The following is a 57,671-nucleotide window of genomic DNA, read 5'->3' on the forward strand; positions in this document are numbered from 1 at the left end:
AACAAGACGAAGACGTTCTTGATACATGGTTCTCATCTGCGCTTTGGACATTCTCAACCTTAGGTTGGACTGGCGATGCGAAGCAAGATGAAGTAAATGATTTCCTTAAAACCTTCCACCCAACAGATGTGTTGGTCACTGGTTTTGACATCATTTTCTTCTGGGTTGCCCGTATGATCATGATGACCCTGCACTTCATGAAAAATGAAGATGGTTCATCTCAAGTACCATTCAAGACTGTTTACGTTCACGGCTTGGTACGTGATGGTGAAGGTCAAAAAATGTCGAAGTCTAAAGGTAACGTTCTTGACCCATTAGACTTGATTGACGGTATTGATTTAGAAAGCTTAGTTGCTAAACGTACGACTGGCTTAATGAACCCGAAAGATGCTGCGAAGATTGAAAAATCAACGCGCAAAGAGTTCCCAGAAGGCATTAATGCTTATGGTACTGACGCAGTTCGTTTCACGTTCTGCGCACTTGCAAATACTGGTCGTGACATTAAGTTCGACTTAAAACGTGTTGAAGGCTACCGTAACTTCTGTAACAAAATCTGGAACGCGACTCGTTTCGTTCTGATGAATGTTGAAGGTCAAACTGTTGGTACTGACGCTCGCCCTGATCTATGGGAACTTCCAGAACAGTGGATTATGAGCCGTCTGCAAAAAGCTGAAGCTGCTGTACACCAAGCATTTGCAACGTATCGTTTAGACCTTGCTGCACAAGCGATTTATGACTTTATCTGGAATGAATACTGTGACTGGTACGTTGAGTTAACTAAACCAGTTCTTAACGATGCAGACGTTGCAGAAGAGCGTAAAGCTGAAGTACGCCGTGTATTGCTTGCAGTGATGGAAGCTTCATTACGTTTGGCTCATCCGTTAATGCCGTATTTGACAGAAGAAATCTGGCAGACTCTTGCACCGATGCTTGGTCAAGGTGGTCCAACGATTATGACTGCTCAATACCCTATTCCTGAGCAAGCGAAAATCAATGAACAAGCTGAAGCAGATATGCAATGGCTTCAAGGTTTAATTGGTGCAGTACGTAACATTCGTGGTGAGTTAGGCTTAGGTAATGCACGCTTGTTGCCAGTATTACTTCAAAATACGTCTGACGCTGAGCGTGAACAAATCATTCGTATTGAAGCTTTGTTCAAAGCATTAGCTAAAGTTGAAAGCATTGAATTCTTGAATAAAGACCAAGAACCACCTTTGTCTTGCTCTAGCGTTGTTAGCCATGCATCGGTATTTGTACCAATGAAAGGCTTAATTGACCCTAAAGCTGAGCTTGCTCGTTTGCAAAAAGACTTGGATAAAATCCAAAAGCAACACGACCAAATTGCGGGCAAACTTGCAAATGAAGGCTTTGTATCTAAAGCACCAGCAGCAGTTGTTGAGGGTGAAAAAGCGAAGCTTGCTGAGTTTGCTGCTCAGTTAGAGAAAGTTAAAGCAAATATGGAGCAGATTGCTGCGCTTTAATGCTGTGATTTGATTCAAAAAATCCCCTCAAATGAGGGGATTTTTATTGTGATTAATAAATATTAAAATGACTGCAATAAAAGCTATCACTCTTTGAATAGAGATTTCTAGAGCTTACCAATTTATAACTAGATTAAAATTTCCTTTATAAAATCAATTAATTGATTGTTTAAATTCTTTATCTGATCAAATGTCACTTCTAGGTTTTTTCGATGGTCATAAACCCAATGATTAAAAGCATCAGAGTAATCATAAAATTCAGGATGGTTCTTTTCATATTTAAAATTAAGAGGCAAAACTAAATACTCACTTTGATAAGCATCATGTCGGTATATATCTACCCAGTCAAAACTCTTATTAATAGTTAATTTCCTATATTCAATCCAAGCAGGAAAAACTTTTCTACATCCAATAGAACTTAAACTACTTCCATTTTTATTTTGGATTATTCTTTTAAATTCTTCTCTTGAAACTGGTTGAATATCATCTTTAGTAAATTGAATTGTATTATAAAACATATCAAGACTCACATCCGAATAATAAAATTTCTCCTTGGTTAAAATATATTTTATTAAATAAAGTATTTGATCAGATGCTAAATTAGTAATACAATTTTCCACTTTTTTCAATTTACCACTAGGAATGTTAGAATCTGATTTTACTGATATTTTAGTAATTTCACCCGACCTTATTTTATTTAAAAGAGCTTCTAAAAAAATATTTTCATCATTTATATTAATAGGAAGTAGAAGTACATTTTCTTTAAATTTAATTGGTATTTCCTCATATTTTTGCTCTCGGAAATTCACTATATAACTAAAAGCTGCATAAGGTTTTTCAGATTCGCTTAACTTATCAAAATTATTTTCAATAAATTTTTTCATAGCACGAATAACTTTTTTATTTGTTTCATTCTTTATTTCAGGCTTAATTTTTTCTCTATTATAATTTAAGAATTTATCTGAAGTTGTATGATAAAAATCTATATTAAAACTAACATAAGTATAAATTAAATTTAGATCACCAAATTTCTGACCTCTGAAGAAAAAATTATCATTAAAGTAGTGGCTTGTAAATTCCCCAAATTTTACATCTTTAATAATTAACATTTCTTCTATGTCATATTCACCATTTTGAATGACTCTATCGTTTACTGTCAGATTTGATTTTATTAATGAATTTTCAAAAAAATCATGTATATTCTGTTGAATATTAAAAATCTCTACACGTGACAAATCAGGATTGGTAATATCAAAGCTAGAATAAATTTTACTTAATTCATTATTTTTTTCAAAAATATGTGACAATCTTTTAGGTATTCCATCTACTTTTATTTCAATAATAAATTCCGTACCATATTTCATATTTTTAGATGATTGCTTTTCCAACAGAATATTATTTTTTTCTTTGTTAAATATTATTTTTAATTTTTGTTGATCAAGCATAGAGTATGTAATTAACGTAAATTGATCAGCTAATAAAAATGCACTTTGTAGGCCGATACCAAAAGCACCCGAAGGTCTAAACCACATGGGCATACTTTCTGCTCTTTTTGCTTTTTCTTTATTTTTAGAAGAGCTACCAACTTCCAATATATATTTTAGATCATTAAAACTAATACCAATACCTTTATCTTTTATTTTTAAAACCCAAATCTCTTTTTTATCTTTATGTGGTTCAAAACTTATATCAATATAGTATTTATCAGAAATTTCTAAAAGTTTAGAGCTAGTCGGATTTTCAATTTTATATTCTTCCTTAAACTCGTCTTTATCATCATCTTTATGTTCAATCCAAATACGATGTAAAGTTGAATCAACTGCATTTTGTAAAATTTCACGAATGGCATCAAATTTAGAACTATATAAACCCGTACCACGCACCAAGTTTAAGAATGAATCTTTATTAACTTTTAAAGTAGGCTTTTTACCTTCATCAAGAATAATATAGGGTTCATCCATCTCAACAACTGGTGTCATCAAAGTAGGTAAACGTCCTAACTCGGAAGAAGGTACAATTTTATGCCAATGTTGTGTTTGCTTATAATATTCCTGCTGAAGCCAATCAAACCAACCATAAGTTTCTTCATATGAATCTAGAGTAGGACAAATACATTTAATTTCAATTCTTTCAGCATCCATACGCAAGTGTTGAATCGCTTGATGCTTGTCATAATGTGTTTTACTTAGTTTAGGCATATTATGCCCGCACATTGCCATCATAACAGGGCAAAAGCGATTATCATCTACATCTAATAAATCACCCATGCGGAGTAAACATGCAACATAACGAGGATGACAATCTTCTGATGCCATACCGGCTTCAGCTTGTGGAAGTTGATCCATTAATTCTTTAAAACTATGACCATGTGCTTCACAAATATCAGCAAGAATACTAAATAGACGCTTGGGTAAAAGTTCATTGCGTGGAGAATTTAAACCGATCTCCTCTACGGGACTACGAACAATACGAGCTGAGTTTTTAGGATGTTTTTGTCTATACCATTCAGCTAACAGTTGTAAATAGTTTTGAAAAAAATCATGTGCGTGTGCTTGCTGGGGGAGAATAGCTTTATCTGCTAACCAGTTTTCAGCAAATTGATGAAGGTAATGATTTTTATCTTTGCTTAAATCTGTAACAAACTCCTGAAAATCAGGTGTATTCATATCTTCAATTTGTTTTTGTGTAATGACCATACCAATATCATGGCTATACGCAGCTTCCAAAATAAGCCATGTATCCGTTGCTGTTAAATAGCGAATCTTATCACCAAGAATACGTTCGATATTAACAATGATTTGACGTGAATGAGATGCATCATGTCGACTATAATGTGGAAATATTGAACCAATATTTTGTAATGCTTTACTAATCAGTTCTTGATCGAAACGCCACTGAGACTCTAATAACTTCAGATGAGGATGGCGATTACAAGCTATTTCAAAGTGTTTTTCTAAACTATAAAATTGATCATTTTCAATTGTTATATTTGAATATGTCCCCATTTTTTCCTCTAAAATATAATTAGCATTTATTTATAAAAACAATAATAGTTATCTTTATAACTTTTTAAAACTCTATTTAAGTCTAATTAGAGGTATTAGAATCAATATTAGAAATTTATAATCCCCCATGCCCCAACAACATCTCTATCCCACTCACTTTTTTCATATGCTTCAAACGCTCCTTTTCCCACTTCACCTGCTGCTTCAACTCAGCACAATCAGCATCTACAGCTTTATAAACATCACTGATGTGCACATGCTCTGCTTTCACATTCTTGGCTAACTGAAAAGAATCCAAAATCTCAGCAATTTGGCTCTCAAGCTGCTGGCTTTGTGCATCTAAAGCCAGTTTATAAAACCGCAATTGTTCGGCAGATAATTCTTTAGCGCCTAGACCTTTATTCTGTTCAAGCTGTAACTGGAGTTTGAGTAAATAGAACAAGTCCTGCTTTTCATAGGCCTGACTTGCCTGTTGGAACAACTCAGTTTTTTCTTCTTTTTTGGTTTCATCTTGCTCACGGTCTGGGTGAATCATCGCAGCAATTTTTAAATAGACTGTTTTGAGTGACTGCGCTGCCATTTGCTCAGCTTGTTCACGTTTCTGTTGCTGTCTTTGCTGTTTGGCTTGTTCACGCGCTTGTTGCTGCTCAGCAGCATACTGTTCAAAGTCTTCTTCAAGTTCTGCACTTTGATCAGCACTTACTTCATATTCAAATTTTATTGACTGAGCTTTTTTATTCTTTTTTGCCGATTCCGCCGCATGTTGCTGATAAAAGGTATCAATCTGTTTCACTAACTCCAACTGTTCCTCAGATAGCTGTTTTGAGCGCTTCAACATTTGAGCAAGCTGAGCATTTTTTTCATCAAGTTGTTGCATATCCGCTTTGGAAAACTCGTGGCTATGCAATATATTCCAAAGTTGCTCTAACTGCTGAAATTGTACTTCATGCAAATCGCTATACACAGGCATCAATTTTTGCCGTATGTGCTGTTGAATCTCAGCTTGCGCATTTTGCCATGTGCTAAGGCTAACTTTTTGCTGCTCTATTTTATCAATCAGGCGATTAAGTTTTTTCTGCTGTGCAGACGGTTCAGACCTTTGCTGTAAGCTCACTTTAAGATCAAAGGACATACTCATCCACCTGAAAAAGAAAAAAGTGTAGCAACAATCAGATGAGGAAGGTAGCAAAGCATTCTTTAAATAAGAACCAGCCTATTAATTTTTAGAGAATAGAATGTGACTTACCTAAATGTTTATATCTTAAGAGATCCACCAAATCACTACTGGTAAAGTCACGGCAGCACATAAAGTCTGAAAGCTAATCACGGCTGCCATCAACTGGCTATCCCCACCCAAAACTTTGGTTAAAATGTATGATGCGGAAGCAGTCGGTAGCGCAAAGAAAATAACTAAAATTTGTGTTTGCAAGCTTGGTAAGCCAAACCACGTACAGACCACATAGGCTAAAGCAGGCACTGCCAAAAGTCGTGCAAAAGTGTCTGCCGCCAACACGACAATGTCTTTTTTAATTTGCATGAATTGTAAAGCTGCACCAACACATAACAGACCCAGTGGCAAGCTCGATGCTGAAAAAAGCTTAATAAAGCTAGAAAAGCCTTCCCAAATCGGGATGTGAAGTGCATTGACTGCCGCTCCCACCACACACGATGCAATTAAAGGGTTTTTAAGGAGTGCAATCAAAACAGGTTTAATTGCCATGTGTTCTTTAGAGGTTAGAGCAAGCACCGAAATAACGTTCACAAGTGGAATGCAAAGTGCTAATAAAATTGCCAGTATTGCCATTCCTTCACTTTTAAAAAGCGAAGTCACTAAAGCCAAACCAATATAAGTATTAAAGCGAACCATACTTTGTACGTGCACACCAAAACGTGCAGGTGGTATGTGCCAAAACACGCGAAGTAGGTACAAGAAAATGGTGACTGCCAAAACCACAATCAACATGGCAATAATGGCTGTACTCAAACTTTGTAAGTCAATTTTCGCGGTCGACAACGTACTAAAAAGCAAAGCGGGAAATAAAATATAGTAATTGAACTTCTCTGCCCCAGCCCAAAACTCATCGCTAAAAAAACGATATTTTTTAAACAGGTATCCCGAAGCAATTAATGCAACTAAGGGAAAAAGAGATAAAACAATGCTATTCATTTCTTTACTCGAGTTTGGTTGAAGGGCTTGCTTTTTTTTGGCAATTCCTTTGGCTTACTCATATATTAAAGATAATGAAAACTCATGATAAAATGAGTTTTTACTCATAATAAGTACAACATGACATTTACCCAGCTTGAAATTTTCGCACTCATTGCTGAACTAAAAAGCTTTACTGCTACAGCAGAAAAGCTGGGAATTTCACAGTCGGCAGTTTCTCATGCCCTTAAATCATTAGAACAACAATGGGGGATTAACCTGATTTCAAGATCCCAAAGTGATATTGAGCTCACCACGACAGGTCAGCAGTTATTGACCCATGTAAAAGAGCTATTGAGTATTTCCAACACATTAGAAAAAGAAGTGGCTGCGATCCATGGATTAAATGAAGGCACATTACATATCGGATCTTTTGGGGCATCATCATCCATTTATCTATTGCCTGAAATTTTAGAAAGCTTTCGGCAGCGCTACCCTAAAATCGAAATTTATATTGATGAAGGGGAGGATAAAGAAGTGGCTCAATGGTTATTGGAACGGCGTATAGAAGTCGGTTTTTTGATTATGCCAGATGAGCGTTTCGATACTTTCCCTTTAATCGAAGATCGTTTTGTTGCCCTAATTCCAAATGGTTCCCCGCTCGCGCAACAACTCTATATTGATCCAGCACAGCTAGAAAACTGCCCTTTTATTATGACAATGGCAGGTAGTAGACATCAGGTCGAATTAATTTTAAAAAACTTTAATGTGAAACCAGACATCAAATTTTATGTTTCACAAATTTTGAGTATTGTTAGCATGGTTCACAACCAGTTAGGTGTTTCCATTGTATCCGATATGGTAATTACCAAAGAATTGCTCTCACTCTATCCAAATGTAGTCAAACGCCCTTTTAAACCGAACCTTAAACGTTCTATTGGACTCGCAGTGAAAAATAAAAAGCATATGAGTCCAGCTGTGAAAGCATTTATTGAAGTTGCTCAGGAAGTTTGGTCGGATCATTAGTTCAAATACAAATAACTCTTTTAAATTTTAATAACGAACTTTTTTAGGTCAATTTATAAGCGTATTTGATGATTTTTAACATAAAAGCATGAGGATCGCCCTTATCTCGAGCAATTCAACGCACCATTTGTCGTCAAAACCCTATTACCCAAGCTAAATTGGTGCGCTTATTGCATATTCACTTTTATGCAATTAAGTTTGTTTCGACAAACTTAGGTTTTTAGATTCCTTAAATCTATTTTGGTGCAATTTACAGACCCAGATTTGTTCCAAAATGGAATTTAGCACTTTTTTCGAGCATGCTATGCAAAATGTAGATCTATTTTTCTTATTACTTGGTGCTGTTTTGGTTCTTGCCATGCACGCAGGTTTTGCATTCTTGGAACTTGGTACGGTTCGCCATAAAAATCAGGTGAACGCACTGAGTAAAATTCTGACTGACTTTGCCCTCTCCGCAATCGCATATTTCTTTGTTGGCTACTATATTTCTTATGGCCAACATTTCTTCCATGATGGTACTGTTTTATCAAGTGATCATGGCTACAACCTTATGCGTTGTTTCTTTTTACTCACTTTTGCTGCTGCAATTCCTGCCATTATTTCGGGTGGTATTGCTGAACGTGCAAAAATGCGTTCTCAAGCCATTGCAACACTCGCTTTAGTTGCGCTGGTTTATCCATTTTTCGAAGGCATGGTCTGGAACGGTAACTATGGTCTGCAAAAGTGGTTAGAAACTACCTTTGGTGCAGCTTTCCATGACTTTGCTGGTTCAGTTGTAGTACATGCTATGGGTGGTTGGATTGCGCTTGCTGCGGTCATTTTATTGGGGGCACGTTCTGGTCGTTATAAGAAAGATGGTCGCGTAAGTGCTCACCCTCCGTCTTCTATTCCATTTTTGGCACTGGGTTCATGGATTTTAATTGTAGGCTGGTTTGGCTTTAACGTGATGAGTGCTCAGCGTGTTGATGCTATTTCTGGTCTAGTTGCCATTAACTCACTCATGGCAATGGTTGGGGGAACGATTACAGCAAATGCGATTGGTAAAAATGACCCAGGTTTCTTACATAACGGTCCACTTGCAGGCCTAGTCGCAATCTGTGCAGGGTCTGACATTGTTCATCCAATCAGCGCACTTGTTATTGGTGGTGCAGCTGGTGCGATGTTTGTGTACCTATTTACCTACACACAAAACAAACTCAAAGTTGATGATGTGTTAGGTGTATGGCCGTTACACGGCGTGTGTGGTGCATTTGGTGGTATTGCAGTGGGTCTATTTGGTCAAAAGTGGCTTGGTGGTTTAGGCGGTGTTTCATTCATCTCGCAACTCATTGGTACAACACTTGCGATTGCCATTGCGCTCGCCGGCGGCTTTATTGTCTACGGCTTACTTAAAGCAACCATTGGTATTCGTTTATCGCAAGAAGATGAGTTCCGTGGTGCAGATTTATCTATTCATAAGATCTCAGCAAACTCTGAAGAAGGTATGTTTTAATTCTTTCTAAAGTGCTCAAAGCGACGATACTTCTCGTCGCTTTTTTTTATTTTTAAGGGAAATTGGTCCCCTTTCTTCTGTAGGGTTTAAGAGCAATTTAAGCTTAATTTTATGTAATTAGTCGCATCCATTGTCGATTGATATTTCATCAGAATGACTAAGCAAAACCGTTTTTTCCAAATTAACCTTATCTTGCTTTTTTTAAGTTTTTTTCTGCTTTTAATCGTTTTTCCAGTCGGCGGAAAAATTGATATGTACCTTATCCAGCATTGGATGGATTCAACAGGTCATTTTTTCAATCGGGACAATTGGTATCTTGTACGGCTTAACCATGAAATCGTAAAACAAATCATCACCACTGTTTATGTCATCTTTTTAGGTCTTTGGATTGCGTCATTCAAAGTAGAAAAATTGAAGCTTTATCGCTGGCAATATGGCTATATGTTTTTTGTGAGCATGATTAGTAGCGGTATAATTGGCTTATTAAAATCACAATCGGCTCATGCCTGCCCTTGGAATATGGTTCATCCTACCACGTTAGGATATGTATGGGATTTTACCGCCAAACACGGACACTGTTTTCCGGGCGGCCATGCAAGTGCTGGTTTCATCTTAATGACAGGTTATTTTGTTTATCGTCTTGAGCGGCCTAAGCGTGCCTATTTTTACTTAGCGGCGGGTCTTATCTTAGGCTTTATGATGGGTTGGGGGCAAATGATGCGTGGTGCGCATTTCCTGAGCCACAATTTATGGACAGGTTGGGTAGTTTGGGCAGTAAATATCTTATTTTATGCAGTTTGTATTCACCGCTTCGAATTTGAAAAACGAATCAAACAAGAACTTGTATAAATCAAGTTCTTGTTTCATGAATATGTAAAACTTTAGGCAGTTTAACCAGAACAGAAAGGCCACCAAGCTCTAAGCTTTTATCAAGTGTTAAAGTTCCACCTAAACGTTGAGTTGCACGGTCAACAATCGATAGACCTAAGCCACTGCCCACTTCAAGGTGGTGGTGTACCCGATAAAAACGTTTTAAAACTTTATCATAATGTTCAGGTTCAATCCCCGCACCACTATCTTCAATTTGAATACACGCGTAGCCATCTGTATCTGTAAAAACTGAAATATTAATCACACCTTGGTGGGGCGTATATTTGATTGCATTATCAATTAAATTAAAAATAATAGAATGTACTGTCGGCTCAACACTATGCATTTCAATAGGTTCATTACGAACCAGCCCTAAATCAATCTCTTTTTGCATGGCTAAATTAACAAGCTGCTCAACACAATTTAAAGCGACATCATTAAGCTGAAAATATTTGGTGGGTTCAATCACGCTCAAAGACACATCCTGCTTTGCCAAAGCTAAAAGCTGGGTGACCAGATGCTGAATACGCGCCAATCCTTTACTCAAGTTTTGCAATGACTCATGCTCAGGCAGTTGACTGATTAAAATTTTAGTTTGTAGATTCAAAGCTGTGACAGGAGTTCGAAGTTCATGTGCAGCATCGGCAATAAACTGTTTTTGTTCCATTTGAGCCTTAGATATACGTTCAAACAGACGGTTCATTTCATCAATAGTGGGCAATAATTCTTGAGGATAGTCTAAAGCTTCAATTGGCGTTAATTCTTCCGAATCACGATGAGTCAGTTCATTTTTAAAATCATCTATCGGCTTTAAACCTCGACGAATAATCGCGGCTAAAGCAAAAATCGCAAATGGCAAAATAATTAGATACGGAATGAACATACTTCCTGCGAGTTCCCAAGCAAAAGCCTCACGGACCTTTTCTTGTTGGCTAATCTGGATCTGATAATCTTTTAAAGGCAGAACATAGGTACGGATTAAACCTTGGCTGGTTTTATGCGAATAAAAGCCAGCTTGTGCAACAGGTGGAACCAACAGGTGTAAATGATGAGATAAATGGGCCTGATCTTTATAGGCCCAAATGTCTACGAATAGATCTTCTTCATGATAAGTTTTGTGAAAATCGAACTCACTACTTACTGTTTTCAATGGATATTCAGCTGTTCGTTCTGCTAAATAACGCATTTGAGTATCTAAAATTTCGTCAACTTCTTGAAGCGCAACCTTATAGGCACTAAAAATTAATATACAACCTAAAATGACACTGAAAATTGAGGTGCCCCAAATCAGTCGTTTTTTTAATGAATAATGCACTATTATGAAGTTCCAAAATTTAAGTTACGATTGCCCTAAACGGTAACCCAACCCTCGAATAGTTCGAATAAAGTCTTTCCCGAGTTTAGCCCTCAAGTGATGCACATATACTTCTATTGTATTACTGGTCACATCACTATCGAAATCATATAACTTATCTTCAAGATTTGCTTTAGAAAAGATTTTATTTGGATGGCTCATCAAAGGAATAAGAATCGCCCATTCACGATTCGACAAATCAATCCGTTGACCTTTAAAGGTTGCGATATGTTGTTCAACATTTAAAACCAGATCGCCACTTTGTAATAGTTGCTCATGGTTCGCAAGCTGAGCTTCCACCCCACTACGACGCAATAGCGCATGTATCCGAGCAAGTAACTCATCAAATTCATATGGTTTGATTAAGTAATCATCTGCACCGTGGTTTAATCCATCCACGCGGTTTTGTAACTGATCTCGTGCCGAAATGATTAATACAGGAGTTGCTGCCCTTTGGCGAATTTGCTTTAAGACCTGCATGCCATCCATCATAGGCAACCCTAAGTCCAAAAGAATTAAATCGAATTTATTTTTAGCCAACTGAGCCAGACCATCTAAGCCATTATTGACCCACTCCACCTCAAATTGATGATATTGCAGCAACGTTATTGTTGACTCTGCAATCATAAAATCATCTTCAATCATCAAGATTTTTGTCATGTTATAGGCTCGCTTTAATTCACATGGGCACAAGAGTGCAGCATATCCAGTTGAGGGTTGATGACCTGAGTTTTTACATCTAACAAACTTAATAAACTTGGGAATAAATTATCCTGACTTAACTTTTCTTTAGTTTGTTGGCCTAAACAACTCACTTGTGCAAGGTTGTGTTGTTTCCAGCTATCGGAAAACCACATAATCATTGGTACATGTGTTTGTTGACTCGGTGCGATTGCATACGGTGAACCATGTAAATATAAACCATGTTCACCAGTTGATTCACCATGATCAGATAAATACCATAAACCTGTTTGATATTTCGATAATTCTTTTAGTTTATTAATCATCTGACTTAACACATGATCTGTATACACAATCGTGTCATCATAACTATTTAATAACTCTGTTCGAGAGCAGCCCTGTATCGCATTAGTATCACAAGTCGGTTTAAACGGTTGATATTCAGCAGGCGCACGCTTGTAATAAGCTGGACCATGACTTCCGACTTGATGTAAAACAATTAAACGTGGACGCGTGTCTTCTTTAGGAATAGTGGCTAAATACTCATTTAAGCTATCAATTAAAATATCATCATAGCATTCACCATCTTTACACCATTTTTGCTTTAACTTTTCGGGTATTTGGTACTGCTCAACACGATCACAAGCCCCTTTACAACCAGAATTATTATCAATCCAAGTCACTTGGTAACCCGCACGCTTTGCAATGTCTAATAAACCTTCACGATGACTTGCTAATTGCTCATCATAGTCAACACGTGGCATACCCGAGAACATGCATGGAACTGAAACAGCGGTTGCTGTACCACATGAGTTGACTTGAGAAAAATTTAAAACATCTTGCTTAGAAAGCTCTGGGTTTGTATTTTTGGCATAACCATTGAGTGAAAAACTTTCCGCACGAGCTGTCTCACCAACGACTAGTACCATCAATTTAGGCAAGTTCTTTTGTACTGCCTGAACTTGATGAGCATCTTCACCGTAATGTATTAATGGTAAGTTCTTCTTAGGTGCCATCTTGTGATAGTAAGACATTAAAGATGAAATACTATTTTGAGGAGAAATCATGCCTTTTAAATCACGATGCTCACGAAAGATAGATGCAAAATCAACATAGTATGTAAACAACAAAGTCCCTACAATTACAAAAGAGACGACAATTGAACTGACTTTTTTCAACAATAAATGAGATGTTTTTTCTTTTTTAAGCTTTATTTGAAAAATCAAAATGATAGGTAAAACTACTAAAAAAACTGTCCAAAGTCCAAAACGCAATGAGATTAAATCAGAAATCTCTGCTGCATCGGTCTGTACCATATTTTGAATTTGATCTGGTGAAATTACTATTCCGAGTGTATTTACAAAATATGCGCTAAATCCCCCAATAATCACCAGAATAATGGCAAGAACTTTAGCAGTCCATTTCCAATTTAAAATCTGTAAAATTGCATAATAAGCAGCAACAACAATAACCACTGTAGCAGCCAAGAACAAAATAGCTTTTACTCCAAAATATGGAGTTAAAAGATTAATGCTATGGAAGAAACCAATATTGAGAATGGCTCCTAACCAAATAGCTAAAATTAAATTAAACATAAACAGTGAAACCTGTTTATTCCTTAATTTAGAAAAAAAATTAAGCATCTCGGACAACTACAATCTTTTTATGATGCTTCACTGTAGAAATTAAAACTTAAAAATCACTTAAATAAAAAAGCAGCCCTAAATGGCTACTTTTAGAAATACTCATTGTTAAATTCTATATAAAAAGAAAAAAGTCGAGATTCACATGAACCTCGACTCTTCAAAACATAATGTTTTTGCTAGGTTTAGAAGCTATATTTAGCCATTAAACCAACACGGTTATCTTTGTAAGACTTACCGTCAAAAGTATCACGCTTACCGTTAACGTACTCAACACCTAAATCAATTGGTTTAACTGGCGTATAAATCACGTTAAGCCATGCTTGTTGAACTTTTTCATTCCCTGCTGCATATGCTTTTGCATAATCAGTACCGTCATCAGAGAACTGAGCACCATACGCTAGAGTAGAACGCAAGTTAGGTAAAATCTTATAAGTTCCACCCACTTGTACTGCTACAAATTCATTTTGCTCAATATCGCCATCTACTATTGTATAGGCTTTATTACTACCATATAGATAGTTACTATTACCTACTACATACGACACATCAGCAAAGAGTTTTAAAGGATCAGATACTTTAAAGTCGGTACCAACAGCAACACCCCAACCTGTTTGGTTGTCACTACCAGCTTTTGATTTATAGTTTTCAACTAATGCACGAGCTGAAGCAGAACCCTTACCATCTGCATAACCTTGAGTAATTTTAGCAGTTAATACTGGTAAGCTATATTTAATACTGTCATTTATCCAAGCACCATCTGCATCTTTTTTACCAGTAAGACCAGAACTATCACCTCTTTCTGCCGATACAAACAATTGTGTAGCTGGTCCTAACTTGTAGTTATAACGCACTTGCGGAACACGTGTTGTACCACCACCAATGTTGGTCGAGAAATCGATCATTTCTGGTGCATGGCTCGCCAAGAAGTTAGATGTTGTTTGACCAAACAACCAGTTGTTATATGTTACATACGCATGACGAACGCGTAATGAGCCATTTGAATCTGTTGTTGAACCAGCAAAGTCGACTTCGAGTTTACCACCAACTTTGGCATCATTTACTGGAGCGGTAAAGTCTAAACCAAGGCGTGTAGTTTTAGCAGTCGCACGTAATTTATCATGTGTTTTGCCGTCTGACTTACTAACATCACCAAAGTCGTTATCCGCACCTTCAAGAATATAGTTAGCATCACCACGAACAAAACCATATAGGTTCACATCAGCGCCAGCTTTAGATTTAAATCCTGCTAACGGCGAAACTGGTGCAGCAACTGGTTGTGCCTTAACTTCAGCTAACTGTACTTGCTGTTGTTGCTGTACTTGCTGCTGTTGTTGCTGCACTTGGCTTTGTTGTTGAATTAAAGCTTTTAAAGCTTCAACTTCTTTACGAAGCTGTTGAATTTCCGCTTTGTCGGAAGTCGCAGCATGTGCCCCACTCATCATTAAAGCTGTAACTGTAAGAGCTAAACTTTTAACAACGAAAGATTTACGATTAAGGAATAGATCCATCAAAAACTCCAAAAATATATTTTATGTTGCCTATCCATGCCAAGTTGATTTACGCCATTAAATTAGGGGCTAAAAAATCAACTCTCCTCCACTTTGGTTACATTAATTTTATTACCGCAACCAAAACCAATTTCAACGTTATGCAAGACCAAAACCAATAACCAAAGACATAAAAAACATACTTTGACTTACAGATTTTTACCTTAACTTCATGTTGTAACGAATCCTACACAACTCTCTTATCTTATAGAATGATTAAATCGTTATTTCATTATTCTTTTTTAGACTTTAGGCTAATATCCAATCTACTTGAACATTTTTCTACCCATTTTGATTGATTCACATGATTTTTCTTGTTAACGAAATCCATTTTTACTCCTTTTAGCTTCCATTTGCTACCCAAACAAGATGGCATAATTAATAGAGCATTTAAATAGCTAAAAACATACATTTTTAAAAACATAGACAAAGGTATTAGATAAAGCTTAGATCACCGCTTAAGCAATATTAAATTTCTTTATTTCATTTAGTTAACATTATTTTTCTTGTAGTTTTGCATGTTTCCACAGGTAAATAGGGAGCAAAGTAACAATGCCAATAATGACAATAGCTATCAAATAATGGAAATAACCAAGTGCATCGCCAAGCACACCACTGAAACTATAAAGAAGACCACTTACAGTCGCCATGACCGAAACCTGAAAGGTAAAATCTGTACCCGCATATTCCTTTCGACTGTAATGCATGACTAAGGTCAACATAACCACCAACAACATTGCAGAGAATGCATCCTCTAAAGCATTTACGGCATAAACTCCCCAAACATTGAGTTGAATTTTCTGCTCGTAGGTATAAGCTAAATAGGTATAAGCAGCTAAACTCATGATTTTAAATACTGAAAACACAATTAAGGCCGTAGGTCTAGAAAAGTATTTAAGCAGCCAACCTGCAATTGCGGCCCCTGCCAGTGCTGCTACTGCACCGAGCATCGTTATATAAACGCCAATCTGAGTAAAACTTAGACCCATGTCTACCATTAAAGGTTTAAGTAATGGTCCAGCTAAGCCATCTGCTACTTTAAAAGTAATGAGTACAACCAACCAAGAACGGAGCTCTTTATTTTGAGAGAAATAACTCAAGTAGGCCTTAATCTTTATGGCTAAGTTTTGTTGGTTAAGTTGAGGTTCATTATTTGAATGAGAATTGTGTTGAGGTTCTTTAAATAATAAAACGGGTAAAGTATTTAAAAACACCAAAGCCGCTAATAGCAAAAAAGTGGGTTGCCACGTCAACCAGTCTAAGCACCAGAGTACGGCGCCTCCCCCGACAATAAAACCTAGTCGGGAACCAATCACCTGAAATGTATTTCCCCAATGTTGCTGCTCATGTTTCAACAAATTGACAGCCAAAGCATCGGTAGCAATATCTTGTGTTGCTCCTGTTAAGTTCATTAAAAGAAGCGAAATAAAAAAGGCAAATAAATAAAGAGACTGATCTAAAGCCTGAATGGGGAAAAAAGACAAAATGCACAGCACACCCACCGTCAAAAACTGGGTAGGTAGAATCCAGCTGCGGTAGTGCCCTAAACGTGAAAGCGCATGTCGATCAACCCACGGCGCCCAAAATATCTTGATTGACCAAGGCAACATGAGTAAGCCAAAGCCACCAATATGGGCGAGTGACACACCTTGCGCTCTTAAAATAACGGGTAAGGCATGGGTCATAAACCCGACAGGCAACCCTTGTGCCCAATATAAGGAAAATAGCAGAAGATACAGATTTTGCTGCCGAAACATAGATACCTACTTTTTATTTCTTTAATGAGGAATAACATCAAATGTCATGTTGTTCTTACATTTTGCCAATGAAGCATATATTTCAAAAGATTAAGATTAAACAAGGACAAGTTAAAATTTAAAAAATATGGATCAACATTTCCCTAATTTACCTCATTTGGTACCTCAACGCGGCACTGCATTAAGCCGTGCACTATTTAAAAAACTTTTTTTAGCGCAAGGTTGGACAATTGAAGGCGAAATTCCTAATTATCCAAAAGCAGTTGCGATTATTTCACCTCATACGTCTAACATTGATGGGTGGTATGGTTTTCTTGCTATTTTCGGATTAGGTATCCAGATTACGGTTTTAGGTAAAGATGCTCTTTTTAAACCACCTTTTAAACGGGCGTTAGATTGGGCTGGTGTTATTCCAGTTAAACGTGACACAGCCAATGGACTTACTGAACAAGTCGTCGCCACGATTCAAAAATATGACAAGATCTGGATTGGGATGGCACCTGAAGGCACACGTAAAAAAGCAAAAAAAATGAAAAGTGGTTTTTACCATATTGCCGCAAAAGCCAATATTCCCATTGTGATGTTTTCTTTTGATTATGACCATAAAACGATTCACTGCTTAGGTCACTTAGACCCAAGTGGAAACTATGATGAAGATCTACAAAAGATTTTTGACCGCTATGAAGGAAAAATTTCACCCAAAAATCGTAATTGGCTTGCCGAACCTTTACAAAATCTAGTGAAAAAAACCTAGCAAAAATTGAGCGAATCTGGTCTTATGGCCCTTCTTAATTTATCTCGACATAGATTATTTTTAAAGATGAAAATTGCTCAATTTGCCAGTATTGGATTTATCTCTCTAGCACTCTTTGGCTGTGATAAATTTAGCAAAACACCAACGCCGACTACTTCAATTAAAGCCCGTGAACCTGTCATCGCACTTGCTTTAGGTGGCGGTGGAGCAAAAGGATTTTCACATATTGGTGTGATCAAGGTTTTAGAGTCTCATGGAATTAAGCCTAAAATTGTAACGGGTACCAGCGCTGGTAGCTTTGTTGGAAGTATCTACGCGAGTGGACAAACACCTTATCAATTGCAAAGTCTGGCTCTGAAATTACAAGAGTCTGATATCCGTGATTTAACACTTAACCGTCAAGGCATTATTCTCGGGCAAAAGTTACAAGACTACGTGAACCGTAATGTTGGCAACAAACCGATTGAGAAGTTCCCAATCCGTTTTGCGGCTGTGGCAACTCGTCTTGATAATGGTCAAAAGGCAGACTTTATTAAAGGTAATGCAGGCCAAGCAGTACGCGCCTCTTGCAGTATTCCAAATGTGTTCGTGCCAGCCACAATCGGCAATCAAAAATACGTAGATGGTGGCCTAGTCAGCCCAATTCCTGTAAAAACAGCTCGTGATATGGGTGCAGATATTGTGATTGCGGTTGATATTTCCGCGCGTCCGGCAGGTAACCGTCCAGCCAATATGTGGGGATTACTTGATCAGACGATTAATATCATGGGCCAACAAAGTATTAATGAAGAACTCAAGCAAGCAAATGTGGTAATTAAACCTAAAGTTGGTCATTTAGGTACACTAGACTTGAAATCCAGTAATGAAGCAATTTTGGAAGGTGAAAAAGCTGCTCAAGCTCAAATGCGTCAAATTGAAGGTGCAATTGCAACCTTCAAAAAATCTCCAGCAGCATTTAAGCCAGCGCCACGCTCTAAATTCTAATTGAAGTGGTTTTTTTCTATCCACATTTCCTATCATCTGCTACAGTGGTAAAAGTGATATTAGTCACTTTTACCCATCATAAAGATATATAAAAGAGCAGATTTATGGAATTTGTTGTACAACCTTGGCACTGGTTTGTATTGGGTATCTTACTTATTCTTTCTGAACTGATTCTACCTGCCTTTGCCGCACTCTGGTTTGGTATTGCCGCCATTATGGTGTGCATTCTCTATTGGTTATTTCCAGATATTAGCCTCACAACGCAAATTGTATTGTGGATAATATTATCAGTGCTATGCACCATTCTTTGGTTCAAGTTTATTAAACCCTTATCAATTGATAAAACGAAAGCGGGCCTCCCCCGTGAAGCAACAATTGGTCAAATTGGAATGGTTATTCAAACTGGTCTAGACCATGATCAAATTATTGTTCGCTTTCCAATGCCTATTTTAGGGGCCGATGAGTGGAATTGTCGGAGCACCACTCCTGTTAAAGTGGGCGATCGTGTCAGAGTTATTGACATTTCGGGTAACGACTTAATTGTTCAAACCCATGGTACTTCATAAACATTAAAGATAAAGAGAGGGTATTTTCATGCCAGTCGGTACTATTATTGTTTTAGCCTTTTTGGCTTTTGTAGGTGTTACCATTTTTAAAGGGGTTCGTATTGTTCCTCAGGGCTACAAATGGATTGTCCAACGTTTAGGTAAATATCACACGACCCTTAATCCGGGACTTAATTTTGTGATTCCCTATATCGATGAAGTGGCTTATAAAATTACCACGAAAGATATTGTGCTAGATATCCCGTCGCAAGAAGTGATTACACGTGACAATGCCGTATTGCTCATGAATGCTGTTGCCTATATTAATTTAACCACACCAGAAAAAGCAGTTTACGGTATTGAAAACTATACATGGGCGATTCAGAACCTTGTACAAACATCATTACGTTCTATTGTCGGTGAAATGGATCTAGATGATGCTTTGTCTTCACGAGATCACATTAAGGCTAAGTTAAAAGCTGCTATTTCTGACGATATTTCAGATTGGGGCATTACCTTAAAAACAGTCGAAATTCAGGACATTCAACCGTCTCATACCATGCAAGCTGCCATGGAAGAGCAAGCTGCCGCAGAACGTCAACGTCGTGCTGCTGTTACCAAAGCCGATGGTGAAAAACAGGCTGCTATTTTAAGTGCAGAAGGTCGTTTAGAAGCTTCTCGCCGTGATGCTGAAGCTCAAGTTGTTTTAGCTGAAGCCTCTCAACGTGCAATTGAAATGGTGACCAGTGCAGTTGGCGATAAAGAGATTCCGGTTGCTTACCTTTTGGGTGAACAATATGTAAAAGCAATGCAGGATATGGCGAAATCAAATAATGCTAAAACTGTGGTTTTACCTGCCGATGTTTTAAATACAATTCGCGGTATTATGGGAAAGCATAATTAATTCAATTACTTCAAATAAGTAATTAAAATCAAAACGGTGACTATCATGTCGCCGTTTTTTTATATTATTGGTTTTTTAATCTTTTCTGATCTTTCAAAGGTAATTTCTTTACGACTAAATCATAAGAATCATGAATTAAATCTTGCAGTAAATCGCTTGTTAAGTTCTTATGCGGTGTAATCGAAATCCAATGTTTTTTATTCATGTGATAACCCGGAATAATAAATGAATAAAGCTCCTGATATTCCTGACTCTTATACGGATCACACTTCACATTAATCATTTTGACGCCTGCGACTTCCGCCGTCAGCATGAACATTTTCTCTAAAATTTTAAAAACTTCATAGTCTGGACCAAAAGGATGAGTCTGTTGACTAAAGGGAAGATTACGCGCAATTTCAATTGCTTTTTGATGGAGTTGTTCACCATTCATTTTTTTCTCCTTTATTCATTTCGCATGAATAGAAGTTATGAATATTGATTTAATATTATTAGTTCGTACGCGCTAAAAGAAATTGTGAGATATCAACTAATTCTTTTGCATTATCACCAAAATGAGCTAAGGCCTCAAAAGCTTGATCGTGCAATTCTTTGGCATAAATCTGTGCTTGTTCGAGACCCATTAAGGCTGGGTATGTCGATTTTTGCACTTGCTCATCCTTACCAGCAGTTTTACCCAAAGCTTCGGTACTCGACGTAATATCGAGAATATCGTCTAACACTTGAAAAGCCAGTCCAATGGTCTGCCCATATTGGCGCAATTTTGGAATTGCTTGATCCGTTCCAGAAAAGATGGTGACTGCACCCATCATAATTGCGGCCTGAATGAGCGCACCAGTTTTATTACGATGGATATTTTCTAGTTCGTCTTGAGCAATTTGCTTGCCTTCAGCTTGTAAGTCTAACACCTGTCCAGAGACCATTTTAGAGCTGGCAGTTGCTAAAATCTGCATTTGTTTTAATACAATCGCAGCATCAGTACCCTGCCCTTGTTCATCAAACAAACGACTACCTAAAACCTCAAAAGCCATCGATTGTAAAATATCGCCTGCAAGCAAAGCAGTATCTTCACCAAACGCAACATGACAAGTCGGCTGACCACGACGCAGCAAATCATTGTCCATACAAGGCAAGTCATCGTGCGCTAGTGAGTAACAATGAATGAGTTCGACCGCAACCGCAGCACGACGAGCGGCCGCAAAATTTGGATTTGGCTGTAAAGAAGCAGTGGCATAACATAAAGCCGGACGCACACGTTTTCCACCGAGCATAACTGCATGGTGTACTGCACTTTTTAAAGGCTCTGGAATTGAGAACGCAGCCAATGTCGTCAATAAATCTTGTTGAATACGTTGTTGAGCTTGTTTTAAAACATCCGCATTAACTTGAGAGAGTGATGACACAGTCGCCTCGATAAAATCAGTAGAGAAATTTTATTGAATGTAATGAAGCATTCATGCGCTACATCATACACGATTCACTGTGAAAAGTGGGTGCTGAGTTTTTAAAGGCAGGCGTAAAAAAGCCTCTACATATTGAGAGGCTTTTTATTTAGAGGAAGTTTAGAAACTGTCACCCGGAACACGCACCCAACCTTCCATTAACACACGTGCACTACGACTCATAATGGCTTTTTTAACCGCCCATTGGTCATTAACAAGTTCAGCTTGAGCGCCAACACGTAATGTTCCAGATGGATGCCCAAAACGTACCGCTTCACGTTCGCCACCACCAGCCGCTAAATTCACCAATGTACCCGGAATGGCAGCAGCAGTGCCAATCGCAACTGCTGCTGTTCCCATCATGGCATGGTGCAATTTACCCATCGACAAAGCACGGACCAGTAAATCAACATCACTCTCTGAAACAGACTTACCACTTGAAGCGGTATAGTTTTTTGGTTTAGAAACAAAAGCAATTTTTGGTGTGTGCTGACGCGCAGCAGCTTCTGAAATATCTTTAATTAAACCCATCTGTACCGCACCATACGCACGAATTTTTTCAAAACGTGCCAGTGCTGCCGCATCGCTATTAATATGATCTTGTAATTCAGTGCCTTGGTAACCCAAATCTTCTGCATTTAAGAAAATGGTTGGAATTCCGGCATTAATAAATGTTGCTTGAAAACGACCAATATCAGGAACATCTAATTGATCAACGACATTTCCTGTCGGGAACATATCGCCGCCTTCTTCGCCATCATCGGCTGGATCTAAAAACTCAATTTGAACTTCAGCAGCAGGAAACGTCACTCCATCCAGCTCGAAATCACCAGTTTCTTGAACTTGACCATTGGTGATAGGCACATGGGCAATAATGGTTTTTTGAATATTTTTTTGCCAGATTCTAACAGTACACAAGCCATTTTCAGGAATACGTTCTGCATCAACCAAGCCATTTGAAATAGCAAAAGAGCCAACCGCAGCAGTTAAGTTTCCGCAGTTACCACTCCAATCTACAAAAGCCTGATCTATTGAAACCTGACCAAATAAATAATCTACATCATGCTCTGGCTGAGTACTTTTCGCGAGAATAACAGTTTTGCTGGTACTAGAAGTGGCTCCCCCCATCCCATCAATTTGTTTTCCATAAGGGTCTGGACTACCAATCACACGGAGTAAGAGTTGATCTCGTGCTTGTCCTGCAACTTGGGCTTTTTCCGGCAAATCATCAAGCTTAAAAAATACACCTTTACTGGTTCCACCACGCATATAAGTTGCTGGAATTTTAATTTGCGGTACTGAGCTCATATCAACTGTTATCCTTACTATTATGTTCTTCTATATCAAAACAAGCATTCTTGTTTACCCTTCTCTTCATCTTAAATTGTTTTAAGGTCAAGAGATAGCACTCTGCTTTTATACATCAATCGTATTGACGCGAGCATATTTTGGGAATTTAGCAATATGCTTGCAATGACTTAATCTAAGCAAAATCTAGGAAAAAAAGTCTATATGAAATTATATTTTTTAGAACACTTTTCACCCGATATCATAATATTAAATACAAATGATTGATTTTAAATATTTTTTAAGAGTACTTTTCAGTCACTCGTTATTAATTTGTAGGCTAGGCTAAAATAACTCCATCTATTAGAATAATTTACTTATTCATTGTGAGTGAAGACCTTTGACCAACGAATCTTCTACACTGCAACGAGGACTAAAAAATCGACACATCCAATTAATTGCTATGGGTGGAGCAATTGGTACCGGATTATTTTTAGGCTCGGCGCAAGTGATTCAATCTGCGGGACCATCCATTATTTTAGGATATGCCATTGGCGGCTTAATCGCGTTTTTGATTATGCGCCACTTGGGAGAAATGATTGTTGAAGAACCTGTTGCAGGATCGTTCAGCCATTTTGCTTATAAATATTGGGGGAAATTTCCTGGATTTTTAGCTGGATGGAATTATTGGATACTCTATGTTCTGGTTGCGATGAGTGAACTCACCGCGGTAGCCAAATATATTAATTATTGGTGGCCCCACATACCAGCATGGACTTCTGTCTTATTTTTCTTTGTCGTAATCACGGCAGTTAACTTAACCAACGTTAAATTTTATGGTGAATCTGAATTCTGGCTCGCCATTATTAAAGTAACTGCGGTCATCTCTATGATTGTTTTTGGCCTTTATTTGTTGTTTACAGCAGATGCTGGCTCAAGCATTTCATTTAGCAACCTTTGGACACATGGTGGCTTTTTTCCAAATGGCTTTAGCGGCCTGTTCTATATGTTAGCTTTCTTAATGTTCGCCTTTGGCGGTATTGAGCTAATTGGTATGGCAGCGGCTGAAGCAAAAGATCCGAAAAAAACCATTCCAAAAGCAATTAACCAAGTCGTTTTCCGTATCTTAATTTTCTATATCGGTTCATTGACAATTTTGCTTTCATTAGTGCCATGGAACCAATTAGATCTTGGTGGCCTCGACAAAAGCCCATTCGTCATGATTTTTAGCCAAATGGGAATTGGTTGGGCTGCGCATCTTCTTAACTTTATTATTTTAACTGCTGCTTTATCTGTTTATAACAGTGGTATGTTCGCAAACAGCCGTATGTTATACGGTCTAGCTCAACAAGGTAACGCTCCAAAAGTTTTCAAAAAAGTAAACAAACAAGGCGTACCTGTTCCAGCGGTATTACTTTCTGCATTGTTAATTTTTGGTTGTGTACTGTTGAACTACTTTGTACCCGAAAATGCATTAAGCCACTTAATGTATATCGTCGTTGGTGCATTAGTATTGAACTGGGCAATGATTAGTTTGACTCACCTCAAATTTAGATCAGCAATGAAAGCAAAAGGTGAAAAAACTCACTTCCCTGCACTTTGGGCACCATTTAGTAACTATTTGGTTTTAGGCTTTATTGCAGTTGTTCTCTACATTATGTGGAGCCAAGGTTTCAAAGAGTCAGTGATGATGATTCCAATCTGGATCGTTCTCATGTTTGTACTATTTAAATTATTGAATTCTAAAAAACAATAATTCTATATTTCATACTTAAATACAAAAAAGCCTCTGTTTCGACAGGGGCTTTTTTATTCATAATCAGAAAATTATGCGCTGTAAAAATTAAAATTTCATCGATAATAAAATTAGAAGTTATGCATATTTATACTGACGCGAACAGTAAGCTCGTTCAATTTCTGGTGAACGTAATTGCTGATGTTTAGTTTTACGCCCTGCCATACGTTTGCGCCAGAGTTTAAAACTATTGGTTTTCAGGTTATATCTCATTAAACGAATAACTTCACTTTCACTTAAACCATACTCTCGCTCAATTGCTTCAAATGGAGTCCGATCTTCCCATGCCATTTCAATAATTCTAGATAAGTCCTGTTCAGCAATTTTTTTCATGTTATGCCCTTTTGAATTATACGGTAGCCAAATCTGATTTTTAACAAACAACTCTCTGGTAATAACTTCACCTACCCGATTGCTTGCCTTAAACCTTTTTCGTGTTTTGCTTCAGATCATAGAAAGAGCAACATGAATTTTTTGTGATTTTTTAGCGTTATAAACTGTTTTTTCTACAAGGCATAAGTGGTTATGAAACCATGGAGTGGTTCAACTTTATCTTTATTACCCTCTATGGCTAAAGTTTTAATACTTAAAACATGAAAAAGCCATTGCCTTAGCAATAGCTTTTTTGTTTATAATCATAAAATTATGCGCCCTTAGCTTAACTGGATAGAGCAGTTGCCTCCTAAGCGACCGACGTGGGTTCGAGTCCCACAGGGCGCACATATAATCTACCAAATAAATATGCTAGTAATGATTATAGAAAAGGATCAATTAAAGTATATACATAGAACAAAGAGCTAAAAAGAATTACACAACATCTTCTATAAACCTCGCCTGTACTACTATTACCATCTATAGCAAATACGAAGGTAAAAGTTCCATTAAACCAAGCATATAAGCAAAAAAATGTCGATGTTAATACAACCAAAATGGAAGTTATAGATAAAACTTCCTTGGTATATTGCATAAATAATCCAAGATTAGAAATTAATATATATATCAAAAATATTAGAAATTTATATCTTGTATATATTAGAAGATAAGTTTCTTTCACTTCCTACCTCTTGTTCTTTTATTAGATTATTTTTGTAGAAAAAGATAATAAATAAGATGTACTAATTATATTTTCTATAAATTTTTCAATATTCCTTAAATTTACTTTTGGCAATATAACCAGATTTTCACAGAAAAAATATTGATTTGAGTTTGAATAATTTTCTATATTTTCAAAAAACACCCAACACAATCAACAATAAAAACCATTTAAAATACAGTTAATCATTATAAAAAAACCAACTAATCATTAATGATTAGTTGGTCAAGAAGATTATTCATCAAAAAATCAGAGTAATTCCCCAATCATTAAAACAAATAAAGATAAAAGAAAAACCACTAGTAATATACATCTTGCATATACCAGATGATCATCACTATCTTCTTTAACTTCTGGAATAAGTGGAAATCTATAATTTTTTAATACAAAAAAAATAACAAAGTAACCTGCAATAGTCGCAAGTACAAAATCAATTTTAAGTCCTCCCTTATAAAAGATAGCAATTAATAATGCCATCATCAATATTCCTAATATTAATAAAATATAATTCTTAACAGAAGAGTTATATATAAAAAATGATTTCATCATTGTAAATCTACTCCTAATTAAATCATTTAATTTTATTTACATCCTTTTTGCTTCCAGTCTGAATTAACACATTCATATGTTGCATCAATTGTTTTTCCCGTAACTTTATCAACATATAGACCATAAGCATCTATTACAAAACCCTTAACTTCTGGAATAGTAGTCATAAACTTTACTGCTCCTAATGATACTAGTGGAGGTACAGCTATACTGATAGCTTTTTGTGGGCCCGAAGCATTTTGATCTAGGAGAGTGCCATATGCACCAACCGCCCCCCCAATCGCGCCGATTTCGCCTGCTACAGGGAGACATATCACTGTAGATGCACATCCCAATGCGAATATATCTATAGCCGTACCAGCAGCCTGTAAATTTTCCGCTCTTTGTTGTATTTGAGCAGTATTTGGGTAAAAAGTACTATGATAATATTTTGATAATTGAGTTGTATCTTTAACACTTAAACTTTTCAGATAATTATCATTACTAACTTGATTAATAAGATTCGAAGCCATTCTTTCAAATGATAATTGCGCTCTATTCAGATCTATATTGTTTAAATTATTAACAATTGAATTTCCCATCATAAAGTCATCCATTCGCGTCAATGATAACCCACTCGGATCAATATTCATCACTGGGTTACTACCTGCATATGCATATGGATTTAAGCCACCTTCTAACCCAATCGGGTCCGGTTCCATATAACGACCCAGCTCTGGGTTATAGAAACGGTTGTGGTTATAGAACTGATTAGTGCCCACATCATAATATTGACCTGGGAAACGTAAGTTAAACGTGATTGATCCAGTCGGGTTACCTACACCAAATGCTGTCGAATCCCAACTCCATACTACCGCATGAGTTACGCCATCAACTAAACGTCTTGGAGTGTTTTGAGCATCTGTAACGATGTAATAGATCTTGGTTGTCGCACCAGTGCCATAAATCGCTGCTACTGGCTTGTCGCCCATCCACACATATTCTACAAGCGCTCCAGTTTTGTCATATTCTCCAATTAAATGACTTTGTTCATCGTAGATGTATTGAGTCATTGTAGCCACAGCACCATTAACTACTTTATCCCTAAAACTACGTTCATTTTTATGGTTGTAGTTCATGTAATAGTAATCTGTGCTTGAACGGTCTACTTTACGACGACCTGCATAATCGTAAGTCGGTAAATAAGTACCATAACTTAGCTCACTGTTAGCAGTATGACTGAAAGTCTGTGCAACGCCTCCTTTTGTAAAACTCGCTAACTTATTTGTGTTAGCTGTATAGGTATAGGCAGCACTTGCAGCAGGCTGCATGTGTTGTCCCGTAGCATTTAAAGTTAAACGATTGCCATTTTTGTCATAGGTATAGCTAATACTATAAGTCGCTGCTGTACCTGTTGTACGGGTTTCACTAAGTAAACGGTCTACAGCATCATAGGTATAAGCATCTTTAGTTCCATTATTACGAGTAACGAGAGTAATACGCCCATCTTTATCATAAGCATAAGTTAATGAATAATTAACTGCTGATGCATTATCCTTATTCGTTAAAGCCGCTATAGAACCATCATTATTATAACTTTGAGTGTAACCCGCGTTACCTGATGCTCCCCATTGCCAGCCTGTAACTCGGTTAGCTCCGTCATAGCTAATACTACGAACAAGCGCACTACCGTTTAAGTTAATACCCGTCAGCATTCCCGTTGTGCTATAGCTATAGGTAACACTACGACCAGATGGTAAGGTCATTGAAGTGAGTTTACCGCCCGTGCTATAGCCATAATTGAGATTGAAGGTATTACCAGGGGTGTTCGCATAACGGTTAAACAACTGGTTAGTGGTACCTTTTTGGGTAACTCGGTCATATGCATCGTATGTATATAAAGTATCTACATCATAGCCCGTCACACCAGTTGTAACTTTATCAAGACGACCATAACGGCTTTGGTCGTAGGTGTAATTATTATTCACTTGGTATTCGCTTGCTGTAGTTCCACTATTTGCAGCACATACAAATGCCTTATAACGGCCTAATTCATCTAGAGTGTTATAGTTACACTTACGTGGACCATGTAAACGCTGAATTAATTGATCTGCTTCGTTATAAGTGTAAGCTTTGGTTCCATAATCACTATTAACTTCTTGAGTTAATACATTACCGTTACGATAACTAAACGGGTTACTTCCTGCATTTAAAGCATCTTTTGAAAGCACGATATTATCGTTAACATCATAACCTTTTGTATCGATGTTACCTGTGCCATCCGTATGACTAATTACACGGTTAAGTACATCATAGCTCCATTTTTCAATCAGGCCTGCTGCAGTCGTAGTTTGAATAACATTACCATTATTATCATAAATAAAAGTAGTGTATTGACGTGTAGAGTCACTGCCTTGTTGAGTTTTACTAATTCGCCCTTTGGTATCTAAATATTGATAACTTTCTGTAGCGACTAAGCCCGCACTGGTAACGCTCTTTTCACTCGCCACCGCTCCAATTGAATGGTAAGTTTTTTGAATACGGTTACCATTTGGTAATGTAATTTGAATTAATTGACCAGCTAGATCATATGCAAATTGTGTTACCTCAGCATCTGGAGTAGTTTCACTGATTTTTTGCTTAAGAGTATTATAAGTATAAGAGGTTGTTTGACCTGTAATAGTACCTGTCGCTCCACCAACACCAGTAGTTTGGCTTTTTAATGTTCCATCAGTATTATAAATAAATTGATTTACAAGGCCATTTGGATTTACGTTTCGTTCAGGCTCACCAAATGTATTGTATCCCAAGTACTGAGTTACACGTGCAATACCATTAACTGTTTGAGATTGGCTCGCTAGGTTGCCGTAAACATCATAACTATAAGTGATTTTATCTGCTGTACCAGAGCGTGGTCCATCAACACTTAATAGACGCCCAAAATGTTTACTTGTTGTCGTTTCATCATAACCATACGTAGTTACTTTACTTGTACTTCCAGTCTGACTTGAAGCCTGAGTTTGGGTAACAATCTGACCTCTTGGGTTAACTACATTAGTAATAGTAAGATTAGGTGTAACAACGCTCGTTGGAGTCAAAAATAAATTAACACCATTATTATTTAATAGACCATAAGTGTATGTCGTTTTACGGCTTAACGTGGTGCCATCAGCATCAGTTATCCCCGTAATACGCGCTTGCGTATCATATTCATAACTCGTAGCGACATTGTTGGCATTGGTAACTTTCACCAATCGACTACGATCTGTTTTAAACTCAGCGCTACTTACAGGTGTACCATTAGATGTTAAACATGGATAACCTGATGCTGTAATAGTCAAACTATTATCTGCATTTACTGTACTTTGAATAGAACTAGTTGCTGTACTATTAGCAAGCTGCAACGTTAAATTAATTGTTTTAGCGTTATCATCATATACCGTAGTAAAGTCTTGAGCTGTTCCAGACGAAAGTGGTGTGTATGACCGTAGTGTAGTTTGTGCAGTTGAATAGCTTGTTCCATTCAACACATAATTTTGAGTTACATCCCATTGTCGCACTATTTGACCAGAAGTATTTTTTACCTGCCTTAATACTGGATAATAATAGCTTGAATCCGCTGTTCTACCTTTAAAAGCAACATAGGCTTTAACTGCACCTATTTCAGTCATCTCATTCACATAACTGAAATTTCCTGCAACAGTTGAGCTTGAACTAATTAAAGCAAATACGGTGGTATCAGCTCCTGTACTTGGAACCTTATTTGCATAAGCTTTGTAATTAAAAGTCGCAACTTGCGTGCCCCCTTGAGCAGCAGTATAAGTCACCTTAGTTATTAAACGAGATTCATCAATAGTTTGTGTAGTGCCTAACGCCGTATCATGAAAAGTATGCTCAAATACTAACTTATTATTATATTGATCATTGACTTGAGTCAGGTTCATTTTACTATCATACTGTAAATTTAGAACACGACCTTGATCTTCAATTTTTGCTACTCGATACAAATCCACTGAAACCGTTGCTGTAGTTTGTATGTAAGGTGCGGTATTAGAAATAGCTATTGGATATAATCCATTACTACTCCATTCACCAGTAGTGGTTCTCAAATATCCATAAGGATCAACATAAAGATTTATTGTACTTGTATTACTCTGCTGTGGAGACATCGTATAAGAAGTATCAGTTATAGTATATTTTACTCCATTTTTTATAATAATAAGATTATTACCGGAGCGACTCAGTTGATATTCGCCTAAATCCGAATTCCAGGGTAACTGATCCATTCCATAGTTATTTAAATCCCTAAAACCATCTGCTGAATATAAGCGTGTAAAACTACCATCTTGCTCTTTAAAAATAGTGTCAACACTTTCTCCAGGCAACCTAACGATAATTTCTTTAGCAGAGACAGTTGTGGTTACAGGAGTATTTGTTTGAAGATAATAGCTTACAGGATTAGATGTAATTTGGGTTGCTGAGAAATTTTGATATTCTTTAGTAGTAAAACTCAAATTTTGTATAAGAACGTGAGCTTGATAATTATCAGTCCACCCCAGAGAACTTTCTTCAGGTTGAGCGAATACTTGTGCTGAGGAAAGATTTTGACGTAAAGGTGCTTTATAATTAAGACTAAAAGGTAAAGCTCCTGTAATTAAATTTTGTCCATAACTTATATCACCCGCCATTAAATCATAACCTACAGTACATGATTGAATTCCAGGCGAACGCGAAGCAGAATAGTTTTGTGCAACAATATCTGGTGCTGCGTAGGTCAGTTGGCTTAACAAGCTCAACATTCCCCCTATACATAGCCATAGACTATGTATAAATATACTGGCTATTTTTTTCATACTTTAAAATTCCATTATTTTTTTATACAGTTTTTATTCTCTAGCAAAAGAAACTATTTTCTTTTTAGAGGGCTTACATTGATTATTTCTATTACTGAAAAAGCTTACTTTTGTGTATTGATTGATTGAACCGACCCATCGGCTATCACTTTAACTTCAGGTAAAGATGATTTTTCTAACTGTTGTTGATTTGCAAATTCAGCTTGTGCCTTTGCTTGTTCCTGTGCATATCCCACCATTGAATTGTTTTGAGAAGTTTGCTCAGTTTCACAACCTGATATCATTAATCCTCCGGCTACAACAAATACTGGAAATAATAGTTTCAATACACTGTTTTTCATAAACATTTTATAAAATCCTCATTTAATTTCTTTTTAAAAAGATGTTCCTACATAGAAAGAACGATCTTTCTACAAAAGATAACACTATTGCCTAATAAATCAACATTTATAAATATAGGCTATTTTTAAATACATAAATTAATTACATTTTTTAAATTCTCTATCACTGTCATAGATTTTATTTATTATTAATAAATCTTAATTAAATTATAAAAGAGCTGTTTTTTAAAATTTTTTATAAAAAAATAGGACTTAATAAAAGCCCTATTTCGATAAAACAATATACTTAATCCTTCACTTCAGCCAACAATGTTTCAGCTGCAAGTTTTCCTAAATTATTAGAAGCAAGTGGGCTATCGCCTGTTAACAATCTACGGTCTCTATGACATTGTCCTGTAATGCCACTATTCAAAATCTCTACGCCTAATTTTTCAAGGTTTTCACCAACTAACCAAGGTAACGCGCCCGGCATATAGCCAATATCGATATTCGCCCCTGCATCTAAAGCATCAGGGAATACACAAATTTGATAACCTTTGAAAATATAGTTTTCAGGCGCTTCGTCTACAGCCGCAGCCAATAACGCAGCAGGCCCATGACATAAGGTAATAATAAATTTATCTTGTTCAACTGCCCATTTAAGGACTTTTTTTACTTCAAGGCTATGTGGAATCTTAGCTAATGCACCATGCCCACCTGGAATAAAGACAGCCGCATAAGGTGAATTTTCCCCTACTACATTTTCTAAAATATCTGAGAGTTTCAGAGGATTTTTTAACTTGTCTGCATATTTTTGAAAAGTGTCTAATACAACCTGTTCTTGCTTTGGCATCGCCCACATTTCAAGCTTAGCTGGATTACCTGAAAGTGTCGCAACATCAATTTCAAAGCCAGCATTATCTAAATGAAACATCGGTAAAAGCATTTCAACAGGATGATTCCCAGTAGAAAAAAACTTGCCGTTTTGCATTTGAATATAACGTTCATCGGTTGCAATCACTAAGATTTTTTTACTGCCCGTATACGGCGTTGAGTATGTAGTTCCATCGTAATCTGTTTTTGGAGCAGTATATTGACTCAGTGAATAAGGTGATGGGAAAAAGGCATTATCTTCAGCCAAATCTGGAGTAGGATTTTTATCATCAATATTTGCGGTATTCATTGTTACTATCCTTTTTCATCAGTATGGAAAGAAATAATAAATTAAGAGCCAATTCTTATTTCTTACTCAATTTATAGGTGAAGTCATAGAACTGGTGCAATCTGCCAATAGAATTTGGCAATTTTTATAGAGAAATAGGCAGAGTTTAAAATTATAAAATTCAGTTTAGGCAAACCTATCATTCACCTAAACTTTAGTGATTACAGCTTTACGCATTCATTTCTAAAACGATCTTTCCGATGTGATCACCCTGCTCCATACATTCATGAGCACTTTGTACATCTGAAAAAGCATACGTTTTATAGATTTGCGGTAAACACTTACCTTGTGCCAGTAATGGCCACACATGCTCATGCAAAGATTGGGCAATTTGTGCTTTTTCTTCGCTAGTACGCGCTCGCATCGTTGAACCCGTAATTGTGGCACGTTTTAAAATCAGTTTTTGTAAATCAAATTCTTTTGCGATTCGCCCCCCCATAAAACCAATAATGACAAGTCGACCATCACGTTTTAATAGATTTAAATTTTTCTGGAAATAAGAGCCACCCACAATATCCAAAATAACATCAACACCTTGGTCTTGGGTGTGTTTCAAAATTTCTTGCTCAAAATCTTGGGTTTTATAGTTAATTGCAGTGGTCAAATCAGAGAGTGCCTCAACTTTATCTTCGCTTCCAACCGTAGCAAAAGTTTTAATCCCTAAAGCATGACAGATGGCTAAAGCAGTGGTGCCAATGCCACTCGCCCCTCCGTGAATCAATGCTGTTTCATTTGCCTTTAAACGACCAATATCAAACAGATTGGCCCAAACTGTGAAGAACGTTTCTGGAATAGCAGCGGCTTGAGTAAACGATAAATTTTCAGGTATTGGTAATACTTGTGTCGCAGCAACTGCACAGTACTGTGCATAACCACCACCGTTTGTTAAAGCACAAACTTTATCTCCGACTTTGAACTGTTGCACTTGGTCACCTACCGCAACCACCACGCCAGCAACTTCTAGTCCCGGTATTTGAGTAACACCTTTAGGCATCGGATATAGCCCCATACGCTGTAACACGTCAGGGCGGTTAATTCCCGCAGCCTTTACCTCAATTAAGACTTCATCTGCTTGAGGTACCGGAATATTAGCCTCTTGAACTTTTAGAACCTCAGGTCCACCTGGAGCGGTAATTTCAATAATTTTCATAGTGGTTGGAAGGGTCATTTATATGCTCCATGTTTGATTTATATTTTAAAAACACTGATCTAAGTTAAATAATCGAAGACTTAGGTGGAATTCCAAACAGTCGTTTAAATTCTCGACTAAATTGTGAGGCACTGACATAACCGACTTCATAGGCTGCTTCTGATACGCCCATTTTGTTGTTCATGATCAACTCACGTGCTTTATGCAGTCGAGTAATTTTGATGTACTGTAAAGGAGAATAATTTGTCACTTTTTTAAAAGTTTGGTGAAAAAGCGATATGCTCATTCCCGCTTGTTTCGCCAGCTCTTGAACCGTTAAATTACGATAATAATCACGCTGAATAATTTCACAGATTGTATAAATCACACCGTTTCGACTTGCCATGGCAGATAAATTTTTTATGAACTCTCCTCCAGAAGCCTGCAATACACGATAAACCAATTCTCTTTTTACTTGTTCACCCAAGATAAAAGTATCTTGTTTAGAGCGAAGTAAATTAAGCAATCGTAGAGCAACTTCCGAAATAGTCGCGTTCATATCAATCACTCTAAGCCCGCAGCTCAATTTTAAATCGCCTGACTGAGAGTCTTCGGTAACCAGTTGTTGTTCTTTATCCAGTTTAGTTACTAAATCAACCATCATTTGCGATTCAAATTTTATTGCAATAGCCAACATTGGTTCATTATTTTCAACTACTGTATCGCAATCAAAGGGAATGGCAATTGAAATGAATAAACACTGCCCCTGACGAAATTGAAAAATATCTTTGCCAATATACCCTCGCTTTACTCCCTGTATGACTAAAACAATTGAAGGTTCTTGCAACACTGCAACAGGTGATGTGGAGTGATCAACACGCATCAAGGTGATGTTGGAGATAAAAGTAGGATAAAGACCTTCTGCTGGAGCCAAATGTAAAAATGCGTCGACCAAATTTTCCGTGAGATGATTTTGCGGCATAGTTTTATTGCGAGAGGTAATCTAATAATCAATATAACAATGAAGCTAAAATGAAAACATGTGTCTTACGTTTACTTTGTATAAATAGGCAATTCAAATCAATTTTTAGGCATAAAAAAGCCTAGAATATTCTAGGCTTTTCACTTCATCAGATTTTAAGCCGATAAATTAAAGAACATTGCTGCGATCAGAATAATTACACCCAATACAATTCGATACCATGCAAATACACGTAACGTATGGCGCTCTACAAATAGCACTAATGCTTTTACAACAAATAAAGCGGCAATAAAGGCTGCAACGAAGCCCACTCCAATATTAATCATATTATCAGCGGTAAGTACGTCTGCATTTTTGATCAAGTCAAAAGTTGCTGCACCCAACATAGTTGGCATTGCAAGGAAGAAAGAGAATTCTGTAGCAGCCTTACGTGATAAGCCCGCAAACATTCCTCCTACAATCGTTGCACCTGAACGTGAAGTCCCCGGAATCATGGCAACACATTGAGCAAGCCCGACTAAAAGTGCTTGTTTAAAAGTAATTTTGGTCGCATCGTCTGTCTTATGTTCAAACTGCTTAGATTCAACCCAGAAAATAATGAGAGCACCAACAATCAATGCAATAGCAACCACAATTGGGCTGAACAAAACACTTTTAATAAAGTCGACGGCCAAAACACCAATAATGACTGCAGGGAAAAATGCAATAAGTACACTGATGGCGAAATGACGAGACTCGACATCTCCACTAAAAAAACCTTTAATCAAATTAATAATTTTTTGTCGGTATAACCAGCACACTGCCAAAATAGCACCTAACTGGATTACGACCTCAAATACACGTCCACCGTCTGAATGGAAATCAATAATATGACCAAATAAAATCAGATGGCCTGTACTCGAGATGGGTAAAAACTCAGTTAAGCCTTCAACAAAGCCTAGAAACAGTGCTTTTATAACTTCAAAATTTTCCATAACTTGCTCAAAGAAAGTTAATCACTAGAACGATCTAAAATTTGTTTTATCGCAATTGGTAAGCCTCAAATTTGACTTAACACATGTTCAATATCAGATCATTTCTAACGTTTGTGGTTATTGCCCCTAGTTAAAGGCAGTTTATTTAAAGTGCGATAATGTATCACATCATGATGACAAACTTGGGTTAACTATCGTAAAAAGATAAAACTTGGTAAAGAACTGCCAAAATTTCTCTTGTTATAGATAAAACTTTTTTGCCGCCTCTTACTCTACAAAATCATCTTAAAAAGCTCTTAAAAAAACATGATATTATTGTGATTAAATGCAGCTCATATCAAAAATTCTATCTGAATGAAAAATATCAAAATTAATGCACGCCATCTTATTATCGATTTATTTCTTTCCTCAGCATATCCTCAGCTCACCATTAAACAAATATTGATTGCCGCTAAACTTTTTAATATGAGTGACAACGGTATTCGAGTTGCGACGACTCGGCTATTAAATGAAGGCATGATAGAAAGTGTCGAGCGCGGTATTTATCAACTTTCGCCATCAACCAAAGAATGGGCAAAAATCATTTTGAACCGCAAAAATGGCATTAAACAAACCAAAGAATGGCAACAGCATTATCTTGCAGTATTTACAGGTACGTTAGGTCGCATAGATCGCACCGCTTTAAAAAAGAGAGAACGAGCATTACGTCAATTTGGCTTTAAAGAACTCGAAACCGGTATTTATATTCGACCTGACAATTTGGCCTATAGTTTCGAAAAAACATGTGAAGAACTTGTTTTAGCAGGCCTTGAAATTGAAGCCAAAATTTCTATTATTCAAAAATTTGACTCAAAAAGCCTTCAGTTGATTGCTTCTTTATGGGATACCAAACAACTCGAATTAAACTACAAAAACTATAGCCAAGATATTCAGCAGTGGCTTTTAAAATATGAAAAATTACCGCTCAATGACGCTGCTGCTCAAGCATTGTTACTAGGACGAGAAACCATTACTTTATTAATGAATGATCCTTTGCTGCCCTCTCCTTTTGTTAATGAACATGCCCGCAATCAATTTGCTCAAAATGTACAACAGCTAGACTCGATTGGACAAAAGCTGTGGCAAAAACTTTATGAAAATGAATTAACACATTAAAGAGCGATTTATTTTTTTACAAACAAATATTACAACTTTTAAAATTTTATGATTATATTGGTAATATAAAATATGGATACCAAAATCTGATTTGGGAGAATAAAAATGAATACACAGGTGAGTGTTACCGATCTATTTAGCAGAGAAGAAATACAAGAACTCACGGAGCCTTCAGATGCTTACGGCGCTTGGGCTGTTGCAAGTACATGGGCGGTTATTGGGGGAACATTTGCGAGCTTAATCATGATGTGGGATTACTTACCTAGCTGGGGCAAATTACTTGCTTGTATGCTTGCCTTGGCAATATTGGCTGGTCGCCAATTATGTCTAGCTATTTTGATGCATGATGCATCACATAAAAGCTTATTTAAAAATAAAAAAATAAATGACTTTGTAGGCGAATGGCTATGCGGCCGCCCAATCTGGAATGATCTACAAAAATATCGCGTACATCACGTTCGCCATCATGCAAAAACCTCTACTCCAGATGATCCCGATCTTTCGTTAGTGTCGGTTTTTCCCGTAAGCAAAAAATCTATTACCCGTAAATTCTTACGCGACTTAACAGGTATGACGGGATTAAAGTTTAGCTTTGGTCGAGTGTTAATGGATCTCGATTTAATGAAATGGACTGTTGCAAATGATCAAGTCTGGTTAGACCGCAGCAATAAACATCTTGTTGATTATGCAAAAAATCTTGTAAAAAACAGTAGTGGAGCCATTGCAACCAACGCAGCTCTTTATGGTGTTTTAAAGGCATTTGGTCAGCAACGTTTTTATTGGTTATGGCCTTTAGCTTATTTGACCCCATTTCCATTATTTTTAAGAATTCGCTCAATGGCCGAACATGCAGGAATGCAAACGAGCAATACGGCTTTAACCAATACCCGTACAACACGTGCAGGTTGGATTGCTAGAAGCTTTGTGGCCCCTATTCATGTCAATTACCACATGGAACACCATTTAATGGCTTCGGTGCCCTACTTCAAACTACCACGTATGCATCGTTTATTGAGAGATCGTGGCCATGTTCCAGCACCACCTAGCTATTTTGAAGTAATTGAATCACTCTCATCTAAGCCAGAACAAACAACTTAAAGCTCTCGAATCAGAGAGGCCATGCAATTAAATCAGTGGCCTCTCTAACCCAAATGTGAACTCAATTCATCCATTTTGCTGTGGGTCTTAAAATACTTGGGTGTGACTCCCATCCAACGCTTAAACGCACGGGTAAAATGAGAAGTCTCGGCATAACCTAAAGTTAAAGCTACTTTTTCAATCGACATGTTATTTTGAGCTAAAAGTTTCTGGGCATGTTGCTTTTTAAGTGAGTCAACTAAGATAGTAAAACTTGTATTTTCAATGGCTAAATATCGTTGCAAAGTTCGCTCTGAAATATTCATGACTTGAGCCACTTGCCCTACCTTTAATGTCTCAATCTCACCATTTACAAGTAATTTTTCAGCAACTTGTTTGACTTGCCATTTCCAGCCACTGCGTAACTTTAATTTTTCTATATCTCGCTTGCATTGTGCATTTACTAAAGGCGCCAACATTGGGTCTGCCGTTAATACAGGCTGTGCTAAATAGTCTTTTGAAAATATCCAGCTGTTGCGTTTTTGATTAAATAAACAAGTGACTGCCAATTGACTACTTATTTGAGCAAAACCTATCGGTTCCGGCATTTGTAATTCAACTTTCCCTAAATTGGATAAGCCTGTTAAATTTTTTGCAATTTGAACAAAGCCTACCAATAAAAAAATGTTGGCATTTGGACTCAACTGAAATTCCTTTACAGGCTGATGAATGAACCAATATGCATAATTATTTTTTTGTTTTAATTCTGGTTTAAAAACCTCACAACGTGACCCAATGAACTGTTCAAGAATTTTCAAGGCTTCCCCTAAATTTGGAGAAACTATGGCAGCCATTCCGACTGAACCATAACATGAAGCAGTCATTTCTAAAGCCAAATACCCCGCTAATGCAGGCTCTTTGCACAACTCGATGGCCCGCTCAATGAGCTGATTTAAGGTATTAAACTCAACATACCAATATGGTTTTTTTAATTGATCTACTGTTATGCCGCTTCCATCTAAAAGCTGCTCACAAGAGACCCCCCACCGCTTAACAGTCTCGACGATTAAGTTAATATAAGTTCCGGGTAATTCTGGATTCATGAGTAACCCATTGAGCAAAATAAATGGCGCGAAATGGTAAAAACTGTCAGTTCATGAACTATGCCATCCTTTTAAATTGATGCATAGTCATTCAAAGCAAAATCCGCTTAATTGCACTAAACAGTACAATTTCTGAAAAACACAGGTGCCCCTATGAATATCCTGATTGTCCATGCCCACCCAGAACCACAATCTTTTACCACTGCTCTAAAAAGTACAGCAAAGCAAACTCTAGAAAAATTGGGACATCGCGTAGAGGTTTCAGATTTATATGCCATGCAATTTAACCCTATTGCATCCAAAGAGGATTTTTTAGAGCTCAATCAGCCTGACTATTTTAACTATGCTCTAGAACAAAGAAATGCCAGTAAAAATCAACTTCTAGCTCCTGATATTCAGGCAGAAATTGAAAAGGTAAAAAAAGCTGATTTAGTCATTTTAAATTTCCCACTTTACTGGACCTCTGTACCAGCAATTTTAAAAGGCTGGATTGATCGTGTATTTGTTTCAGGGCTCTTTTACGGTGGTAAACGCTTTTATAACCACGGTGGAATGGCTGGTAAAAAAGCGATGTTGTGTTTAACACTCGGTGGTAGAACACACATGTTTGGGGAAAACGCTATTCACGGTCCAATCGAACATTATCTATCCCCAATCCAACGCGGTACTTTGGCATATGCTGGTTTTGAAGTTCTACCACCATTCACTGCCTACCACGTCCCCTACATTAGCCAAGAGGCCAGAGAAACCCACCTCGAAGACTACGTGACTTATCTCACTCACCTGGACCAACTAGAACCATTAAAGTTTCCAAAACTTGAAGAGTTTGATGAAAAGTTATACCCACTCTAACGCTGTGTTTTAGCTCTAAAAAATGAATAATCGAATCTAGCTTATTATTTTCGGTTATTCTCTTGCTGAACCTCTCAAATAGAAAGTCTAAATTTGCTCAAAAAATAGATCAAATGGTAAAAAAATAGAGGTAAACTTTTTTATAAAATTAAGAATATAAAACTGAATCAATAATATACAGATGTAGAGAAACTAGACTTATCAAGTAAAAATGACAACTAATACTCATTTCATAATCAATTAATTCATATTTTTACAAAAAAATCTTTGACCATTTTTCTTGGATTTGTGACAAAAATGTCACTAGAACAAACTACTTTATTAATAGATTAAAAATATAAATATCAATTAATTAAAATAATTTACCAATGAAAATATTCCTTCATATTTCATCCATTATTGACCTTATTTGTATAAAAAATGAGTGCTGCTCAGTTCATATAACAGATTTACTCTTATTGTAATTATGCTATTTTTGTTACATGGAGTTATCAAAGCTTTTATAAGTTGTAATTAAAGGCTTTGAAGGCAACACAGTTTAAACGGTTTAACTCTGTTACTTTTAAAAAAATGTCTTGAAGTTCAAGGAAAGATTAAAATGAAATTAAAACATCTGAGCACTGCAATGATTTTAGCAACGCTGCCTGCAACTGGGGTTTTTGCAGCAGCATTGGATCGCTCTGGACAATCAATGTCTGCATTTTTGCAGCCTGGTAACTACTTTGAAGCTGGTATTTCGGTTTTAGACCCAGATGTAGCGGGTAAAGAAGCAGGATCAAGCGCAACTCGCCGTGATATTAGTGACATGGGTAATGATTATTATTTCCCAAGTGCGGCATTAAAATTACAACTCAATGATAAATTCTCTTTCGGTCTACTCTATGATCAACCATTTGGAGCAGATGCAGAATATTCAGGTAATAATGTATTCGTTTCGAATCCAGGCACTGATACTATTTTAAGTCAAAAGGCATTAGGTGAGTTAGCAACCAGCTCAATTAAAAAATTAGTTCAAGCATCTGGATCAGCATTTACACCAGCTCTTATAGATGTGACGAATACTACTGGCGGTGATCCTACAAAACCAACTCAAACTGAGATCTTAGGCGCATTACAAAAAGTTGCTGCAGGTGGAAATACAACTGTAGGTGCAGGACTAACAGCACTACAAAACACCCAAGCGGCTATTAATGCAGCAAATAATTATTTAGGTAGGGGCGGAACTAAAGTTAAAGTTGATACACAAAACTTATCTTTTGTTTTTGGTTTCCAACCGACTCAAAACTTCAATTTCTACGCTGGTCCTGTATTACAAACAATTAAAGGTAATGTAAGTTTACGAGGTCAAGCTTATAGTCTTTATAATGGTTATGATGCAAATATTAAAGAAACAACAGGCGCGGGTTGGTTAGCAGGCGCAGCTTATCAAATTCCTGAAATTGCACTTAAAGCATCTGTAACTTACCGTTCTGAAATTGATCATAAAGTGGATATTAATGAAAATTTATCTATATTAAATTTCCCTGGTCTTACTTCAGTACTTGCTGGTTTAGATGTTCCTGCTTCTAAACTTCAAGCAATTAACTCATCTGGTAAAACTACAATTACAACACCACAGTCTGTTAACCTTGATTTCCAAACAGGTGTCATGGCTGATACAGTTGCGTTTGCCAATGTACGTTGGGTGAACTGGAAAGATTTCTCAATTCAACCATATAAATTTGGCAAAGTCTCAGAAGCTGTAGGTGGTCTTGTTGGACGTCCAAATGGCTTCAACCTAGTTGAATATGCTGATGACCAATGGTCTGTGAACGCGGGTGTAGGCCGTAAACTTACCGACAAGTGGGCTGGTAATGTGTCTGTAGGTTGGGACTCTGGTGCAGGTAATCCTATAACAACATTAGGACCAACAGAAGGTTACTGGAACGTAGGTTTAGGTGTTCAATATAGCCCTACTCCACAAACATTTATTGCCGGTGGTGTAAAATACTTCTGGTTGGGTGATGCCAAAGCTCAAACAGGTGCGCAAGCAGGTAGTGATGAATATGTTGCAGAGTTCTCTGACAACAATGCAATCGCTTACGGTTTAAAACTTGGTTATAAATTCTAAGTTTCAAAACTATTCATATAAAAAAGGCGCTTAAAGCGCCTTTTTTATTATTTATTTCTTAAGCTGGAATGCTACGCTTTGAAACTGAACGGATTGCTTCTTTTAAGGCATCATATCCGTGAATTGCAGGGAATTGCGGGAACTCAGCAATTACGTTTGCAGGTGCATCAAACAAGAAACCATGGTCAGCTTCACCCAGCATGGTTGTATCGTTATACGAATCACCAGCAGCAATAACACGGAAATTTAAGCCATGTAGTGCCTTAACCGACTCACGTTTTTGATCAGGTTGACGTAGCTTATAAGCCGTAATCATTCCTTTTTCATCTGTCTCTAGCTTATGACAGAAAATTGTTGGCCAACCCAATTGCTTCATTAAAGGATGCGCAAACTCATAGAAGGTATCTGACAAGATCACGAGTTGGAAATGAGTACTCACCCACTCAACAAATTCTTTTGCACCAGGTAAAGGCCCCATCTCAGCAATGACTTCTTGAATGTCATTTAGGCCTAGACCGTGTTGTTTTAAAATATTAAGACGCTGAGTCATTAAAACATCATAATCCGGAATATCACGAGTTGTAGCCTCGAGTTCTTTAATCCCTGTTTTTTTAGCGAAATTGATCCAGATTTCAGGAACTAAAACCCCTTCAAGATCTAGGCATACGATTTCCATGAATGCTTCCAACGTTGGTTAAAAATTGCTGTATCATACCATTAAGATTTTCAGTTTTGCGTTGTTATTGATCAAATCAATTTTATTCATAAGGATTGAAATTAAAGTGCTAAGCAGTTTATCAACTATCCTTTAGAATATTTTTCATAACTCAATGCGCCCAAGCCTTTTGCCAGGAACACACATGACCGTTATTCCGACTATTGATATCGTAGATGCTCTTGCTGCTGAGTATGCAACCAAAAGCCCTCGGGAAATTTTAGAACTTGCCTTAAGCCAACAAGGTGAAATTGCAATTTCTTTTTCGGGAGCAGAAGATGTTGTCTTAATTGATATTGCTTCACGTTTGGGTAAGCCTTTCCGTGTCTTTAGTCTCGACACGGGCCGACTCCATGCTGAAACGTATCAATTTATTGAAACTGTCCGTAAACACTACAATATTAATATCGAAATCTGCTTTCCTGAATCTGAAGCTGTTCAAAACATGGTAAACGAAAAAGGTTTATTCAGCTTTTTTACAGATGGGCATCAGGAATGTTGTGGTATTCGAAAAGTTCAGCCTTTGCGTAAAAAACTTGCAACTTTAGATGGCTGGATTACTGGTCAACGTAAAGACCAAAGTCCTGGTACACGTACAGAAATTCCAGTGGTACAAGCTGATGCTGGCTTCTCTGGTCCAGATAAACAACTTATTAAATATAATCCTCTAGCGAATTGGACAAGTGCCGAAGTATGGAGTTACATCCGTATGATGGAAATTCCATATAACCCTCTACACGAACGTGGTTTTGTTTCTATTGGTTGTGAACCATGTACACGAGCTGTATTACCGAACCAACATGAACGTGAAGGACGCTGGTGGTGGGAAGAAGCGACTCAAAAAGAGTGCGGATTACATGCAGGCAACATGAAAAAGTAGTTTGATATCAAAAAACCACTGGCAAATCAGTGGTTTTTTTTATGTCATGTTACGTACACAAAGTCATATTTTCTCTACTCTAAACGCTATATACTTAATTTTACGGTTCTATAATTCTAATAAGAGCTCAGATAAGGGCTTCTTAGAAAAATGCATGAGGCACAATGATTTATGCGTCCATTACACCCAATTGATTTCATTTTTCTGTCACTTGAAAAAAGACAGCAACCCATGCATGTCGGTGGATTATTTTTATTTGAAATTCCTGAAAATGCACCTGAAACCTTTGTACATGATTTAGTAGAAGATATTAAACGCTCAAAAAGCATTCCTATTCCTCCCTTCAATAACCGTTTAAATGGTCTATTTTGGGATGAGGATGAAGAGTTCGATATCGATCATCACTTTCGCCACATTGCTTTACCTCATCCTGGGCGTATTCGTGAACTTCTGGTTTATATCTCGCAACAACACAGCTCATTAATTGACCGTGCCAAGCCGCTTTGGACCTGTGACATTATTGAAGGAATCGAAGGCAACCGTTTTGCCATGTATTTTAAAATCCATCATGCAATGGTTGATGGCGTTGCGGGTATGCGTTTGATTGAAAAATCACTTTCAAAGACACCAGAAGAGAAACACGTAGTTCCTTTATGGTGTGTTGAGAGCAAAAGAACTAAACGCCTAAAAGTGCCTACTCCAAGTACAAGTAAAATTAAGAGTATTTTAGGAGGCATTAAGTCTCAACTGGATATAGCTCCTAAAGTAATGCAAGAGTTATCTCAGACTATATTTAAAGAAATGGGCAAAAATCCTGATTATGTCTCTACCTTTCAGGCGCCAATTTCAATTTTGAACCAAAGAGTAAGTGCTTCACGTCGTTTTGCTGCCCAATCCTTTGAATTGAGCCGCCTTAGAAAAATTTCAAAAGCATTAGGTGTAACGATTAACGATGTTGTACTAGCAGTATGTTCTGGTGCTTTACGTGAATATTTGATTAGTCAAAATAGCTTACCTAAAAAGCCACTTATTGCCATGGTTCCAGCTTCATTACGCACAGATGATTCTGATATGAGTAACCGAATTACTATGATTCTGGCAAATTTAGGGACTCATAAAGACCAACCGTTAGAACGTCTAGAAATTATTCGTCGCAGCATGCAAAACTCAAAGCAACGCTTTAGCCGTATGACTGCTAATGAAATTTTAAACTATAGCGCGGTTGTTTATGGTCCAGCAGGATTAAACATCATGTCAGGAATGCTTCCTAAGCGTCAGGCGTTCAATTTAGTGATTTCCAATGTACCAGGGCCACGTGAGCCACTTTATTGGAATGGCGCGAAATTAGACGCTCTCTACCCTGCTTCGATTGTCATGGATGGACAAGCTTTAAATATTACCATGACCAGTTATTTAGATAAGCTTGAAGTGGGATTAACAGCTTGTCGAAATGCTTTGCCAAAAATGCAAAATCTTTTGACTCATTTAGAAGATGAGATTCAACGTTTTGAAGAAATTATTGCAGAGAAACAACTGAAACATCATTCAGCAAGTTAGAAAAGTTAAGGGGCTTTGAATTGGCCCCTTATTTTTTGATTGTGCGGCACTGGTTAAGCAACTGATGACATACTGAACGAATCATTGCAGTTGTGATCGGTACTTCTTTACCTTGGTCATTCAACATATAGCAGCTATTTACTGGCGTGCTTTCTAAAACATGTTTAAGACCGTTGCTAATTAAGTTTTCACTTACATTCATGGGTTATACCTCTTATTGTTTGCTAAGACGTTAAATAGGGAGAACGTCTAGGGCTACTGTATGTAAGTAGTATTTAAAATTCATGAATGAAAGTAAAATTTCAGTTGTAACAAGGATTAAGCGATATCTTGTTACAACTTTAACTTAAAATGATATCGTATTGCTCTTGCGTATATAAATTTTCGACCTGAAATTTAATGACACGGTTAATAAAATGCTCTAAATCAGCCACTGCGGGTGCTTCTGCTGTTAATAATCGGTCAATCACAGAAGGGTGAGCAACAACAGTAAAGCCACTCGTTGACTCAAATGCGCGGGTATATCGTAATATCTCACGAAATATTTCGTAACACACTGTCTCTGCTGTTTTGACAAAACCACGTCCTTGGCACGTTGGACACGACTCACACAGCAAATGTTCTAACGATTCACGTGTTCGTTTACGAGTCATTTCGACCAGACCAAGTTCTGATACCTGAGTGATTTTGGTCTTGGCGTGATCACGCTCAAGCATTTTTTCAAACTGACGCATCACCTCTTCACGGTGAGTTGCCTCTTGCATGTCAATAAAATCAATAATGAGAATACCACCCAAATTACGCAGTCTAAGTTGACGTGCGATGACTTGAGTCGCTTCCATATTGGTTTTAAAAACGGTGTCTTCAAGACTACGACCGCCAACATATGAGCCAGTATTAACGTCAATTGTCGTCATGGCTTCAGTCTGGTCAATCATCAGATAACCACCCGATTTCAAAGCAACGCGTGTTTGAAGGGCTTTCTGGATATCTTCTTCAACGTTATAGAGATCAAATAGCGGTCGCTCACCTGGATAATGAATGAGCCGACTTTGCATATTCGGAACAAATTCTTCAACAAACTCAAGAAGCTTGGCATGAATTTCTCTCGAATCGACATAAATCTTTGCAGTCTCTTCGCTTGCTAAATCTCGAATAATACGCTGAGGTAATGGAAGCTCTTCAAAAATTAAGGAAGGAACTGCAACATCAATCTGCTTACGTTGGATGTATTCCCATAATTTACTCAGATAGCACATATCCCGTGCAATTTCTGCCTCATCCACACCTTCGGCAGCTGTACGTACAATCACGCTACCTGGCAGATTATGTTCAGATTGAATACTTTCGATAATATTACGTAGTCGATCTCGCTCTTCTTCGGACTCAATACGCTGCGATACGCCAATATGGTTACCATATGGCATGAGAACCAGATAACGAGAAGGAATTGAAAGATCTGTACTCAGACGTGCCCCTTTCGTTCCTAACATATCTTTCATGACTTGAACGGTCAGGGTTTGACCGGGATGTAAGAGTTCAAAAACGTTTGGGGTGGGCTGTGAACGAGGCCAAACCATATCATTGATATGTAAAAAGGCTGTTCGGGATAAACCGATATCAACAAAAGCTGCTTGCATGCCCGGAAGCACTCGCACGACTTTACCCTTGTAAATATTGCCGACTAGACCGCGCTTGACTGTACGCTCGACATACAGCTCATTAACAGTTCCATTTTCGATTAATGCCACCCGACACTCCATAGGCGTGACATTAATAAGTAATTCTTCTGACATACATAAACTCAAAGCATTATAAAATTTTTATTAAAGAGTCAGAGAAGCTGTTAACTTTAACTTTGTCTAGTGTTCATCGACAATGCTATTCAATTAAGAATGATAACAACCCCTTATGTCTTTACTCTTTTTAATAACTGTGCAAATTCGTATAAAGGAAGTCCTACCACATTACTATAACTTCCTTGAATTTGGGGAATATATTGAGAAGCAATCCCTTGAATTGCATATCCACCGGCCTTCCCAACAGGCTCTCCTGTGGTCCAATAATCTTCCATATCTTGCGTAGTCAGATGTTGGAACTCAACTTGTGTCTGTACAACCTGACTCAACATTTGTTGTTGAGTAGCAACACATATTCCAGAAAACACGTCATGCCAACACCCAGATAATTGTTTCCATATGTCAAAAGCATGGCTTTTCGATTCAGGCTTACCAATTATTTGGCCATCCAGCCCTAGACTTGTATCGGCAGCAATCACAATTGCTTCTGGAAAAAGTTTTAATACAGCTTGCGCTTTTTCTCTAGCTAAACGTTCAACATACTGATGAACGAATTCATTCTCATGAACAGATTCGTCAATATCAGGGCTATAGATTTCAAAATCCAAACCCAGTTGTTGTAACAATTCCTTCCGACGAGGAGAGCTAGATGCTAAAACTATATTCGCCATTTTGCCAAACAATAATAGACGATTGGCCAAGTGATGATACTTGTCATTAATGGTTGCCAGTGTCTAGCAATCGAAAAATGAATTCCACCCATGGTCTGGGTTACCCACATAAACGCTAAATGAGCAATAATGACCAGAGTTGCAATCGTCCATAAATTACCAAAGGTTAAGATACGGCGTTCACGAATTAAAAAACGGGTAAGAAAAGTCATAATTACAAAGCTTAAGGCATTGAGACCTAAAGGCGCATCAAGCAATAAGTCTGTAAAAATCCCCATTCCAAATGCAAACCAGACCCCACACCACGTTGGCTGACATACCACCCAAAACAGCATAATCATCAACATGAATAATGGGCGCCAACCTGAAATATCGTAGGACAGCGGGTAAACCATGAGCACAGAACCCACGATAACGGAGATAATAATCCCCCATAATGGATCTTTGCGCTTTTCTCGTTTCAGTTTAGCGATTGGCATATGGCTGCTCCTTTGCTAATGAATCCGAAAAAAGTACAACTACATGGTGTCCTGTTGCTAATTGCGCTGCTGGTGTTACATCAATTTCCGCAAACTCACCTGAGTTATGACGTTTGATTTTGGCAACTGTACCTACGGCATAACCTGCTGGGAAATGTTCGCCCAAACCTGAGCTAAACACTTTATCGCCCACTTGAATATTCGCACTAGTCGGCACATATTCCATTTTCAAACGACCCAAATCACCTGTACCAGAAACAATCGCTCGCATTCCAGTGCGTTCAAGACGTACCGAAAGTGAGTGTTCTTTATCTGATAACAACATTACACGTGAGCTATGAGGATATACATTAATGATCTGCCCCATAATCCCCTTATCATCCAGAACCGTTTGACCGACCTTTAAATGGTCCATAGAGCCACGGTTAACAATGATGATATGACGTAATGGGTCCGCATCTGTCCCGATCACTTCGGCAATCTCCATACGTCCATCAATAATTAATGGAGTATCAAGGAGACCTCGCAAACGGGTATTTTCAGCAGATAGTTCAGAAAGCTTCTGTAAACGGACTTGAGCTTGTAAAAGCTCAGCCTGCATCGCAGTATTTTCACGACGCAGTTGTGCTTCAGATTTTGTTTGCTGATTCAGCCATTCTCTCGACAGTACTGGATAACTCGCCAATGCATAAATTGGGTTATATGCAGCGTACAAGACATCCCTTGCTGGCTGAATCACATACGGCATGCGCCAATCAAAAAATAGCACAACCAAGCATGTAATGACCGCAATAATAAACGAGCGGAAAGATGGCGGCTGTCTTGAAAAAATATTCGGTTGCACCGCCTAATCCTTAAACTTAACCAACAAAAAGCATGTCATGGTTCGGATTGTCAAAGAACTCCAATACTTTACCACCACCACGGGTAACACAAGTAAGAGGATCTTCAGCAACCACAACTGGTAAACCAGTTTCTTGAGCTAACAATTTATCGAGGTTACGAAGTAACGCACCACCACCTGTCAACACAATACCACGCTCGGCGATATCAGAAGAAAGCTCTGGAGGAGTTTGCTCAAGTGCTGATTTTACTGCGCTTACAATGTTTTGTAACGGATCAGAGATTGCTTGAGTAATTTCGTCAGAAGTTACAGTAATCGCACGAGGTACACCTTCTGCAAGGTTACGGCCACGTACTTCGATTTCTAATGTTGTGCCATCAGAAACAGCCATACCTACTTCTTTTTTAATAATTTCTGCTGTGGTTTCACCAATCACGCAACCATGAGCTTTACGAACATAATTGATGATTTGCTCATCAAAAACATCACCACCGATGCGTAAAGAGTCAGCATAGACACAACCTTGCAATGAAATAATTGCAATTTCTGTTGTACCACCACCAACATCCACAACCATAGAACCACACGCCTGTTCAACTGGCATACCTGCGCCAATTGCAGCAGCCATAGGCTCTTCAATCAAACGAACATCACGTGCACCAGCATTAAATACTGCTTCACGAATCGCACGACGCTCGACCAAAGTTGATTTACATGGTACACATACAACCACACGAGGTGCAGGTGGGAACAAACGTTTTTCGTGAACTTTACCAATAAACTGATTTAACATGGTTTCAGTCACTTCAAAATCCGCAATTACACCGTCTTTCATTGGACGAATTGCAGAAATATTCGCAGGTGTACGGCCTAACATTTGTTTCGCGTCCAGCCCTACTGCAGCAACAATTTTTTGTGAACCACTGTGACGAATTGCCACAACTGTTGGTTCATTTAATATAATGCCGCGGCCTGGTGCATAAATAAGTGTATTTGCTGTACCTAAATCAATGGCTAGATCCGGCGAAAACAAGCCAATTAGTCGTTTTAGAATCACGGTTCGTTCTCAGTTAAACTTTCATGTGGATGCAAGGTGGCAACTTTAAACTAAATGTGATGATTTGAACAAGTCAATCGCTTATTATAACGCACGATATTTTGAAAATTTTTAATACTGATTAGGTGATGTTATGTCTACATCGGATGCACAGCATTCAGCAGATTTAAATGCACAAACAGTTTCAGCAATCGCCAATCTTGCTCGATTGTCGCTCAATGATACGCAATCTGCTGAATATGCTCAAAGTCTAAATAAAATTTTAGGCATGATGGAAACCTTAAAAGGCATTGATACTGAAGGCGTAGAACCTTTAAAGAGTCCTTTTGATAATCCTCAACCTTTACGTGCTGATGTGGTAACTGAAAGCAATCATCGAGATGAGTACCAAGCAGTTGCACCAGCAACTCAAGATGGTTTGTATCTTGTTCCTCGCGTGATTGAATAACTTTCACTCAATTAACCCATCTTCCCTATTTTGAATGTAAAGAAATTTTAATCATGACTGATTTACATCGCTTATCAATTCGTGAACTTGCTGAGGGCTTAAGCCAAGCGAAGTTTTCATCTCGCGAACTGACTGAACATTATTTGCAACGTATTGCGAAACTCGATTCACAAGTTAAAAGCTATGTGACGGTTACACCTGAACAGGCGCTCGCTGAAGCAGACGCTGCTGATGCCGCATTAAAAGCAGGCAATGCAACTGCTTTAACGGGTATTCCTCTAGCACACAAAGATATTTTTTGTACCAAAGGCATCAAAACGACTGCTGGTTCAAAAATTCTTGATAACTTTATCTCTCCTTACGATGCAACGGTTGTTGAAAAAACGAAAGCTGCTGGTCTAGTCACTTTAGGTAAAGTGAACATGGACGAGTTTGCAATGGGTTCAACTTCTGAAAGCTCATATGTTGGCGCAACGAGTAACCCATGGGCACTTGACCATGTTCCTGGTGGTTCATCAGGTGGTTCTGCTGCGGCTGTAGCGGCTGATTTAGCGCCTTTCGCTACAGGTACTGATACAGGTGGTTCAATTCGCCAACCTGCTTCTTTTTGTGGCTTAACAGGCTTAAAACCAACGTATGGCCGTGTATCTCGTTTCGGTATCATTGCTTACGCATCATCTTTAGACCAAGCAGGTCCAATGGCACGCTCTGCTGAAGACTGTGCTTACCTGATGAATGTAATTGCAGGCCATGATGCAAAAGACTCGACTTCGGTTAAAAAAGAAGTTGATGACTACGTTGCGAACTTAAATGGCACATCTGTAAAAGGCTTACGTATTGGTATTCCTAAACAGTACTTTAACGTTGCAGGCTTAGATGCAGACGTAAAAGCTCGTGTCGAAGAATCATTGAAAAAGCTTGAAGAAATGGGTGCAACGCTTGTTGAGATTGACCTCAACATGACTGAAGCCTATGTTCCAACGTATTACCTCATCGCACCAGCAGAAGCGTCTTCTAACTTGTCTCGTTACGATGGTGTTCGCTACGGCTATCGCTGTGAAAACCCAGCTGACTTGATGGATCTTTACAAGCGTTCACGTTCAGAAGGTTTTGGTCCAGAAGTACAACGTCGTATATTAATTGGTACCTATGCGCTTTCTGCGGGTTATTACGATGCTTACTATGTGAAAGCACAAAAAGTTCGTCGTTTAATTCAACAAGACTTCTTAAAAGCATTTGAAAATGTAGACGTGATTGCTGCACCTTCTGCACCAACGACTGCTTATAAAATTGGTGCAAACTTAAGTCCAACTGAAATGTATTTAGGCGATATCTATACACTTGCAGTGAACTTAGCAGGCTTACCAGCGATTAATGCTCCTGTTGGTTTTGACAAAGACAGCTTGCCTGTCGGCTTACAGTTAATTGGTAACTATTGGTCAGAATCACAATTGCTGTCGATTGTTCATCAATACCAACAAAACACTGACTGGCATACCAAACGTGCGGCAATTGCTGAGGAGAATGCATAATGGCTGAAGCTCAAAAGTTGAAATTGATTGACGGTTGGGAAGTCGTTATTGGTATCGAGATCCACACTCAGCTTGCAACCAATTCTAAAATTTTCTCTGGTTCATCGACTGAATTTGGTCAAGACCCAAACACGCAAGCAAGCCTTGTAGACTTGGCAATGCCAGGTGTACTCCCTGTTTTGAATGAAAAAGTGGTTGATCTTGCAATTCGCTTTGGTTTAGGTATCGATGCATACATCGATCAAGCATCTGTGTTTGCACGTAAAAACTATTTCTACCCTGACTCGCCAAAAGGCTATCAAATTAGCCAAATGGATAACCCGATTGTTGGCTTAGGCCACATCGACATCCAGCTTGAAGATGGCACAACCAAACGCATTGGTGTAACTCGTGCTCACCTTGAAGAAGATGCAGGTAAATCTGTACACGACCAATTTGAAGGCATGTCTGGCATTGACTTAAACCGTGCTGGTACGCCTTTACTTGAAATCGTGTCTGAACCTGACATGCGTTCGGTTGAAGAAGCTGTAGCATATATCAAATCAATTCATACACTTGTGCGTTGGTTAGGTATTTCTGACGGTAACATGGCTGAAGGTTCATTCCGTGCAGACTGTAACGTGTCTTTACGTCGTCCGGGACAGCCATTTGGTACGCGCTGTGAGTTAAAAAACCTCAACTCATTCCGTTTCATCGAGCAAGCAATCAATGTTGAAATTGAACGCCAAATGGAAATTTTGGAATACGGCGGAAGCATCGACCAAGAAACACGTTTGTTCGATCCAAACAAAATGGAAACGCGTTCAATGCGTTCTAAAGAAGAAGCGAATGACTACCGCTACTTCCCAGATCCAGACTTGTTACCAGTGATTATTGCAGATGAGCAAATTGAAGCTGCTCGTGCTGCGCTTCCAGAGCTACCTGCTGCACGCCGTGCCCGCTTTATCGCAGACTTTGGTGTAACTGAGTACGATGCACATGTACTTACGCTCTCACGCGAAATGGCGGACTTCTATGAGGCTGTTGTGGCTGCTGCGGGCGGTGCTGCACAAGGTAAAGTATCTGCAAACTGGGTGATGGGCGAATTCTCAGGCGCGTTAAACAAAGCAAACCTAGATTTAGCAGACTCTCCTGTTTCTGCTGAACAGCTTGGCGGCATGATTGCACGTATTATTGACAACACCATTAGCGGTAAGATTGCGAAACAAGTCTTTGGCTTTATGTGGGAATCGGAAGGTAAATCTGCCGATGACATTATTGCGGAAAAAGGCTTAAAGCAAGAAACTGACACTGGGGCAATTGAAGCAATCATTAAAGAAGTACTTGCAGCCAATGAAAAAATGGTTGAAGAATACAAGTCTGGTAAAGAAAAAGCCTTTAACGGTCTTGTAGGTCAAGTCATGAAAGCTTCTAAGGGTAAAGCCAACCCTGCTCAAGTGAATGAATTAATGAAGAAATTGATTGGTTGATTTATTCGCCAATTAATTGATTTCATGCTATAAAAACCTCGCTTAATGCGGGGTTTTTATATGGATAAGATTTTAACAGAAGAGCATATTGCTAATGTGGGTCTGAGTGGTTGGCTCATAGCTATAATATTATTTATTGTGAGTGCGATAATTTTACCATTAATTATTTTAGGTTATAAAAAATTCCAAAATAGAAAGGCTGCTCGAAGAGCTCGTCTTTATATTCAACTTAAACCTATTTGGGATCGCAATCATCAGATTTTCATAGAGTATGGTCCACATGAAAATAACGACGCATTTTACGATTTAGAAGGTGATGCAACTGATGAGTGGAGAAAAAAAGTAAAACAGATAATACTACCTAACCATCAAAAAATTAGGGATATATGTTCTGAAAATCTATTATTAATGACAGAAAAGGAACGTGATTTATACAATCAATACGAAGATCATGTCGCAGATTTTAAATCATGTCATGAATATGATTATTTACCGAATAGAAGATTCCCTCCAGATGTAGTTACAATTTTTAAGGATTAAATAATGACTTGGTTAGACAGCCTAAAGGCTCACGACAATGTTGAAAACGCTAAGGGAGAAGGAAATCTGATTAAGATAACGACCAAAGATAGTCGCCCTGAGCTTCTTTGTCTTTCAAATTTCAATCAAAAATTATCAGGTAAAATGCTTGAAACCCTATTAAAAACTTATAAGTTTGATTTTTTACTATGTAACAAAAAAAACTTCTTCCTTGATGAAGAAGCTATTAAATTATTAAAACAAAATAATATTAGTTTTGGTACAGGTGGTGATTTATTTAGGTTATTGAATGATACAGAAACTACCTATTCAGATTTTATTAACAAAGATTCTGAATACATCATGAAAAATTTAGGAAAGAATTATAACATTAAAAACTATCAACTCATATCTAACAGAAAGGTTTCAGTTAAACGTCATAATGGTCGAGATATTACGTTTGTATTTATTAATGAGTACGCTATTACACAAGAAAGAATAAATGAAATCCATGAGCTTTATGCACCATTTGATTTTGTTCTTGCTGCGAATCCAAATGCACATTGGAAAGATTACACTTATCATGGTCAAGAAGTAAAAATTGGATTGTGGGCTAACCTATTTTCTTTTTTAGTAAATCCAAAGTCATAAATGCTAGAATTTAGTAACTTATATCAAGAGTTTGAAATACTAAAAATCGATTGTTATATCTATTTATTTGGCTCCTACTTATATAGTAAAAATTGGGCTGATCTTGATGTCCTCATAATTTATAAAGATTATGAGGACATATCTATGATAAAAGAAGTCTTTTCAAGAAACCTTTTAAATACACCTCTAGATCTAAATTTTATGACAGAGGAAGAAGAAAATTTTTATAATTTTATTAATCAAACTAATGCTCAACAAATATTTCCTAAACATATTTATTAATATTAAATATAACTATCAAAAAGTATCCTTCATCGCAAAATTCGAAGACTTAGGAGATATCCAACTTTCAAAGTCCTTTTTTATGCGTAATTTCTTAATCCCCCAATAACACTCATCTCTTTACAACCCCAACTTACTAAAAACACCAGTCTTTAAAAAAGTTACCACCAATTTATTTAAGTCAATATAGCGCAATGTTCCTTGTAACTGCAGGGTCTTTAACAATATCTTCACTAGCACTTCAGCCTAACTACTGAAAGCCTTAATGCCTTCAGTCTGAATCACACCTCTGATCAAAATTGATTGGTTAATTTTATTAGCCAACTCAAGAAAAAGCCTCGATTTATCGGGGCTTTTTTATTACTTATGAAACATCCTTCGACTAAAGAATGCACTTTTTTCTAAAAAATGACACAGTGACTGTGCTAATTTAAATTAAGAATTTAGATAACTTATATTTTAAAAAGAGAGATAAATCATGTCTAAAAAGATTTTAATGTTGGTCGGTGACTACGCTGAAGACTATGAAACTATGGTTCCTTTTCAGTTTTTAACTGGTTTAAGTTATACCGTACATGCTGTTTGCCCAAATAAAAAAAACGGCGACCATATTGCTACTGCTATTCATGACTTTGAAGGTGACCAAACCTATAGCGAAAAACGCGGTCACAATTTTGCCATTAACTATGATTTTGAGGCGGTTAATACTGAAGACTATGTAGGTTTAGTCATTCCGGGTGGTCGTGCACCAGAATATTTACGCATGAATGAACGTGTTATCGAAATTGTGCGTGAGTTTGATCGAGTGAAAAAACCAATTGCAGCTGTATGCCATGGTGCTCAGTTGCTTGCTGCGGCAGACGTACTAAAGGACCGATTGTGTTCGGCTTATCCAGCATGTGCTGCCGAAGTAAAATTAGCTGGTGGACAATACGCAGATATTGCTGTGACCGAAGCTGTTACAGATGGACATTTGGTGACTGCACCGGCTTGGCCTGCACATCCAGCTTGGTTAGCGCAGTTTGTAAAAGTTTTAGGGGCGACGATTAGTATTTAAGCAGGTCTTGCCATTAAAGCCACTCAAAATAAAACCTGCTATTAGTTAGAGACCAATTTCATCTAATAGCAGGTTATATTCATTTATTTGAGAAGCAGAAAGCTAAATTACTATCTCGTAATTCCCAACTTATTCCAAATCTCTGGGGTTAAAAACGTCGTTACTAATTTATTTAAGTCGATATAACGCAACGTGCCCTGCAACTGCTGTTTAACTGCGGGGTCTTTCACAATATCTTCGCCAGCACTTTGACCTAACTGCTGAAAAGCCTCTCCAACAGCCTTCACACCTTCCGCTTGAATCACAGCTTTAGTTTGGGCAGAACACTGCTCTACAATCACCCGCTGTAAAACCTGTGCCAGTTTTTGGTCTAACTGATCTTTTTGCTCAGGCGTTACATTACTAAATGCTTTTAAATCAGGATGGGCAGCTAAAGCCGTAAATGTCCATTGAAGTACAGTGGTCTTGTCTGAAGTGGTTGTGGCCTTAACTAAACAGTCACTCAACTGATCGACCGTTGGGCCAGCCATCGCAATTTGTGTTGTACCCAGTACAGCAACAGCCATACAAACTGAACGGCTCAAATGTGAAAACTTACGGCGGGCAATCGCATAAACATGACGTGACATAGGTCTAGCTCCAATAAACAATCTGTTCTTTGTATCACAGAGCGAGTGGAGTTACCTGTTATGACTCTGTAAATCGTCTACTTCTTCAAATTTATCAACTGATTTAATCCTTAACCCATTCCGGCATAATTCCATGCTTCTGGAATATTTGGCTGTTCTGGTGCTTTATTTAAGTCAATATTTAAGTTTCTACTGCCCTTATATGATTTCTCACCTGAATCTGAGGCCGGTGATACACCTAAACTATAACGATAGCGAAATTGCCACAATAACGGTTTGATTGGACGAATATCCAGATTTAAAGAATCCTCATCATGACAATTCCCTTTAGAACTTTCATAGTCTTGCTCAGAAAAACAGGCTCTGATCATCCGACTAAAACTAAATGGATAATTTTTAATAAAGGGACGCTCATTGCCTGATTCCTGTAACTCATAAAAGCTAGCCCGTTCAATATTTGCACCACCTCCTGAATACATTTCAGAAAACTGATCAATTATTGCAATTGCATAACGCTGTTGAGTGAGTGGAAAAAGCTTGGGAAATATATATTGTTTATGAAGATCATCTTCGCTTGCTATTGTCACAATATTCCATTTCCGGACCAATTTAAAACCCGTAGATGTAGATTTAAACTGTGCGATATCATTACGACTCGATAATATCCATAAATTCTGGTCTGGAGTTTTTAGGCTACGCCATTGCACGCCTTGCAGACATAAATCTCTTATTTGCTCACATAGTTGTTTCTGTTCAATTTGGGGCAATTGATCTTTTTTAAACTCTAAAATATCTAAAGTTGCAGCAAAAGTAGGATTAGCAAAACAAGCAAACATTCCAGCTACAACCAAGAAAGCTATCTCTATTTTCCTTTTAATCATTTATTCTTTTCCTAAAAATATTTTTAGTCGACCACTAAGCTATTTGACAATAGACTCAATTTTATCAAGCTCCCACACGCCCCCTGC

Annotated in this window: 52 protein-coding genes and 1 tRNA gene (2 of these 53 cut by a window edge); 22 read left to right on the forward strand and 31 right to left on the reverse strand. The window is 37.7% G+C overall.

Features of this window, described 5'->3' with window-relative positions; genetic code table 11:
- Positions 1 to 1,481, forward strand: partial view of a valine--tRNA ligase gene (locus tag RMB03_RS09620; RefSeq protein ID WP_311075665.1) — the 3' portion only. Its footprint begins 1,417 nt before the window's first position; only the last 1,481 of its 2,898 coding nucleotides appear in the window; its start codon lies beyond the left edge, outside the window; its stop codon occupies positions 1,479 to 1,481.
- 128 nt (positions 1,482 to 1,609) lie between these two features.
- Here RMB03_RS09620 and RMB03_RS09625 read toward each other — a convergent pair whose 3' ends face one another.
- The 3 genes from RMB03_RS09625 to RMB03_RS09635 all read right to left on the reverse strand — a co-directional run bounded on the left by RMB03_RS09625 (position 1,610) and on the right by RMB03_RS09635 (position 6,653).
- Entirely contained in the window at positions 1,610 to 4,486 is a 2,877-nt protein-coding gene (locus RMB03_RS09625; protein WP_311075667.1) for an ATP-binding protein, read from the reverse strand.
- A gap of 115 nt (positions 4,487 to 4,601) precedes the next feature.
- A complete protein-coding gene (locus tag RMB03_RS09630; protein ID WP_311075669.1) occupies positions 4,602 to 5,618 on the reverse strand; it encodes a molecular chaperone DnaJ in 1,017 nt (338 codons plus the stop codon).
- A gap of 129 nt (positions 5,619 to 5,747) precedes the next feature.
- On the reverse strand, positions 5,748 to 6,653 hold the full coding sequence (locus tag RMB03_RS09635; protein WP_311075672.1) for an AEC family transporter: 906 nt from the start codon (positions 6,651 to 6,653) through the stop codon (positions 5,748 to 5,750).
- A gap of 120 nt (positions 6,654 to 6,773) precedes the next feature.
- Between RMB03_RS09635 and RMB03_RS09640 the strand changes: the two genes are divergently transcribed.
- From RMB03_RS09640 to RMB03_RS09650, 3 genes are all read left to right on the forward strand, one after another.
- Positions 6,774 to 7,658, forward strand: a complete 885-nt coding sequence (locus RMB03_RS09640; RefSeq protein WP_311075674.1) for a LysR family transcriptional regulator — start codon at positions 6,774 to 6,776, stop codon at positions 7,656 to 7,658.
- A gap of 304 nt (positions 7,659 to 7,962) precedes the next feature.
- Positions 7,963 to 9,150 carry an ammonium transporter gene (locus RMB03_RS09645; RefSeq protein WP_045435390.1) on the forward strand — a complete coding sequence of 396 codons (1,188 nt, stop codon included), beginning with the start codon at positions 7,963 to 7,965 and terminating at the stop codon, positions 9,148 to 9,150.
- A 153-nt stretch (positions 9,151 to 9,303) separates the two neighbouring features.
- On the forward strand, positions 9,304 to 9,999 hold the full coding sequence (locus RMB03_RS09650; RefSeq protein ID WP_311075677.1) for a phosphatase PAP2 family protein: 696 nt from the start codon (positions 9,304 to 9,306) through the stop codon (positions 9,997 to 9,999).
- A 1-nt stretch (position 10,000) separates the two neighbouring features.
- On the opposite strand, the gene RMB03_RS09655 is transcribed toward RMB03_RS09650, so the two are convergent.
- The 6 genes from RMB03_RS09655 to RMB03_RS09680 form a co-directional block, all read right to left on the reverse strand.
- On the reverse strand, positions 10,001 to 11,335 hold the full coding sequence (locus RMB03_RS09655) for a two-component system sensor histidine kinase PmrB (RefSeq protein WP_005036428.1): 1,335 nt from the start codon (positions 11,333 to 11,335) through the stop codon (positions 10,001 to 10,003).
- A 24-nt stretch (positions 11,336 to 11,359) separates the two neighbouring features.
- Positions 11,360 to 12,034 carry a DNA-binding response regulator PmrA gene (locus RMB03_RS09660; RefSeq protein ID WP_002116411.1) on the reverse strand — a complete coding sequence of 225 codons (675 nt, stop codon included), beginning with the start codon at positions 12,032 to 12,034 and terminating at the stop codon, positions 11,360 to 11,362.
- A gap of 14 nt (positions 12,035 to 12,048) precedes the next feature.
- A complete protein-coding gene (locus RMB03_RS09665; protein ID WP_311075680.1) occupies positions 12,049 to 13,698 on the reverse strand; it encodes a phosphoethanolamine--lipid A transferase in 1,650 nt (549 codons plus the stop codon).
- A gap of 185 nt (positions 13,699 to 13,883) precedes the next feature.
- Positions 13,884 to 15,209: a DcaP family trimeric outer membrane transporter gene (locus tag RMB03_RS09670; protein WP_311075682.1), complete on the reverse strand. Its 1,326-nt coding sequence runs from the start codon at positions 15,207 to 15,209 to the stop codon at positions 13,884 to 13,886.
- A 271-nt stretch (positions 15,210 to 15,480) separates the two neighbouring features.
- Positions 15,481 to 15,672: a hypothetical protein gene (locus tag RMB03_RS09675; RefSeq protein ID WP_017392537.1), complete on the reverse strand. Its 192-nt coding sequence runs from the start codon at positions 15,670 to 15,672 to the stop codon at positions 15,481 to 15,483.
- 73 nt (positions 15,673 to 15,745) lie between these two features.
- Positions 15,746 to 17,005, reverse strand: a complete 1,260-nt coding sequence (locus RMB03_RS09680) for an MFS transporter (protein WP_311075684.1) — start codon at positions 17,003 to 17,005, stop codon at positions 15,746 to 15,748.
- 127 nt (positions 17,006 to 17,132) lie between these two features.
- Between RMB03_RS09680 and RMB03_RS09685 the strand changes: the two genes are divergently transcribed.
- The 4 genes from RMB03_RS09685 (at position 17,133) to RMB03_RS09700 (ending at position 20,192) form a co-directional block, all read left to right on the forward strand.
- The gene (locus tag RMB03_RS09685) at positions 17,133 to 17,759 is read left to right on the forward strand and encodes a lysophospholipid acyltransferase family protein (protein ID WP_005049928.1); all 627 of its coding nucleotides are present in this window, start codon (positions 17,133 to 17,135) and stop codon (positions 17,757 to 17,759) included.
- 66 nt (positions 17,760 to 17,825) lie between these two features.
- Positions 17,826 to 18,743: a patatin-like phospholipase family protein gene (locus RMB03_RS09690; protein ID WP_311075687.1), complete on the forward strand. Its 918-nt coding sequence runs from the start codon at positions 17,826 to 17,828 to the stop codon at positions 18,741 to 18,743.
- Positions 18,744 to 18,847: 104 nt separating this feature from the next.
- Positions 18,848 to 19,309, forward strand: a complete 462-nt coding sequence (locus RMB03_RS09695; RefSeq protein WP_004789340.1) for an NfeD family protein — start codon at positions 18,848 to 18,850, stop codon at positions 19,307 to 19,309.
- Positions 19,310 to 19,337: 28 nt separating this feature from the next.
- Entirely contained in the window at positions 19,338 to 20,192 is an 855-nt protein-coding gene (locus RMB03_RS09700) for an SPFH domain-containing protein (RefSeq protein WP_005036413.1), read from the forward strand.
- 64 nt (positions 20,193 to 20,256) lie between these two features.
- On the opposite strand, the gene RMB03_RS09705 is transcribed toward RMB03_RS09700, so the two are convergent.
- From RMB03_RS09705 to prpF, 3 genes are all read right to left on the reverse strand, one after another.
- Positions 20,257 to 20,625: an MmcQ/YjbR family DNA-binding protein gene (locus RMB03_RS09705; protein WP_056483301.1), complete on the reverse strand. Its 369-nt coding sequence runs from the start codon at positions 20,623 to 20,625 to the stop codon at positions 20,257 to 20,259.
- A gap of 58 nt (positions 20,626 to 20,683) precedes the next feature.
- On the reverse strand, positions 20,684 to 21,595 hold the full coding sequence (locus tag RMB03_RS09710; RefSeq protein ID WP_005036411.1) for a polyprenyl synthetase family protein: 912 nt from the start codon (positions 21,593 to 21,595) through the stop codon (positions 20,684 to 20,686).
- A 159-nt stretch (positions 21,596 to 21,754) separates the two neighbouring features.
- Positions 21,755 to 22,942 carry a 2-methylaconitate cis-trans isomerase PrpF gene (gene prpF, locus RMB03_RS09715; protein WP_311075693.1) on the reverse strand — a complete coding sequence of 396 codons (1,188 nt, stop codon included), beginning with the start codon at positions 22,940 to 22,942 and terminating at the stop codon, positions 21,755 to 21,757.
- A gap of 379 nt (positions 22,943 to 23,321) precedes the next feature.
- Between prpF and RMB03_RS09720 the strand changes: the two genes are divergently transcribed.
- Positions 23,322 to 24,677: an amino acid permease gene (locus RMB03_RS09720; RefSeq protein ID WP_005036408.1), complete on the forward strand. Its 1,356-nt coding sequence runs from the start codon at positions 23,322 to 23,324 to the stop codon at positions 24,675 to 24,677.
- A gap of 117 nt (positions 24,678 to 24,794) precedes the next feature.
- On the opposite strand, the gene RMB03_RS09725 is transcribed toward RMB03_RS09720, so the two are convergent.
- Positions 24,795 to 25,049 (reverse strand): TIGR03643 family protein, encoded by a 255-nt coding sequence (locus RMB03_RS09725; protein WP_004639076.1) that lies wholly within the window; start codon positions 25,047 to 25,049, stop codon positions 24,795 to 24,797.
- A gap of 314 nt (positions 25,050 to 25,363) precedes the next feature.
- Here RMB03_RS09725 and RMB03_RS09730 point away from each other — a divergent pair.
- Positions 25,364 to 25,436, forward strand: a tRNA-Arg gene (locus tag RMB03_RS09730).
- A 622-nt stretch (positions 25,437 to 26,058) separates the two neighbouring features.
- Here the strand turns inward: RMB03_RS09730 and RMB03_RS09735 are convergent.
- From RMB03_RS09735 to RMB03_RS09765, 7 genes are all read right to left on the reverse strand, one after another.
- Positions 26,059 to 26,355 (reverse strand): hypothetical protein, encoded by a 297-nt coding sequence (locus tag RMB03_RS09735; RefSeq protein WP_034596049.1) that lies wholly within the window; start codon positions 26,353 to 26,355, stop codon positions 26,059 to 26,061.
- A 35-nt stretch (positions 26,356 to 26,390) separates the two neighbouring features.
- Positions 26,391 to 31,190, reverse strand: coding sequence for an RHS repeat-associated core domain-containing protein (locus tag RMB03_RS09740; RefSeq protein ID WP_311075696.1), 4,800 nt, complete (start codon positions 31,188 to 31,190; stop codon positions 26,391 to 26,393).
- Positions 31,191 to 31,294: 104 nt separating this feature from the next.
- Positions 31,295 to 31,537 carry a hypothetical protein gene (locus RMB03_RS09745; protein WP_311075698.1) on the reverse strand — a complete coding sequence of 81 codons (243 nt, stop codon included), beginning with the start codon at positions 31,535 to 31,537 and terminating at the stop codon, positions 31,295 to 31,297.
- 280 nt (positions 31,538 to 31,817) lie between these two features.
- Positions 31,818 to 32,693 carry a glyoxalase III HchA gene (gene hchA, locus RMB03_RS09750; RefSeq protein ID WP_311075700.1) on the reverse strand — a complete coding sequence of 292 codons (876 nt, stop codon included), beginning with the start codon at positions 32,691 to 32,693 and terminating at the stop codon, positions 31,818 to 31,820.
- Between the two features lie 208 nt (positions 32,694 to 32,901).
- The gene (locus tag RMB03_RS09755) at positions 32,902 to 33,900 is read right to left on the reverse strand and encodes an NAD(P)H-quinone oxidoreductase (protein WP_311075702.1); all 999 of its coding nucleotides are present in this window, start codon (positions 33,898 to 33,900) and stop codon (positions 32,902 to 32,904) included.
- Between the two features lie 46 nt (positions 33,901 to 33,946).
- Positions 33,947 to 34,843, reverse strand: a complete 897-nt coding sequence (locus tag RMB03_RS09760) for an AraC family transcriptional regulator (RefSeq protein ID WP_311075704.1) — start codon at positions 34,841 to 34,843, stop codon at positions 33,947 to 33,949.
- Between the two features lie 155 nt (positions 34,844 to 34,998).
- Positions 34,999 to 35,817 (reverse strand): undecaprenyl-diphosphate phosphatase, encoded by an 819-nt coding sequence (locus tag RMB03_RS09765; protein WP_005036395.1) that lies wholly within the window; start codon positions 35,815 to 35,817, stop codon positions 34,999 to 35,001.
- 354 nt (positions 35,818 to 36,171) lie between these two features.
- On the opposite strand from RMB03_RS09765, the gene RMB03_RS09770 reads away from it, so the two are divergent.
- On the forward strand, positions 36,172 to 36,972 hold the full coding sequence (locus RMB03_RS09770) for a PaaX family transcriptional regulator C-terminal domain-containing protein (RefSeq protein ID WP_311075707.1): 801 nt from the start codon (positions 36,172 to 36,174) through the stop codon (positions 36,970 to 36,972).
- A 105-nt stretch (positions 36,973 to 37,077) separates the two neighbouring features.
- Positions 37,078 to 38,070 carry a fatty acid desaturase family protein gene (locus RMB03_RS09775; protein WP_311075710.1) on the forward strand — a complete coding sequence of 331 codons (993 nt, stop codon included), beginning with the start codon at positions 37,078 to 37,080 and terminating at the stop codon, positions 38,068 to 38,070.
- A gap of 44 nt (positions 38,071 to 38,114) precedes the next feature.
- On the opposite strand, the gene RMB03_RS09780 is transcribed toward RMB03_RS09775, so the two are convergent.
- Positions 38,115 to 39,152 carry an AraC family transcriptional regulator ligand-binding domain-containing protein gene (locus RMB03_RS09780; RefSeq protein ID WP_311075712.1) on the reverse strand — a complete coding sequence of 346 codons (1,038 nt, stop codon included), beginning with the start codon at positions 39,150 to 39,152 and terminating at the stop codon, positions 38,115 to 38,117.
- Between the two features lie 153 nt (positions 39,153 to 39,305).
- Here RMB03_RS09780 and RMB03_RS09785 point away from each other — a divergent pair, with 153 nt between their 5' ends.
- Positions 39,306 to 40,004, forward strand: a complete 699-nt coding sequence (locus RMB03_RS09785; protein ID WP_311075713.1) for an NAD(P)H-dependent oxidoreductase — start codon at positions 39,306 to 39,308, stop codon at positions 40,002 to 40,004.
- 598 nt (positions 40,005 to 40,602) lie between these two features.
- A complete protein-coding gene (locus RMB03_RS09790; RefSeq protein ID WP_311075716.1) occupies positions 40,603 to 42,114 on the forward strand; it encodes an outer membrane protein transport protein in 1,512 nt (503 codons plus the stop codon).
- A gap of 58 nt (positions 42,115 to 42,172) precedes the next feature.
- On the opposite strand, the gene thrH is transcribed toward RMB03_RS09790, so the two are convergent.
- Entirely contained in the window at positions 42,173 to 42,790 is a 618-nt protein-coding gene (thrH, locus tag RMB03_RS09795) for a bifunctional phosphoserine phosphatase/homoserine phosphotransferase ThrH (RefSeq protein ID WP_311075717.1), read from the reverse strand.
- Positions 42,791 to 42,974: 184 nt separating this feature from the next.
- On the opposite strand from thrH, the gene RMB03_RS09800 reads away from it, so the two are divergent.
- Both RMB03_RS09800 and RMB03_RS09805 read left to right on the forward strand, forming a co-directional pair.
- On the forward strand, positions 42,975 to 43,709 hold the full coding sequence (locus RMB03_RS09800) for a phosphoadenylyl-sulfate reductase (protein WP_004639063.1): 735 nt from the start codon (positions 42,975 to 42,977) through the stop codon (positions 43,707 to 43,709).
- A gap of 171 nt (positions 43,710 to 43,880) precedes the next feature.
- Positions 43,881 to 45,266, forward strand: a complete 1,386-nt coding sequence (locus tag RMB03_RS09805) for a wax ester/triacylglycerol synthase family O-acyltransferase (RefSeq protein ID WP_132071658.1) — start codon at positions 43,881 to 43,883, stop codon at positions 45,264 to 45,266.
- 28 nt (positions 45,267 to 45,294) lie between these two features.
- On the opposite strand, the gene RMB03_RS09810 is transcribed toward RMB03_RS09805, so the two are convergent.
- The 6 genes from RMB03_RS09810 to RMB03_RS09835 all read right to left on the reverse strand — a co-directional run bounded on the left by RMB03_RS09810 (position 45,295) and on the right by RMB03_RS09835 (position 50,116).
- On the reverse strand, positions 45,295 to 45,468 hold the full coding sequence (locus tag RMB03_RS09810) for a PA1571 family protein (protein ID WP_002116397.1): 174 nt from the start codon (positions 45,466 to 45,468) through the stop codon (positions 45,295 to 45,297).
- Positions 45,469 to 45,607: 139 nt separating this feature from the next.
- Positions 45,608 to 47,062 (reverse strand): ribonuclease G, encoded by a 1,455-nt coding sequence (gene rng, locus RMB03_RS09815; protein WP_004639058.1) that lies wholly within the window; start codon positions 47,060 to 47,062, stop codon positions 45,608 to 45,610.
- Positions 47,063 to 47,175: 113 nt separating this feature from the next.
- Positions 47,176 to 47,736, reverse strand: coding sequence for a Maf-like protein (locus RMB03_RS09820; RefSeq protein ID WP_311075722.1), 561 nt, complete (start codon positions 47,734 to 47,736; stop codon positions 47,176 to 47,178).
- Positions 47,724 to 48,215, reverse strand: a complete 492-nt coding sequence (mreD, locus tag RMB03_RS09825; protein WP_003655328.1) for a rod shape-determining protein MreD — start codon at positions 48,213 to 48,215, stop codon at positions 47,724 to 47,726. The genes RMB03_RS09820 and mreD overlap by 13 nt, the downstream gene beginning before the upstream one ends.
- The gene (mreC, locus tag RMB03_RS09830; RefSeq protein WP_004639055.1) at positions 48,202 to 49,059 is read right to left on the reverse strand and encodes a rod shape-determining protein MreC; all 858 of its coding nucleotides are present in this window, start codon (positions 49,057 to 49,059) and stop codon (positions 48,202 to 48,204) included. Before mreC ends, mreD begins: the two co-directional genes overlap by 14 nt.
- A 16-nt stretch (positions 49,060 to 49,075) precedes the next feature.
- The gene (locus tag RMB03_RS09835) at positions 49,076 to 50,116 is read right to left on the reverse strand and encodes a rod shape-determining protein (RefSeq protein WP_004789315.1); all 1,041 of its coding nucleotides are present in this window, start codon (positions 50,114 to 50,116) and stop codon (positions 49,076 to 49,078) included.
- 133 nt (positions 50,117 to 50,249) lie between these two features.
- Between RMB03_RS09835 and gatC the strand changes: the two genes are divergently transcribed.
- The 6 genes from gatC (at position 50,250) to RMB03_RS09865 (ending at position 56,074) form a co-directional block, all read left to right on the forward strand.
- Positions 50,250 to 50,564, forward strand: coding sequence for an Asp-tRNA(Asn)/Glu-tRNA(Gln) amidotransferase subunit GatC (gene gatC / locus RMB03_RS09840; RefSeq protein WP_000107699.1), 315 nt, complete (start codon positions 50,250 to 50,252; stop codon positions 50,562 to 50,564).
- A gap of 53 nt (positions 50,565 to 50,617) precedes the next feature.
- Positions 50,618 to 52,096: an Asp-tRNA(Asn)/Glu-tRNA(Gln) amidotransferase subunit GatA gene (gatA, locus tag RMB03_RS09845; protein WP_017392508.1), complete on the forward strand. Its 1,479-nt coding sequence runs from the start codon at positions 50,618 to 50,620 to the stop codon at positions 52,094 to 52,096.
- A complete protein-coding gene (gene gatB, locus RMB03_RS09850) occupies positions 52,096 to 53,565 on the forward strand; it encodes an Asp-tRNA(Asn)/Glu-tRNA(Gln) amidotransferase subunit GatB (RefSeq protein WP_004639051.1) in 1,470 nt (489 codons plus the stop codon). The genes gatA and gatB overlap by 1 nt, the downstream gene beginning before the upstream one ends.
- Positions 53,566 to 53,625: 60 nt before the next feature.
- On the forward strand, positions 53,626 to 54,105 hold the full coding sequence (locus tag RMB03_RS09855; RefSeq protein ID WP_311075728.1) for a hypothetical protein: 480 nt from the start codon (positions 53,626 to 53,628) through the stop codon (positions 54,103 to 54,105).
- Between the two features lie 3 nt (positions 54,106 to 54,108).
- Positions 54,109 to 54,735 carry a hypothetical protein gene (locus RMB03_RS09860; protein ID WP_311075730.1) on the forward strand — a complete coding sequence of 209 codons (627 nt, stop codon included), beginning with the start codon at positions 54,109 to 54,111 and terminating at the stop codon, positions 54,733 to 54,735.
- Between the two features lie 760 nt (positions 54,736 to 55,495).
- On the forward strand, positions 55,496 to 56,074 hold the full coding sequence (locus RMB03_RS09865; RefSeq protein ID WP_311075732.1) for a DJ-1/PfpI family protein: 579 nt from the start codon (positions 55,496 to 55,498) through the stop codon (positions 56,072 to 56,074).
- Positions 56,075 to 56,184: 110 nt separating this feature from the next.
- Here RMB03_RS09865 and RMB03_RS09870 read toward each other — a convergent pair whose 3' ends face one another.
- The 3 genes from RMB03_RS09870 to RMB03_RS09880 form a co-directional block, all read right to left on the reverse strand.
- On the reverse strand, positions 56,185 to 56,703 hold the full coding sequence (locus RMB03_RS09870) for a hypothetical protein (RefSeq protein ID WP_003655319.1): 519 nt from the start codon (positions 56,701 to 56,703) through the stop codon (positions 56,185 to 56,187).
- Positions 56,704 to 56,813: 110 nt separating this feature from the next.
- Positions 56,814 to 57,584, reverse strand: a complete 771-nt coding sequence (locus RMB03_RS09875) for a hypothetical protein (RefSeq protein ID WP_311075735.1) — start codon at positions 57,582 to 57,584, stop codon at positions 56,814 to 56,816.
- 39 nt (positions 57,585 to 57,623) lie between these two features.
- Positions 57,624 to 57,671: the final stretch of a DUF1176 domain-containing protein gene (locus RMB03_RS09880; protein WP_311075737.1), read on the reverse strand. Its footprint extends 1,017 nt past the window's final position; 48 of the gene's 1,065 nt are visible here — the last part of the coding sequence; the start codon falls outside the window, past its right edge; it ends in the stop codon at positions 57,624 to 57,626.

Source organism: Acinetobacter sp. V91_7 (assembly GCF_031799075.1).
Classification (GTDB): Bacteria; Pseudomonadota; Gammaproteobacteria; order Pseudomonadales; family Moraxellaceae; genus Acinetobacter; species Acinetobacter calcoaceticus.

Excerpts from the sequence above, each read along its gene's own strand:
- RMB03_RS09625 (WP_311075667.1), bottom strand. The coding sequence starts at position 4,486 with ATGGGGACATATTCAAATATAACAATTGAAAATGATCAATTTTATAGT.
- RMB03_RS09630 (WP_311075669.1), bottom strand. The coding sequence starts at position 5,618 with ATGTCCTTTGATCTTAAAGTGAGCTTACAGCAAAGGTCTGAACCGTCT.
- RMB03_RS09635 (WP_311075672.1), bottom strand. The coding sequence starts at position 6,653 with ATGAATAGCATTGTTTTATCTCTTTTTCCCTTAGTTGCATTAATTGCT.
- RMB03_RS09640 (WP_311075674.1), top strand. The coding sequence starts at position 6,774 with ATGACATTTACCCAGCTTGAAATTTTCGCACTCATTGCTGAACTAAAA.
- RMB03_RS09645 (WP_045435390.1), top strand. The coding sequence starts at position 7,963 with ATGCAAAATGTAGATCTATTTTTCTTATTACTTGGTGCTGTTTTGGTT.
- RMB03_RS09650 (WP_311075677.1), top strand. The coding sequence starts at position 9,304 with ATGACTAAGCAAAACCGTTTTTTCCAAATTAACCTTATCTTGCTTTTT.
- RMB03_RS09660 (WP_002116411.1), bottom strand. The coding sequence starts at position 12,034 with ATGACAAAAATCTTGATGATTGAAGATGATTTTATGATTGCAGAGTCA.
- RMB03_RS09665 (WP_311075680.1), bottom strand. The coding sequence starts at position 13,698 with ATGCTTAATTTTTTTTCTAAATTAAGGAATAAACAGGTTTCACTGTTT.
- RMB03_RS09670 (WP_311075682.1), bottom strand. The coding sequence starts at position 15,209 with ATGGATCTATTCCTTAATCGTAAATCTTTCGTTGTTAAAAGTTTAGCT.
- RMB03_RS09675 (WP_017392537.1), bottom strand. The coding sequence starts at position 15,672 with ATGTTTTTAAAAATGTATGTTTTTAGCTATTTAAATGCTCTATTAATT.
- RMB03_RS09680 (WP_311075684.1), bottom strand. The coding sequence starts at position 17,005 with ATGTTTCGGCAGCAAAATCTGTATCTTCTGCTATTTTCCTTATATTGG.
- RMB03_RS09685 (WP_005049928.1), top strand. The coding sequence starts at position 17,133 with ATGGATCAACATTTCCCTAATTTACCTCATTTGGTACCTCAACGCGGC.
- RMB03_RS09690 (WP_311075687.1), top strand. The coding sequence starts at position 17,826 with ATGAAAATTGCTCAATTTGCCAGTATTGGATTTATCTCTCTAGCACTC.
- RMB03_RS09695 (WP_004789340.1), top strand. The coding sequence starts at position 18,848 with ATGGAATTTGTTGTACAACCTTGGCACTGGTTTGTATTGGGTATCTTA.
- RMB03_RS09700 (WP_005036413.1), top strand. The coding sequence starts at position 19,338 with ATGCCAGTCGGTACTATTATTGTTTTAGCCTTTTTGGCTTTTGTAGGT.
- RMB03_RS09705 (WP_056483301.1), bottom strand. The coding sequence starts at position 20,625 with ATGAATGGTGAACAACTCCATCAAAAAGCAATTGAAATTGCGCGTAAT.
- prpF (WP_311075693.1), bottom strand. The coding sequence starts at position 22,942 with ATGAGCTCAGTACCGCAAATTAAAATTCCAGCAACTTATATGCGTGGT.
- RMB03_RS09725 (WP_004639076.1), bottom strand. The coding sequence starts at position 25,049 with ATGAAAAAAATTGCTGAACAGGACTTATCTAGAATTATTGAAATGGCA.
- RMB03_RS09735 (WP_034596049.1), bottom strand. The coding sequence starts at position 26,355 with ATGAAATCATTTTTTATATATAACTCTTCTGTTAAGAATTATATTTTA.
- RMB03_RS09740 (WP_311075696.1), bottom strand. The coding sequence starts at position 31,190 with ATGAAAAAAATAGCCAGTATATTTATACATAGTCTATGGCTATGTATA.
- RMB03_RS09745 (WP_311075698.1), bottom strand. The coding sequence starts at position 31,537 with ATGTTTATGAAAAACAGTGTATTGAAACTATTATTTCCAGTATTTGTT.
- hchA (WP_311075700.1), bottom strand. The coding sequence starts at position 32,693 with ATGAATACCGCAAATATTGATGATAAAAATCCTACTCCAGATTTGGCT.
- RMB03_RS09755 (WP_311075702.1), bottom strand. The coding sequence starts at position 33,900 with ATGACCCTTCCAACCACTATGAAAATTATTGAAATTACCGCTCCAGGT.
- RMB03_RS09760 (WP_311075704.1), bottom strand. The coding sequence starts at position 34,843 with ATGCCGCAAAATCATCTCACGGAAAATTTGGTCGACGCATTTTTACAT.
- RMB03_RS09765 (WP_005036395.1), bottom strand. The coding sequence starts at position 35,817 with ATGGAAAATTTTGAAGTTATAAAAGCACTGTTTCTAGGCTTTGTTGAA.
- RMB03_RS09770 (WP_311075707.1), top strand. The coding sequence starts at position 36,172 with ATGAAAAATATCAAAATTAATGCACGCCATCTTATTATCGATTTATTT.
- RMB03_RS09775 (WP_311075710.1), top strand. The coding sequence starts at position 37,078 with ATGAATACACAGGTGAGTGTTACCGATCTATTTAGCAGAGAAGAAATA.
- RMB03_RS09780 (WP_311075712.1), bottom strand. The coding sequence starts at position 39,152 with ATGAATCCAGAATTACCCGGAACTTATATTAACTTAATCGTCGAGACT.
- RMB03_RS09785 (WP_311075713.1), top strand. The coding sequence starts at position 39,306 with ATGAATATCCTGATTGTCCATGCCCACCCAGAACCACAATCTTTTACC.
- RMB03_RS09790 (WP_311075716.1), top strand. The coding sequence starts at position 40,603 with ATGAAATTAAAACATCTGAGCACTGCAATGATTTTAGCAACGCTGCCT.
- thrH (WP_311075717.1), bottom strand. The coding sequence starts at position 42,790 with ATGGAAATCGTATGCCTAGATCTTGAAGGGGTTTTAGTTCCTGAAATC.
- RMB03_RS09800 (WP_004639063.1), top strand. The coding sequence starts at position 42,975 with ATGACCGTTATTCCGACTATTGATATCGTAGATGCTCTTGCTGCTGAG.
- RMB03_RS09805 (WP_132071658.1), top strand. The coding sequence starts at position 43,881 with ATGCGTCCATTACACCCAATTGATTTCATTTTTCTGTCACTTGAAAAA.
- RMB03_RS09810 (WP_002116397.1), bottom strand. The coding sequence starts at position 45,468 with ATGAATGTAAGTGAAAACTTAATTAGCAACGGTCTTAAACATGTTTTA.
- rng (WP_004639058.1), bottom strand. The coding sequence starts at position 47,062 with ATGTCAGAAGAATTACTTATTAATGTCACGCCTATGGAGTGTCGGGTG.
- RMB03_RS09820 (WP_311075722.1), bottom strand. The coding sequence starts at position 47,736 with ATGGCGAATATAGTTTTAGCATCTAGCTCTCCTCGTCGGAAGGAATTG.
- mreD (WP_003655328.1), bottom strand. The coding sequence starts at position 48,215 with ATGCCAATCGCTAAACTGAAACGAGAAAAGCGCAAAGATCCATTATGG.
- gatC (WP_000107699.1), top strand. The coding sequence starts at position 50,250 with ATGTCTACATCGGATGCACAGCATTCAGCAGATTTAAATGCACAAACA.
- gatA (WP_017392508.1), top strand. The coding sequence starts at position 50,618 with ATGACTGATTTACATCGCTTATCAATTCGTGAACTTGCTGAGGGCTTA.
- gatB (WP_004639051.1), top strand. The coding sequence starts at position 52,096 with ATGGCTGAAGCTCAAAAGTTGAAATTGATTGACGGTTGGGAAGTCGTT.
- RMB03_RS09855 (WP_311075728.1), top strand. The coding sequence starts at position 53,626 with ATGGATAAGATTTTAACAGAAGAGCATATTGCTAATGTGGGTCTGAGT.
- RMB03_RS09860 (WP_311075730.1), top strand. The coding sequence starts at position 54,109 with ATGACTTGGTTAGACAGCCTAAAGGCTCACGACAATGTTGAAAACGCT.
- RMB03_RS09865 (WP_311075732.1), top strand. The coding sequence starts at position 55,496 with ATGTCTAAAAAGATTTTAATGTTGGTCGGTGACTACGCTGAAGACTAT.
- RMB03_RS09870 (WP_003655319.1), bottom strand. The coding sequence starts at position 56,703 with ATGTCACGTCATGTTTATGCGATTGCCCGCCGTAAGTTTTCACATTTG.
- RMB03_RS09875 (WP_311075735.1), bottom strand. The coding sequence starts at position 57,584 with ATGATTAAAAGGAAAATAGAGATAGCTTTCTTGGTTGTAGCTGGAATG.